We start from the raw sequence: 53,159 nt of genomic DNA, 5'->3' as shown, positions 1-53,159 counted from the left end.
CGCTGATCAGCCAGTATCTCGGAACACTTTATCCGGCTGTTGCAGCCGGCAAGGTGGAAGCCACGCCACATGCGCTGATGGTCGAAGCCGTCAGAAACGTCATCCGCGTCTATGGAAAAGCCGTCGGAACGCATTGAATATCGAATGAAAGAGGCGCGGGAAACTCCGCGCCTCTCACCGAATAACTCAAACTTTGAGGCTGTCCTTAGCCAGATTATGGAAAAAGGACACTCCGCGCTCCAATATTTCATCATTGAAATTATAGGTCGCCGTGTGCAGACCAGAGCTGTCGCCATTTCCGATTAAGAGATACGCGCCAGCCGACTTCTCCAGCATGAAGGAAAAGTCTTCGCTGCCCATAAATGGTCGGTCCAGCTCTTCAAAAGCATCTTCGCCATAATGCTGCGTCACTGTCGCCTTCGCCTGCTCGAATGCCGCCGCATCGTTGATGGTTGCCGGATAGCCGGTCATCCAGTCAAAGCTCACATCCGCGCCGTAGCTCGCTGCCTGCATCTTTGCGACCTGTTCGACCTTATCACGCAATGTCTTGCGAATGACCGGGTCGGTGGCACGCATCGAGATTTCAAGCTTGGCCGTATCAGGAATGACATTACAAACCGCACCCGAATTAAACGCACCGACGGTAATCACACTGGCCTGATGTGGTGAGACAGTGCGAGAGACGATGGTCTGCAGGGCCAAGACAATGCTTGACGCGACCACGATTGGATCGATTGTCTTTTCAGGCTCTGCACCATGTCCGCCACTGCCCTTAACCGTCATTGTGAGTGCATCTATGGAAGCAGCAATCGGGCCTGCCTTGGACGCAAATTTGCCGGCTTCCAAACCCGGCCAGTTATGGAGCGCAAACACCTGATCGCAAGGGAAGCGTTCAAAGAGCCCTTCCTCGATCATGATCTGAGCACCGCCATAATTTTCCTCAGCGGGCTGGAAAATGAAATGAACAGTTCCCGAAAAGTCTTCATCCTTTGCGAGCGACCAAGCAGCGCCCAGCAGCATTGCGGTATGACCATCATGGCCACAGGCATGCATCTTGCCCGCATTCTTGCTTGCATAAGGCAGACCAGTTTCTTCCAGAATTGGTAGCGCATCAAAATCAGCGCGGAAACCGATGGAGCGATTTGAATTGCCCCGGCGCAGAGAGGCAACAATGCCAGTCTTGGCAAGCCCGCGGCTCAGCTCATAGCCCCATTCCTGCAAGCGGGATGCAATATAGTCGGAAGTCTCAACTTCCTCTAATCCCAGCTCGGGAATGCTATGCAGATGCCTGCGGATAGCTTTAAGTTCATCCTCAAACACACCCAATTTGTTATCGGTCATGGTCTCCCCCCTCTTAACTCATGTGCAAGAATTGACGCAGGCGCTGCGACTGCGGATTGCGCATCACGATATCAGGCGAACCGCGCTCTTCAACCAGTCCCTTGTGCAGGAAAATGACCTCGCTCGAAATTTCGCGTGCAAGCGCCATTTCATGTGTCACCATCACCATTGTCCGGCCTTCTTCGGCGAGTTTTTTGATAACCTGCAGCACTTCCGTCACCAGTTCTGGATCAAGTGCAGAAGTCGGCTCATCAAACAGCATGACTTCAGGTTTCATAGCGAGCGCACGAGCAATTGCAGCGCGTTGCTGCTGTCCGCCGGAAAGCTGGGTGGGGTACTGATCGCGTTTGGGCGTGATCCCCACCTTCTCCATCAGAACCTCTGCTTCTGCCAAAGCTTCCGCCTTCGACATGCCCAGAACATGGATCGGTCCTTCGATGATGTTCTCAAGGATCGTGCGATGCGACCAAAGATTAAAGCTCTGAAACACCATTCCCAGACGCGTGCGGACATGTTCAAGCTGACGCGGATCGGCAGCATGGGATTTTCCATCGCGTCCGACCTTGGTGCGGATCACTTCACCCGCAACTGCGATCTCGCCTTCATCTGGAGTCTCCAGATAATTGATGCAGCGCAGCAAAGTGCTTTTGCCAGAACCACTGCTGCCAATCAGCGATATGACGTCGCCTTTCTTGGCTTCAAAAGAGATGCCTTTTAGAACCTCGACACCAGCGAAGCTCTTGTGAATATTTTTGACGGTCAGTGCCATGGACGTCATTTAAATTGCTCCTGAAACAGATCAGACCATCGACGCGCGTGAGCTGCTCATGCGCCGTTCGACCCAGTTCATGATCCGGGTAAGGATGAACACAACGGTGAAATAGAGGATACCTGCCGCAATCAACGGCTCGAATATCGACAAGGAACTGCGTTGCAACGCGCGTGCGGTTCCCATCACTTCCATGATCGTAATTGTGGAAGCAAGCGAAGTGGATTTGAGCAGGATGATAAGGTCACTCGTCAGAACCGGCATACAATGACGGAAGGCCAGCGGCAGGGTAACGCGGCGCAAAATCTTGAACCGGCTCATACCGATAGAAAGTGCTGCTTCGATCTGCCCGCGTGGGATTGACTTGATAGCGCCGCGAATAACCTCGGCATTGTAAGCACCCTGATTGAGGCTCAGCGCAAACACCGCATACCACAGGCCATCACGCATATATGGCCACAGGAAGCTGTGTCTGACCCATGTGCCTGGCAGTATCTGCCCAAGCCCGTAATAGATCAGATAAAGCTGCACCAGAAGCGGCGTGCCCCGGAAAATGAAGGTGTAGACAAAAGCCGGCCATTTCAGAATACGGCTCTTTGAAAGCAGCGCCAACGCACTCAGCGTACCAAAGATCAGGCCGATAACGCCTGCTGTTGCCGTCAAAAGCAGTGTCAGCGGCATCGCCTTAATCAACGGCGGCAGGAACTCAACGATTTTAGTGATCGATTCCATTATCCGTGCCCCCGGCTCAGGCGTTTTTCAAGCCGTGCAATTATCAGAACTGAAACCAGTGTGATGCCCAGGAACAGGAGTGCCGTCAGGCCATAAAAGAACACATATTGCTTGGTGGATGCCGCAGCGCGGTAGCCCGTATAAAGCAATTCATGGAAGGAACCGAGAACCGAAATGATCGCGCTTTCCTTGGTTATCGAAAGCCAGAGATTGCCAATGCCGGGAACGGCATGACGCATCATTTGCGGGAAAGTGACGCGGGTAAATATCTGACGACGACGCATCCCGATGGAAAGTGCCGCTTCGATCTGCCCCCGCGGAATTGCCAGATAAGATGCACGCAACACTTCAGTCATAAACGCGCCGTTGACGAAAGCCAGCGCGATGATTGCGGCCCAAAAGGCGCTAAACTGGAAATCATTGCCGACAAGGCCCGTCGCCTTGAGAAGCCGTTCCGCACCTGTCGCGACAGAGAAATAGAGAAGCAGAATAACAAGCAGTTCCGGCAGAGCGCGAACCACCGTTGTATAAAGATCAGCAATCGCTTTCGTGAAACGGTTTCGCGAAAGCTTACCCGATGCGGCGGTGAGCCCAAAGAGGAATGAGACTGCAAATGCCACGGCCGAGACCTGCAAGGTCATCAGAAGTCCGTGTGCGAACTCGTCTCCCCAGCCCTCACTTCCCCAGGCTAACAGTTGCCAATAAGAATCCATGCAGATTAATCCGATCAAAAAGCCAGACGCTTCGCACGGAGCGCCACGCATCTCTATGGACGCAAAAGGGGCGCTCCGGCTTATTAAATTTACGCATCCGGCATTCCAAAGTCGATTTGGACCTTGGGTCGATGCTGTAAGCGAAGGCCGAACGCCGCTACCGGCGTTCGTTTCCTTAAAGGATTACTTCTTTTCGAAAATCCACTTGTCGACCAGTGCCTTCAAAGCGCCTTCCTTGTCGAGTTCTGCAATTGCTGCATCGACCTTTTCAAGCGTTGCTGTATCGCCCTTGCGGACGGCATAGGCAACGCCTTCACCCAGCACAACGCTCTTTGGCGCAACGAGCTTGACTTCGTAATCTTCGCCCTGCGGGGTCTTCAGGAAATTCTGCACAAACAGATCCGGCGCAAGAACATAGTCAACGCGACCCGCAACGAGATCAGCAACCGAGTTGTCAGCCGTGTCGTAGCTCTTGATCGAGACATCCGGCAGATACTTGGTCATGTAAGCCGACTGGACGCTCGAAGTCTGGACACCGACGATCTTACCCGACAAAGCTGCCTGATCAACGACTTCACCCGAACCATCGCTTGCCGCGACAGTGCCGACCTTGTCCGTGTCCGACTTGGATCCGACGACGACAGTGCCTTCGGTGTAGTAAGGTGTGCTGAAATCAACAACCTTACGGCGTTCATCCGTCACCGAGAAAGCGCCGATAATGAAATCGACCTTGTTTTCGGTGAGCGATGGAATAAGGCCATCCCATGCCATCGACTTGAATTCGCACTTGTCTGCGAGCTTTTCGCAGAGCGCGCGTGAAAGGTCCGCTTCCAGCCCTTCCCATTCACCTGCAGCATTGACCTGTGTGAAAGGCATGTATGGCTCAGGCGTCATGCCGAGACGAAGTTTACCTTCCGCCTGTGCTGCGCCGCTGGCCAATACAGCAAGTGCGATCGCGCCTGCAATTTTCCCTTTAAAACCAACCATGTTCCCGTTCTCCTTATATTTTTGTAACGGCTCACCTTTTTATTACGGCAAGCACGGGGAATGCATATAGAAAACGGCTCAGGAGCGGGTGCCCCTGAGCCGTAAGACTTACTTGCGATACCAGCGAAGTGACATGCAGGAAAGACCAGCGTCGATCTTGCCAATCTGCGTGGTTTTCAGTGGAACCACGTTATAACCGCTCTTTTCCAGCAGCTCGATGGTGCGCGGGAAATCGGAGCCGACCATCACAACGTCATTGACGCGCAATGCATTGGCAGCGGCTTCCTCGCCTTCCGGCACGATCAGCTGACGAAGACCGGAGAAGACGCCGGACTTCGCGAGGCGGCTCGTGGAGAGAACAGTTTCTTCATCGACCAGCGAGCAGTCGGTTTTGAAATGAAGGACGCCTTCCGGTGTCGAAACAACTTCACCCTTGCGACCGATCTTATCGAGGCTTGCGATAAGCGCTGCTGCACCTGCCTTATCGGTACGGGCAGAAAGGCCGATCATCACGCTCTTCTGTGTCGTCAGAACATCGCCACCATCAGCAAAGCCTGGCTCTGGAAGTTCAACAACGGTGTCGAACATCTGACGGAGGGTTGGCTCGATAACAGCCGTTTCACCAACGCGCGTTACTGCGCCCGGACGGAGCAGAATTGCGCCTTCCGTGAAAACGAGTGCTGGATCTTCAACGAAGATGGAATCAGGGAAATCTTCGAGCGGAGGAAGGATCGTAACCTCAACGCCTGCAGCCTGCATGGCAGCGATATAGGCGTCATGTTCGGCCTTAACGCCTTCATAGGTTGGGTTGCCGGTATCCAGCGCACGAAGACCATTCACCACAGAGCGCGAAGGCTCACGGACGATGATCGAGTTGAACTCATAAACGGGTCTGTTAGAAGACATGGAAGGTTACCCTCAATTTAGCTGGAGCCTATCTACCCGGCTCTTGTTGTTGCGTAAAGCAAATGTGTGCCGTTTGTTGTGCGGCGCGAAAGATGAATGCCAGCCAACATGCAGCGGACCGATCCGCCAGCCAGCTCAATCGTCGGAACGGCGAAAGGCAGCAGCCTTGCGGTCTGTTCGATTGTCTTGATCTGATCCTTGCTCAAAGCGGCAAGAGCGCGGGCTGAAAGGGCCAGAACCCGGCCATCCTGGCCTTCCAGTTCTATGGCATTTCCGGCAAACTCACCAATCTGTCGTGCTGAAAGATGAATGACCGTGCGTCCGGTTTCCTGCAGACGATCAACAATTTCCTGACGGCGGGCCGGATCGGTAATCATATCGGTTCCGATCAATGCGTAATCTGCACCGATGCACATCAGCACATTGGTGTGATAGATCGGCTTGCCGGACGAATCGACCGCGTCAAACACCATTGGCTCAAAGTTGAAATGTGTGCAGAAACGCTCCAGCGCCACTTCATTGGTGCGATTGGAACGGGCCGCATAGGCCACACGGCCTATATGGTCGAGCACCATGGCGCCAGTGCCTTCGAGATAGAAGTGATCACGCTCCAGACCCGAATAATCGATGACGTCCTGAACGCGATAGTCGCGCTTCAGCATTTCGATCACATCAGGGCGGCGTTCTTTCTGACGGCTTTCCGAAAACATCGGATAGATAGCAACATGGCCGCCCGAATGGGTCGAAAACCAGTTATTCGGGAAGACTGAATCGGGCAAAGCGTGAGTTTCGTCTTCAAAAAGATGAACCGTTACGCCCGCATCAGCCAATCCCTCGGCCATGAGCGTTACCTCATCGAAAGCTGCTTTCGCCAGCACTTCAGCGGAGCGACGCTCGTCGACAGACTGAAACGCATTATCCTTTGCGGTTTGCGCATTGGGGGTAAAATGATGCGGTCGGATCATAACGACCGATTTCGGACTCTGGACAGATGGTCTGCTCATTCTCAGACTATTCTCGCTGCTAAAGCATGTCGCAAAAGACATGCATAAAAACAAAGATTTAAAGCGCTTATCGCTTCACCAACGGAAGCGAATTTGGCATCGCCGCGCCATGAACTCTGGTAGCTCGATCAGGTGGCTTTTCCTGCTCTCCAACATACTCACACGCTCCTCCATCAGCACTCCGACAAGCAGAGTAGGAGGGCATAAAGTCAGTTAAAATTGTAAAAGTGTCGGGTCATTTGTAAAAAATATAGCAATTTGCACAGTTGAACTGTAAAAAGTGACATGCATATTTTTGATGATCTGGATCATAAGCTGATTGCCATTTTGCGGGAGGACGGACGTGCGCCGCTCTCAAAACTGGCGACTATCCTTGGCGTTTCACGCGGAACCGTTCAGGCGCGCCTGGATCGCCTGTTGGAAACTGGTGCCGCATTAGGCTTCACGATCCGGGTTCGGCAGGATTACGATGATGGGGTTGTGCATGCGATCATGCTGATCGAAGTGCAAGGCCGCTCGACAACCAAGGTGATCAAGCTCTTGCGGGGATTGCCGCAAATACGCACATTGCACACGACAAACGGTTCATGGGATCTGGTGGCGGAGATCCATGCAGAAAGCCTGCACGATTTTGATCGCGTCTTGCGTGAAGTGCGAACGATCGATGGTGTCATGAACAGCGAGACCAGCATTCTTCTGAGCAGCGTATAATGCAAAAGGCCGGTGGTTTTCACCACCGGCCTTGCTTTTGCTATCAGGCTGCCTGCTTCAGCGCCTTTTCGCATCGAATGAGCATTCCATAAAGGTCGCGTGGCTCGTCAGGATCAGCCAGCATATCCAGCTCGACAAAGAGGCCCGTTTCCTCCAACTTGCTGCGGACATATCGCAGCGCCGAGAAATCTTCGATTGCGAAACCAACACTGTCAAACAGGGTGATGGCTCGGTCGGAAGCACGACCAGAGATCGCACCGGTGATGACTTCCCAGAGCTCTTTGACTGGATAGTCGGCGTCAAGCTGCTGGATTTCACCTTCGATGCGGGTCTGCGGCGGGTATTCGACAAAAATGTCGGAACGCAGCAAAATGTCTTTATTCAACTCGGTTTTGCCAGGGCAATCGCCGCCAACGGCATTGATATGCACGCCAGGGCCGACCATGTTGTCACTGAGGATAGTGGCATATTGCTTGTCAGCCGTAACAGTCGTGATGATGTCGGCACCTTCAACGGCTTCCTGCGATGTGTTGTGAATCGAAACAGAAAAGCCCTTGTCACTCAGGTTACGCGCACAGCGCTCGCTCGCAGAACGATCAATGTCAAAGAGGCGGAGATTTTCGATTCCCAGGATGACTTTGAACGCCAACGCCTGAAACTCGCTCTGTGCGCCATTTCCGATGATCGTCATGGTCTTTGAATCAGGCCGCGCAAGATGTTTGGCTGCGACTGCTGACATTGCAGCTGTGCGAAGCGCTGTGAGAATCGTCATCTCCGTCAACAGCATTGGGTAACCGTTGCCGACATCGGAGAGCACGCCAAAAGCGGTGACGGTCTGGCGACCTTCCTTTGTGTTCTTCGGATGGCCGTTTACGTATTTAAATCCATAAAGCGTGCCGTCGCTTGTCGGCATCAGCTCAATTACACCTTCGTCGGAGTGGGATGCGATACGCGGCGTCTTGTCGAACTGTTCCCAACGGCGGAAATCTTCTTCGATCACTTCAGCCAGCTCTTTGAGGAAGGTTTCAACTCCCACCGTGAGCACAAGCTTCATCATGTGATCGACACTGACAAACGGAACTATATTCAGCTTTTCATTGGTCATTGATATGAACCCTTATCCAACATGTTTGGGCAAAGCACTGCTGGCTCAGGCCTTGGTTACGAGAAAATTTTCCGCAATCATCGAAACGATCTGCGGCAGGACTTCAAAGGCATAAGGCGCGTGTACACGCTCAAGCTTCTGGTGGAATTCACGTCCCCATGGGCCAATATTGACCACCGGGAATTGTAAGGCGTCACCCGCCGGATGATCGACAAGACGGGCGACCGGTGTGTTGTTTGAAACAATATCCTGCCCAAGCGTCGCCTGCCCCAGAAAGCTCATATCGGAAATGCCCTGGAAATACGGCTTCCAGACGAGTGACTGATCCGGGAAGGCCGCAAATGCCTGCATCGTTGTGTCGATAGCCTGTTTGAACGCACGATCATTAGCCTGCGTATGATCAAGATGGCTTGCTGGGTAATGCAGACCTGCAAAACCCACAACAACTGCCGGACCTGACAGATGTGCAACGCCGACAAGCCATTCAGTCAGTTGGCGGCTGACCGACAACGGATTGTCGATATCGGCAAGGCGCTTTTCCTGCTCGCTGTAAAGAGCTTCAAACTGCTCACCGGCGACCTCTGCAGCCATCACGCGCAACTGCTCGAACGTGATGAGCTTCGGTGCCGCCGGAATTGCGCCAGCTCGTTTTCCGATCAGTTCTCCGAACGCTTCCGACTGCCCGGCAAAGCGCTCAACGGCCTCTGTCGCGCCAGCCAGAACTTCATCCTTGAAACGACTGAACAGCTCTTCCGCCGTCATGGCATGATAAAGCCAGTTAAGCGCGATCCAGAAACGTTCTGGCGTCGTCACTTCATATCCGTCACGCAGATCTTTTGCCTCAAGACAGATTGGTGGCGGCGAGATATCATTCTCATCGCGATCAGCAAGCGCTGCATTGCCTTCAAAGCGTGCAAGAATGCTGGCAGCCATCGCCTGTGCGCTCACGCCTTCATATGGATAGCTCGCATGTGAGCTCAATCCGATAACCAGCGCAAAGGGCAGCAGCTTTCCGATCGTCCCAGCATAAACCGCACGACCTTCTTTTCCGTCGCCCTGATCAGATGTCACATCGAGATTGATCGCAGCTGAGATTTCAATGTCGAAGTCGCGGGCGATAGCTGGCAGCGCATTGCGCATCGAACGCATGCCACGGCTTTCGCGTTCTTCATCCGGGGTGAAAACCAGCAACAAATTACCGCTGCGATCCGGGTCAGCCGCAAATTTTTCAGCACAGGCTATACCCACGGCAAGCCCGCTTTTCATATCGAGCAGACCACGTCCCGGGAGGAAATCGCCGCTCAGCAAATCTTCCAGCGCGCGCTCTTCCTGAGCGGATCGTGAACGATTAGACAAATCCTTGATAAGAGCGTCCTTGAGTTTCAGGCTCTCACAAGCGAGCGACTTAAGTTCGTGGTAGTTATCGGTTGCGACCGTATCAAAATGGCCTGCAAGAGCGAGCGTGCGCTTGCCGTTTCCACGCACCAGCGCGACCACATTATGGGTCAGCGGATCACCATGGCTGGCTACTGTGCGAATATTATCCGGGTTCTGCTGGAAGTAGGGTATTTCCTTGAGAACGGCTACGAGATGATCGGAAAACTCCGCCTCTCCGGGTGTGCCTGTTTCACTGCCCCAGCCAACAAGGCGCAATGCCAGATCTTCGACATGCTGCGCATTAATATGGTTGTGCGCGGTCGTTACGGCGTTGGACGCGCCGTTTGAAACACTCGCAGTCATTGAATCTAATCTCCGTCGATTAGAGCGTGTTTCGAGATGTCAGAAACACGCTTCAGAACATAAACTTCAGGCTTCGGTCGTTTTCGACCGGCTTATTGCGAAAGATGCTTTCGTAGGAAGGCTCTTGTCCGTTCCTCGGTAGGATCGGACAAGACTTGGCTTGGCGCGCCTTGCTCAACCACCACGCCACCATCCATGAACATCACATGGTCGGAGACTTCGGCGGCAAAGCGCATTTCGTGGGTGACGATCAGCATGGTCATGTGCTCGTTTGCGAGCTGCTTCATGACCTGATTGACTTCTTCGACCAGCTCCGGATCAAGCGCAGATGTCGCTTCATCAAAAAGCATAACTTTGGGCTGCATTGCCAAAGCCCGAGCAATGGCAACACGTTGCTTTTGGCCGCCAGAGAGACGTGCCGGATAGGCGTGCCCCTTATCGACAAGGCCGACCTTGGCGAGCAGAGTGTTAGCGCGTTCCAATGCATCCGCCCGGGACAAGCCCTTGAGCTTCATCGGTCCGACCATGATGTTCTGCAAAACCGTCAAATGCGGGAAGAGGTTAAACTGCTGAAAAACCATCCCCATTTCCTGACGGATGTGGTTGATGTGCTTTTCAAAAGCACGCCCCTTGAGCGGACGATTTACCTGATGTCCATCAAGCCAGATTTCACCGCTTGAGGTTTCCTCCAACATATTGATGGAGCGGAGCAATGTGCTCTTACCCGATCCGCTGGGGCCGATGATGGAAACGATCTTCCCGCGTGCAACAGTCAGGTCGATGCCTTTCAGCACCTCGATTTCGCCGTAAGATTTCCGAATTTGGCGCAATTCGATCATGGGGGTCTGTGTGTTCATCGGATAGCTTCCGCTTTCTTGGCCGCTTTGCTCAAACCCCATTCCATCAGAAGATTGACGAGGTAATAGAGCACGGCTGCAACGAAGTAGAACTCAAAAGGACGATAGGTTTCGCTGATGCCACGCTGGGCATTCAGCACCAGTTCTGTGATGCCGAGCACCGAAAGAACGGCCGTGTCCTTGAGCAGGATAATGCTGTTATTGCCGACCTGCGGCAAAGCCGTGAGGATTGCCTGCGGGATAATGAAATAGCGCAAAGAGGCACCATTGCCGAAACCAAGCGAGCGAGCGGCTTCCATTTGTCCCTTGTCGACAGCCTCCAGCGACGCACGGAAGATATCGGCATTATAGGCGGCATAATGCATACCAAGCCCGAACACACCGGTCCAGAATGCAGGCACCATGATCCCGATCTGCGACAGGCCATAATAGAGCAGATAAAGCTGCAGCAGCAGCGGTGTGCCCATGAAAAGGAATACAATGCCGCGCAGGGGAAGGCTGATCAGTTTGGGCGCATGAAGGGTGACGATTGCAATAACAATACCAAGCACAACACTGATAATGCCAGCCAGAACGGTGATCAGAACGGTCCACAGAAGACCGATGAGCAACAGTTCCGCATAAGGTGGAACAACTGTGAAATCCAGACTCATGCTCCTGCCCTCTTCTCAGCGTTGAAGTAGGTTTCAAGTCCGCGAACGATCAGCGAAATGACGGCTATGATGACGATGTAAGCCGCAGCAGCCACCGCAAAAACCTCGAAGGGCTTGTAGGTGGAAGTGACAAAGCGCTGCGCAGTATAGGTCAATTCAACCACACCGATGGTGGAGACAAGAGCAGTACTCTTAGTCAGAATAACCGTATTGACGCCCAGCGACCGGATCATCAAAGGAGCAGCCTGTGGCAGAATGAAGAGCCGCATCGTGCCAACTCGACCAAAACCAAGCGACCGGGCGGCTTCATTCTGGCCTTTATCAACTGCCAGGATCGCCCCGCGCATACCCTCAGACATATAGGCGCCGATGTTGAAGCCCATCGTGATGACACCCGCCACAAAGGGCGTGAATTCAAAGCCGAATTGCGGCCCACCAAAGAACACGAGGAAGAGCTGCACCAGAAGCGGCGTACCACGCATGATGCTGATATAGGCCACAGCAATCCAGCGCACTGGTGCATATCGCGAAAAGCGCGCCATAACGAGCAGACTGGCGACAACCAGACCGATCAGCAGCGACACGACAGTCAGTCCGACAGTGACCCAGGCAGCTTCAACAATGAAGGGAAAAATCCGCTCGATAAGTGCGATATCCATCCTTCAACCTTTCTGCTCCATCAGGAGGAACATCTGCCACGAGATAGTGCTTCAGCGAACGGCTGAAACGAGGCCATGGCAGAGTTTAGGAACGAGAGCATTGTCAATAAAGCTGCTTAGAGCGCTCAACATGAAGACAATGCGTAAAACAGAAAATGCGGCTGTAGATTTTCACTCATGCCGCTTCCGTGTTTGAGGCAGGGCAGCAAATTATGCTGCCCTGACCCGAAACAACCGGATTAACGGATATCCGCGCCAATCCACTTTTCGGAAATGGTCTTGTAAGTGCCATCAGCCATCATATCGTCGAGCGCCTTCTGCATAGCGTCGCGAAGTTCCGGATTGTTCTTGCGAACAGCAATGCCAATGTCATAGCGCGGAAGCTTGTCATCCTTGATCTGCTCGATCGGCGCATTACTCTTGGAAATGGCAACCAGAACAGGCACGTCGTCTGCAATCACCGCGTCGATGCGGCCCGAACCGAGGTCGAGAAGCATTTCCGGCAGGCCCTTATAGGTGCGGACTTCATACTTGTTCTGCTCGCGAACCCACTTTTCAGAGGTTTCGCCAAGCGTCACACCAATTGTCTTGCCGTCGAGTTCGTCGAGCGACTTGACGCTGTCGCCTTTACGCAGGAACAGGCCAAGACCGGAACGATAGTAAGGTCCAACGAAGTCGATTGCTTTTTTGCGTTCTTCGGTGATGCCCATCGAGCCGACGATTGTATCAAAGCGGCCGGTAACGAGGCCCGCAATGATGCCATCCCAGGCAGTGGTGACGATTTCAGGCTCAGCCTTCAGACGGCGTGCGATTTCAGAACCGATATCAACGTCGAAGCCAACAACTTTGTTGGATTCATCGACAAAACTGAACGGAGGGAAGACGCCCGAAAGCGCAATCGTCATCTTGCCGTTCTTTTGAATTTTTTCCAGATCATCAGCCTTAGCTGCATGGGCGGATAGTGAGATGCCAAGTGCTATAAGCGCTGTGGAAAAAAGTCTCGCCATTTTCATTATCAGAGTTCCCTACGAAAGCCCCAGGCGGAGCTGTTGACGCTATTTTGATAGCCTTGTAACCGGCCTCAACAGGGATTTGCGCAGCGCTCCTATCGCTTGCAGCATTTTAAGAGCCGCTTATGCACTCCCCTTGGCCAAAATCATTATCTGCAATTAGATTGACAAAAAAGAATATAAAGTGATTATTTTTATAAAATAGTGACGATATCGTCAGCATAACTTACTTTTAAGGAAGCCGTATCGATGGATGAGCTGGACAAGAGACTGATCACGGAGCTTCGCATTAATGGCCGGGCTTCTGTTCCACAGCTTGCAGAGCTTTTAGGCGTTGCACGCGCCACCGCACAAAAACGCCTCGACCGCATGATTGCGAATGGCGACATCAAAGGCTTCACTGTCCGTGTCCGTGACGATATCGGCAAAGATCAGATCCGTGCCTTCATGCTCATCGAAATGTCAGGCTCGTCACTGAAGGCAACAATCAGCGCAATCAAACGCGTTCCAGGCCTCACGGGCGTTTTTAACACTAACGGCATCTGGGATGTGATCGCCGAGCTGGAAGTCTCGACCATCTCCGAGCTTAACGAAGTGATTTCGACGATACGCTCACTTCAGGGCGTCAGCAAAAGCGAAACTTTCATCATGCTCGGGCCAGCATAGGCCTTCTTTGCCGACTATTTATACGCTTTATCGGAACCAAACCCGACGCCAACTAGTTACTCGCTCAAATTCACTTAACAGTAGAGTGGTCAATGCATGTTCTAAATGCGGGGCCGCTATTCTGTTGCGTGGGATATTATAACAAAACGCAAAAAGGCGGTGGCGAATGGCGCAAAGCGATGCTGCAGGCAGCTCATCTCAGGCTACACCATTACAAATTCACGACATCAAGGTCATCGATAACACCAAGCTCAAGAAGGCCATTACCGCTGCGGCCTTGGGCAACGCGATGGAATGGTTCGATTTCGGCGTTTACGGCTTCGTGGCCTATGCATTGGGCCAGGTATTCTTCCCGAATGCAGCCCCGGGCATTCAGACAATTGCAGCGCTTGCCACATTCTCCGTGCCGTTTCTGGTGCGCCCTCTGGGTGGCTTGTTTTTCGGCGTAATGGGCGACCGTTTCGGTCGACAAAAAGTTCTCTCACTTACAATTATCATCATGGCTGCCAGTACATTCTGTATCGGCCTGATCCCCTCCTATGCCACTATCGGTATCTGGGCGCCTATCCTTTTGCTGCTTTGCAAGCTGGCACAGGGCTTTTCCGTAGGCGGCGAATATACCGGTGCTGCGATCTTCGTCGCCGAATATGCTCCCGACAGGCGTCGCGGCTTCCTGGGCAGCTGGCTGGACTTTGGCTCGATAGCCGGTTTTGTGCTGGGTGCGGGTCTCGTTGTTTTCCTCAGCACCATGGTTGGTGAAGACGCCTTCTTGGACTGGGGCTGGCGCATTCCATTCTACCTTGCCGCTCCGCTCGGGCTGATCGGACTTTATCTTCGCCATGCGGCTGAAGAAACACCCGCATTCACACAACAGCTTGCGGCATTGGAAAAAGAAGACCGTGATGCGATTGAAGACCGGCCGATGGTGTCCTTCAAGGAAATCGTCAGCAAATACTGGCGTGCATTGAGCGTCTGTATTGGCATGGTTCTGGTGACAAACGTCACCTATTACATGCTGCTTACCTATATGCCGACCTATCTTTCCCAGAGCCTGGGCTATTCCGAAGATCACGGTGTGCTGATTATCATTGTCGTGATGATCGGTATGCTGTTCGTGCAGCCCGTCGTCGGCTTCCTCAGCGACCGGTTTGGCCGCAGGCCTTTCCTGATTATCGGCAGTGTGGGCCTATTGTTGTTTGCCGTGCCGGCCTTCCACCTTGTTGCCAGTGGAAACATTGCGACTATTTTTGCTGGCTTGCTGATATTGGCGATTTTGCTCAACTGCCTCACAGGCATCATGGCATCGACACTGCCAGCACTGTTTCCGGCGCGTATTCGCTATAGCGCTCTTGCTGCCGCCTTTAATATTTCAATTATCGTGGCGGGACTGACCCCGACTGTTGCCGCATGGCTTGTCGAGGCAACTGATAATCTTTATCTGCCTGCTTACTATCTAATGTGCGCAGCCATCGTGGGTCTCATCACAGCATTCTTCCTTCCTGAGACGGCCAACAAACCGTTGCGTGGCGACACGCCAAGTGCCTCAAACAAAACGGAAGCCAAACTGCTGCTCAAGGAAGCCTATTCCCATATCGAAGAACGCGTCGATAAGCTCGATGATGAAATTCTCTCGCTCGAACAGCAGATCGAGGAGCTGCAGCAACGCCGTCAGGCGCTCGTTGACCGGCATCCGAAACTAAACTGAGCCGCTCCAGCTTTCGGCCTGTTGCTCACCAATCCCCATCAGATCAATGGCTCGCGCTGCGATCTGATGGGCAATTTCATCTACCGTCTGCGGGTGCAGATAAAAGGCAGGCACTGGCGGCATCACGATTGCGCCCATCTCGGTGACCGTACACATATTGCGCAAATGGACCAGATGCAGTGGTGTTTCGCGGGTGATCAGCAGCAGCTTACGCCGCTCTTTGAGCTGCACGTCGGCAGCGCGCGTTAGCAGACTATCGCTGAAGCCATTGGCTATCGACGCTAAAGTGCGCATGGAACAAGGTGCAACAATCATTCCAGCCGTCGGCACAGATCCGCTGGCAATGGCTGCTCCCACATCCTCAATCGAATAGGTCTTTTCTGCCAGCCTATGCAGCATTGAATAGCCGTTCGGGCCCAGCTCATAGCGCAAAGTCCGCTCAGCGGCTTGTGATATGACAAGATGCGTTTCAACGGACTGCATCTTGTTCAGGCACTCAAGTATTTTCAGTGAAATGACCGACCCGGACGCACCTGAAACTCCCACGACAATCCGCTTCACTGTCTGCTCTCCCTGTCGATTCCCAATTCGCCCCACATTGCGTCCACCCGCGCAATGGTCTCTGCATTCATGGAAAGGACAGCACCCCATTCGCGATCGGTTTCCGCACCGATCTTGTTGGTTGCATCAAGTCCGAGCTTTCCGCCAAGCCCTGAACGCGGTGAAGCGAAATCAAGATAATCCACCGGTGTATGATCAAGCGTAATCAAATCTCGGCTCGCGTCGAAGCGTGTCGATAGCGCCCAGAGCACATCATCCCAATTGCGCACATTTATATCGGGATCGACGGCAATGATAAGCTTGGTGTAGCTGAACTGTGGCAACATTGACCAAAGCCCCATCATCACCCTGCGCGCTTGCCCCGGATATCGCTTGTCGATGGCGACCACCATTGCGCGATAAGAACATGCCGCAGCTGGCAGCCAAAGGTCAGTGATCTCGGGAAATTGTTTGCGCACGACCGGCACAAACAGCTTGTTCATCACCTCGCCGAGCTTTGAAGGTTCATCAGGCGGACGCCCGGTGTAAGTGGAAAGATAAATCGGGTTCTTGCGCATTGTGATCGCGCTGAGACGCATCACCGGAAAATCTTCCACACTGTTATAATAACCAGTGTGATCCCCATAAGGGCCTTCCGGCGCGGTTTCGGTTGCCGATACAAAACCTTCAAGCACAATTTCCGCATTAGCAGGGACGTTGATTGGCACAGTGCGCGCGTCTGTGATTACGGGCCTTCGCCCCGACAAAAGACCCGAAAATGCAAGCTCGCTCATCCCTTCAGGCAAAGGCATGACAGCTGCAAGAATGGTCGCTGGATCCGCACCGATAGCAACAGCAACAGGCATATCCTTCCCGACCTTCTGCCACATGCGATGATGCCGCGCCCCACCCCGATGTGCCAGCCAGCGCATGACCAGCCTGTCTCGCCCGAGCTTCTGCATCCGGTAAATACCGACATTGATGTCGGATGGATCGTCAGGCGCACAAGTGATGACCAAAGGCCAAGTCACCAGCGGAGCAGGCTCTCCGGGCCAGCACCATTGTATCGGCAACGCGTCCAGATCAATGGCGTCTCCCTCGCATGTGATTTCATGCACCGGCGCACGGCTGACACGCCGTGGTCGCATTGCCAGCGCTGCTTTTGCCAGAGGCAGCTTGCCCCAGATTTCGCCTGCTGAACGCGGCGGCGTCGGCGCTCTCAACTCTGCCAGCAGATTGGCTAAATCAGGCAGCTCTTCCGGACTGCGACCAAGCCCCCATGCAATCCGTCGTTCAGCACCGAACAGATTGGCAAGCAACGGGATGGATTGCACTTTGCCTTCAGCATCGACCGGATTTTCAAACAGCAAAGCTGGCCCATCAGCTTCCAGAACGCGTTTATGAATTTCCGTGATTTCATGAAGCAGCGAAACTGGATGTTGGATGCGGACGAGATCGCCGCGTCGTTCGAGCTCCGATACGAAGCTCTGTAGATCGCCGTAGGAAGAAGGCAGAGGGGATGCATTTTTCATGTCTCACTTTGAATACGCAATTCTTCTGCCGTCTTTGATCCAGATCAAACTCTTACAGGCTTGAATCGCCTAGTCCTTGAGAAGACGTCGTAAGCTGGTGCGCATAGAAGTGTCTGGAGCAAAGTCATGATGAAAATTCCGCCTGCCGTGGTCGCTCCGGTTCGGTTTGTTCCGCCATTTCTGCTCAAGCCGCTTGTTTCTCGTGTTTTCTTTCAGGTTATCCGTGCGCATCCCGGCCTGTTTGAGCGGCTGGGCGAGCACGTCAACAAACGATTTGGCTTCCGGCTATCCGATCTCCCTTTCGCCTTTCTGGTTGAACCCGGTGCCCCCCGTATTTCGGTACTGCGCAACAAAGACGACTTTAAAACCGATGCCGCAATCGAAGGCCCGCTCGTCATGCTGCTCGCTCTTCTGGAGGGCAAACTTGATGGCGACGCCCTGTTTTTCTCGCGCGACATCACTGTGACCGGCGACATGGAGGCCATGCTGGCCCTGCGCAATGCGCTGGACGATTGCAATGTTGACCTGCCAGCTGATCTTGGACGCGGCGCAGGGCCATTCGCCCCGGTGGTGCGAACCATTGCAGGCTTTGTGCGCGACAAAGCGCTCGCTGCAGACACAAAAGAGGATACCCCTTCATGGAACTGATCTGTCCTGCCGGAACACCTTCCGCACTTCGCGAAGCCGTGCAGGCCGGAGCCGATGCAGTCTATTGCGGCTTTCGTGATGAAACCAACGCACGCAATTTTCCGGGCCTCAATTTCAGCCGTGAAGAGCTACGGGAAGCAATCAATTTCGCCCATGCCCGTCGGACGCAGGTCTTCGTTGCGATCAACACCTTCATGCGTGCAGGTGACGAGCATATCTGGTACCAAGCCGTTGACGATGCCTCGGCATTGGGTGCCGATGCCGTGATCCTCGCGGATTTTGGGCTGATGGCCTACACGGCAGAACGCCACCCGCAACAGCGACTGCATGTTTCAGTGCAGGCATCTGCTTCCAATGCCGATGCAATCAGCTTTCTGATCGATGCTTTCAAGGCAAAACGTGTGGTGCTGCCACGCGTGCTGACAATCCCTGATATTGCAAAGCTTGGACGGAAGATCGCCTGCGAAATGGAAGTTTTCGTCTTTGGCGGTTTGTGCGTCATGGCCGAAGGCCGCTGCTCGCTGTCGTCTTACGCCACCGGAAAGTCACCCAACATGAATGGGGTCTGCTCGCCTGCAAGCCATGTGCGTTATCGCCACGACGGTTCAGAACTGGTTTCAGAACTTGGCGATTACACCATCAACCGCTTCCCGGCAGGCGAAGCAGCAGGCTATCCAACCCTTTGCAAAGGGCGTTTCAACATCGGCGATGAAGAAGGTTATGCATTTGAAGATCCTGTATCTCTCGATGTGATGAACCACATAGACGAACTCCGTGCAGCCGGCGTTTCAGCTCTGAAAATCGAAGGGCGGCAACGTGGGAAAGCCTATGTTGCTGAAGTTGTTTCAACGCTCCGTCAAACTCTTGCAGCCGGACCCGAAAAGCGGGTCGCACTGCTTTCACGACTACGCGCATTGAGTGAGGGTCAGCAGACCACATCGGGTGCCTATGAAAAGCGCTGGAGATAGCCATGTCCGATCCAAGCTTTAATCCCAGCCTCAGCCTTGGACCTGTTCTCTTTCTCTGGGACGGTCCGAAATGGCGCGATTTCTACTACCGCATAGCCGATGAAGCACCGGTCGACCATGTCACGCTTGGCGAAATTGTTTGTTCCAAGCGCTTTCATTTCATCGATCCATACATGGGGGATGTGATCGAGCGCTTACAACAGGCAGGCAAGACAATCAGCCTTGGCTCACTCGCGCTTGTCATGCTTGAACGCGAGGCAAAGCATGTTCGGCAGACCGCCCAACAATCGCTTTTTCCGGTCGAAGCCAATGATCTCTCCGCGCTGGGCCTGCTGGCTGGCAAGCCGCATATGGTTGGCCCATTGGTCAATGTTTACAACGCTGCCACTGCCAAAGTTCTGGCCGCTCGCGGCGCACAATCCATCTGTCTGCCACCGGAACTACCGTTGGCTTCAATCCGTGAAATCATCAAGGGAGCGCCAGATGTTGCCTTCGAAATCTTCACTTTCGGCCGCATACCACTCGCCATTTCAGCGCGCTGCGCCCACGCACGCTCAAAAGGACACATCAAGGACAATTGTCAGTTTGTTTGTGCCGAGGAGCCGGACGGTCTGCCAGTCAAAACACTCGATAGCCAGTCGTTCCTTGCCTTGAACGGTGTGCAAACGCTGTCGCATACCTGTCAGGCACTCATTGAAGACATACCCGAGCTGAAGGCAGTGGGTGTTGCACGTTTCAGGCTTTCGCCACAGGATTGTGACATGGTTGCTGTCGCAAAGGTTCACCACGACGTGCTGCATGAACGTATCGACACGGAAGAAGGCCTTGCCCGATTGCAGGCGATTTACCCGACCATTCCGCTTTCCAACGGTTTTCTACATGGCGGCATCGGTGCCGCCTGGGTCAGCCGACACAAAACTGCATCGGTTATGCATAGCTGATAAAATCAGCTTGCTGCCGACAGCGCTCTAAGCGGGGTAATGGTTTCAAGCCAGTCTGCGAGAACCGTCTGGTCCGGTGCAAGCAAAACACCGAAATCGCCTGCGAACTCGTTCCAGCCCTCAACATAGGTTTCGCGCACGACTGTCAGCACGGGTATCTGCTTTGCATAGGCCAGCTCGATAACGGTCCGAAACCCCTGACCTTCCGTTTCGCCTTTGCCAAAACGGTTGAGGATCAGCAGATCTGCTCCGGCTTCGATTTCGGCACGCAACGATCCTGCCACATCTGCAAGTGCTGCCGGATCGAGCCTGCAACCGCGCGAGCCGGTGCCGAGCGGTTGCGAGATAATTTGCCGATTGCCGCTGCCAATCCGTTCAATAACAATTTCCCGGCAGCATTCGTCGGTATCGGGGCCACGGTGTTGCAAAAAACCCGCGACCTTCAAGCCACGTTCTCCGGCCCTCGCAGCAACCGACGCCAACAGCGGATCGACCGCCACGTCTTTCTCGGCCAGAATTGCTGCAAGAATCGGCTGTGTGGTCATTTGCTTTCTTCCTCACCGGACAAAAGGTCGATACCGGTAATCTCTGCCTCTGCGGCCAAAATAGCAATATATTGCGAAACAGCTTTCGACCAGGTGGACGCTTCAAGCCAGCCCGCGATGCGCTCAGCCACAAAATCGAATGGCAACACCTCGCCATCGACACGATGATCGAGCTTGATAATGTGAAAGCCAAAGCGGCTTTCAATTGGTGCCGCTGTGATTTCACCGGGTGCAAGACGATCAAGCGCACGCTCAAACTCCGGCACGGTACTGCCTCGCGACAATTGCCCAAGGCTGCCACCCTGTGCAGCTGAAGGGCAGGCGGAATATTCGTGCGCCATCGCCGCAAATGTTGCCGGTTCAGCCAGAATGGAAGTCGCCAGGAACGATGCCGTGCCGCGTGCCTTTTCGCGCGCCTGCTGATCAGCTGGGTCGGCAGCAATCAGAATGTGGCTTGCTTGAAGCAAAGGCGAGCTGGTGAAACGCTGCCGGTTTTTCTCATAAAAGCGCAAACATTCATCGCTTGATGCAGAAGGCACTTCAACTTCCTGATCGATGACCATGCGTACCAGCGCATCGTCGTCGGTTTCAGGACGCCCTTCGGCATCTTTCTCACGTTCTGGGGTAATGCCAACTTCTCTTGCGCGCTGCAAAAGCAACTCTCGGACTGCAAGGGCGCGAGCGGCTGCAAGCAAGGCTGCTCCCGGGTTTTCTGCCGGGTGATTTTGTGCCTCCGTCAGAATGTCGCTTTCGGCAATCGCAACGCCGTTTACCGAAACCGCATCAAAGATCGGGCGCGGCTTTGGCGGTATGCGTGTATCCGGCTCCTGGTATGTGGAATAGCTACCATGCCCGCCTGAATGCTTATGGTCATGTGCTTTCGGCTGTTTGCTTTCAAAGAGTGTCGCCATCAGTTCTGCTCCGCCCGAAAGTTGTTCTGAACGCGAGCATGGGATGGTGCCCGGCTATTATTGCGCTTGCGCACAACCTGATAACCGGGACGCCAGATATAACGCACAGGTGCGCTCAGCATATGAACGAGACGTGTAAACGGGAACAGCAGCAGGATTGTCAGACCCAAACCGATATGCAGCTTGAAGATAAGCGATGCATCGGCAACGTAGCTTGAAGCCTGCGAGTTGAAAGTGAAAATACCCTGTGCCCAGCTCATGAATTTCACCATTTCATGGCCATCCAGATGCTGTAGCGATACCGGAATGGTCGCAAGCCCCAGCAGCAGCTGAATCCAGAGCAGAATAATGATGAGCGTGTCAGTCGGACGCGATGACGCGCGAATACGCGGGTCAAACAGGCGACGATGCACGAGAAGCGTGGCGCCGATAATTGCCATGACACCTGCAACGCCACCGGCCACAATGGCGAGTATCTGCTTGGCTTCATGGCTGATGCCGAGCGTATCAAATACCCAGATTGGCGTAAGCAACCCGACAAAATGCCCGGCGAAAATCACAAGCACACCGAGATGAAACAGTACCGAGCCCCACATCAGCTGTTTGCGGCGCAAAAGCTGGCTGGAACCGGAGCGCCATGTATAGGGCTCGCGGTCATAGCGGAAGATTGAACCGAGTGCCAAAACGCTCAGCGCAATATAGGGATAAATCCCGAACAGGAACGTATTGATATGACTAGCCATCATCCGTCTCCTAGATTTGGCTGGGGTTTGACGATGCCGCCGGATTACGGCGTGCAGCACGCACCTGCATACGCAACCGGTCCGGACCGCAGGCGTTTTCGCCAGCATTAGAACTGCCAAATGTTACGGCTTCTTCCTCCCAGATGCGGTCGAGAGCGGCCAGATCGTCGGGATCATCCTCTTCCTGGCGCAGCAATTCACCCAACAGCTTCTCATCGGGCTTCACGCGGCCAAGATGCGAAAGTGCAGCAAACGCATTAGCATAGATCGAGCGCCGCTTGCGCAGGCGTTCGCCGATGGCTGTGGTGATGTGTGCAGTCTGCGCCAGCAGATCGTGGATTTCTTCCGGCGAACGCGTCGACAAAAATTCAAAAAACAGCGGCAGATAATCCGGTAGTTCCTTGGCATCAATGTCGAAGCCATTTTCCTCATACATCTTCAAAAGATCGACCATTGCCTGACCGCGATCGCGGCTTTCGCCATGCACATGCTCAAACAGATGCAGCGACAGCGCGCGGGTGCGATCAAAAAGATGCACATAACGCTCCTGCGCCTCATAGAGATCGCCTTTGCAAAGATCATCGATCAGATTGTCGAGTAGCTTCTGGATTCCGGGCGAAAGACTTGGGTCGCTGGCGACAGCAGCTTTCAGTTCCTCCCGTCCAGACTGCACATCCTTCGAAGGATAGGACAGCAGAAGCGATATGATTTTCAGAGCCTTGTTCATTATGCCTGCTCCCTGAAAATGTCGGTCGGTGTCTGCACGACCTTCTGACGCTTGGCACCGAATAGGTCTTCCGTGGAAGAACCACCCGAGCAGCCATTGCCAAAGGTGAAGCCACAGGAACCATGCAGATCATAGGCATCTTCTGTGACTTCGCGATGCGTTGTTGGGATGACGAAACGATCCTCATAATTGGCAATTGCCATCAGCTGATACATTTCCTCGATCATGCCGCTACTCATGCCGACGCGATCAGCAATTGCTTCATCAATGACGCCATCAATGGTTTTGGTGCGCATGTAGGAGCGCATGGCCAACATGCGTTCAAGCGCCGAGATAACCGGCTCTTCCTTACCAGCGGTCAGAAGATTGGCGAGATAACGGACCGGAATACGCATCGAGCGAACATCCGGCAGCGGACCATCCATGCCAAGCTTGCCCGCAGCAGCAGCCGACTGAAGCGGCGAAAGCGGTGGCACATACCAGACCATTGGCAGCGTGCGATATTCAGGATGCAGCGGGAATGCGATCTTCCATTCCATGGCCATCTTGTAGACCGGGGAATGCTTGGCAGCTTCCAGCCATGCATCCGGCACACCATCCTTGCGCGCCTGTTCAATCACTTTCGGATCGTTCGGGTCGAGGAAGATGCTAAGCTGTTCTTCGTAGAGATCCTGCTCGTTGGCGGTTGATGCTGCTTCCGAAATCCGGTCGGCATCATAAAGAATAACACCGAGATAGCGGATGCGACCGACACAGGTTTCCGAGCAGACAGTTGGCTGGCCTGCTTCAATACGCGGATAACAGAAAATGCACTTCTCGGACTTGCCGGAACTCCAGTTGTAATAGATCTTTTTGTAAGGGCAGCCGGAGACGCACATGCGCCAGCCGCGGCATTTTTCCTGATCGATCAGAACAATGCCATCATCCTCGCGCTTGTAAATTGCACCCGAAGGACAGGCTGCAACACAGGTCGGGTTGAGGCAGTGCTCGCAGAGGCGAGGCAGATACATCATGAAGGTGTTTTCGAACTGGCCGTAGATTTCCTTTTCCACGCCCTCGAAATTGTAGTCCTTCGACCGTTTGGCGAATTCGCCACCGAGAATTTCTTCCCAGTTCGGACCCCATTCGATCTTCTCCATGCGTTCGCCGGAAATCAGCGAGCGTGGACGGGCGGTCGGCATAGTCCTGCTTTCGCCTGCCGTCTGCAAATGCCCATAATCGTAGTCGAACGGCTCATAATAGTCGTCGATTTCAGGCAGATCTGGATTGGCAAAGATTTTAGCAAGAATGCGCCATTTCGCACCCATCTTGGGTTCGATCTTGCCGTTCTTCTTGCGGACCCAGCCGCCATTCCACTTCTTCTGGTTTTCCCACTCTTTCGGGAAACCAATACCGGGCTTGGTTTCAACATTGTTGAACCAGGCATATTCAACGCCTTCACGGCTGGTCCAGACGTTTTTGCACGTCACAGAGCAGGTGTGGCAGCCGATGCACTTGTCGAGATTGAGCACCATGCCAATTTGCGCGCGGATTTTCATTCTGCTGCCTCCTTTGCCACTGGTGTCTGGGGCAATGTCGCTTTGCTTTCGTCGAGCGGACCTTCCATCCAGTCGACCTTGTCCAGTTTGCGCACCACGACAAATTCGTCGCGGTTTGCACCGACGGTGCCGTAATAGTTGAAGCCATAGGACTGATGGGCATAACCGCCGATCATGTGGGTTGGTTTGGTGATGATGCGCGTGACCGAGTTATGAATGCCGCCGCGCTGCCCCGTCAGAGGCGATCCAGGCGTATTCACGATCTTTTCCTGTGCGTGATACATGAAGATCGTGCCGTCCTTCATGCGCTGAGACACAACCGCACGCGCCACGATAGCACCGTTTGCGTTGTAAACTTCCACCCAGTCATTATCGACCAGACCTGCCTTCTTCGCATCCGGCTCCGAAATCCAGACGACCGGACCACCACGATTGAGCGTAAGCATCAAAAGGTTGTCGGAATAGGTCGAGTGGATGCCCCATTTCTGGTGCGGCGTAATGAAGTTCAGCACGAGATGCGGTTGACCGTCTGCCTTTTCACGAATGGCAGGATTGACCGTCTTGGTGTCGATTGGCGGACGATAGACGCAGAAGCCTTCACCGAAAGCGCGCATCCACAAATGATCCTGATAAAGCTGCTGACGGCCTGTCAGCGTGCGCCATGGGATCAGTTCATGCACATTGGTATAGCCAGCATTGTAGCACACACTTTCCGATTCAAGACCGGACCATGTCGGCGATGAGATGATCTTGCGCGGCTGTGCCACGATATCGCGGAAGCGAATTTTCTCGTCTTCCTTCGGTATCGCCAGATGGCTGTGATCGCGTCCGGTGAACTTCGACAGCGCTTCCCAGGCCTTCACCGCCACTTCGCCATTAGTTTCGGGGGCAAGCGACAGAATGACTTCCGTTGCATCAATGTCAGTCATGATACGCGGGCGACCTTCGGTAGCACCAGGCTCATGAACCTTGCCGTTGAGCTTGCCGAGAAGCTCTACCTCGTGATCGGTGTTCCAACCGATGCCCTTGCCGCCATTGCCGAGCTTTTCAAGCAATGGACCAACCGATGTATAACGCTTGTAGAGGTTCGGATAATCACGCTCGACCACAACAATATTTGGCATGGTCTTGCCGGGGATCGGTTCGACTTCGCCTTTCTTCCAGTCCTTCACGTCAAACGGCTGCGAGAGTTCACCAGCCGTATCGTGAAGGGTCGGAACGAGAACCACATCCTTCTCAACACCCAGCACTTCGGGTGCCACATCCGAGAATTTCTTGGCGATGCCTTTGAAGATTTCCCAGTCGCTGCGTGCTTCCCATGCAGGATCAGCAGCACTTGAAAGTGGATGAATGAAGGGATGCATGTCGGAGGTGTTGAGATCGTTCTTCTCGTACCAGGTGGCAGTCGGCAGAACGATGTCCGAATAAACGCAAGTCGTGGACATGCGGAAATCCAGTGTCACCAGCAGATCGAGCTTCCCTTCCGGTGCCTGATCGTGCCAGACGGCTTCCTGAGATTCCTGCGCGCCTTCCGGACCGAGATCCTTGCCGAGCAGGCCGTTCGATGTCCCGAGCAGATGCTTGAGGAAATACTCGTGGCCTTTACCCGACGAACCCAACAGATTGGAACGCCAGACAAACATGTTGCGCGGCCAGTTTGCCTCATTGTCGGGGTCCTCACAGGACATGTTGAGACTGCCGGATTTGAGCGCTTCAGCAACAAAATCCTTGGCCTCTTTGCCCGATGCCGCCGCCTGCTTGGATACTTCAAGCGGGTTGGTTTGCAATTGCGGTGCCGACGGCAGCCAGCCCATACGTTCAGCGCGGATATTATAATCGTGGAATGTACCGTCCCATGAACCTTCCGGTGCGGTTGGCGACAGGATGTCATTGACCTTAACCGTCTCGTAGCGCCACTGATCGGTATGCGCGTAGAAGAATGACGTCGAGTTCATATGGCGGGGTGGACGGTTCCAGTCGAGTGCGAAGGCAAGCGCTGTCCAGCCGGTCTGCGGACGCAGTTTTTCCTGTCCGACATAATGGCTCCAACCGCCGCCCGACTGACCGATGCAGCCGCACATCACCAGCATGTTGATGATGCCGCGATAGCTCATATCCATGTGGTACCAGTGATTGAGACCTGCACCCAGAATGACCATGGAGCGTCCCTTGGTCTTCTCTGCATTATGAGCAAATTCGCGCGCAACAGCGATGATCTGATCCTGCGGAACGCCGGTGATCTTTTCAGCCCAGGCAGGCGTGTAAGGCAGGCCTTCATCAAAAGCTTTCGCCGAGTTCTTGTCGCCAAGACCACGATCAAGACCATAATTGGCCGCGAAGAGATCGAAAACGGTGGCGACCATCGTGTCACCGTCTGCAAGCTTTACCTTTCGGGCTGGCACCTTGCGCACCAGAATGCTGTCATGATCGGTACCTTCAAAGAAATCGTGTTCTCGATTGCCGAAATAAGGAAACGCCACATCGGCAACCGCATCGTGATCACCCTTGTCGATGAAGCTCTTTGCCAGCTCAACATCGTGGCCTTTGCCGTCTTTTTCTTCCAGATTCCACTTGCCGTCTTCACCCCAGCGATAGCCGATAGAACCACCGGGAGCGACGTAAGATGCAGTCTTCTTGTCGAAGGCCACCGTCTTCCAGTCCGGATTGTTGCTTTCGCCAAGTGTATCGACAAAGTCGGAAGCGCGGATGAAGCGGTCCGGCACATAATGACCGTCCTTTTTGCTGAGACGAACCAGCATTGGGAAGTCAGTGTATTTGCGGCAATAGTCCTCAAAATACTCCACCTGTCGATCAAGATGGAACTCGCGCAAAATGACATGGCCAATCGCCATGGCAAGTGCAGCATCTGTGCCCTGTTTCGGATGCAACCACAGATCGGAGAATTTGGCGGCTTCCGAGTAATCCGGTGACACCACGACCGATTTTGCGCCCTTATAACGGGCTTCGGTGTAAAAATGCGCATCAGGTGTGCGGGTCTGCGGAACGTTTGAACCCCAGAGCATCAGGAAGCCAGCATTATACCAGTCAGCGGATTCAGGAACGTCTGTCTGTTCGCCCCATGTCATCGGCGAGGCAGGCGGCAAATCGCAATACCAGTCATAAAACGACATGCAGACGCCACCAAGCAGCGACAGATAACGTGAGCCGGCTGCATAAGACACCATCGACATGGCGGGGATCGGCGAGAAGCCGATCACGCGGTCAGGGCCATAGGTCTTGGCTGTATAGGCGTTGGCGGCTGCGATGATTTCGTTGACTTCATCCCAGGTCGCACGGACGAAACCGCCAAGGCCACGCACCTTCATATAATCGGAGCGCTTTGCCGGATCCTGCTGGATCGCAGCCCATGCACCGATCGGGGTCTTCACCGCACGTTCCTTGCGCCAAAGCTTGAGCAGACGCGAACGGATCAGCGGATATTTCACGCGATTGGCCGAATAAATATACCAGCTGTAGCTTGCACCACGCGGGCAGCCGCGTGGCTCATGATTGGGCAGATCAGCGCGGGTCCGCGGATAATCGGTCTGCTGGGTCTCCCAGGTGATGATGCCGCCCTTGACATAGATCTTCCATGAGCAAGACCCAGTGCAGTTCACTCCATGGGTTGAGCGGACAATTTTGTCATGCTGCCAGCGCTTGCGATAGGCATCTTCCCAGTCACGGTTTTCAACCGTGGTAACACCATGCCCTTCGGAAAAGGTGTCCACATTCTTTCTGGCAAGAAAGTTTAGCCGGTCGAGGAGTAGGCTCATAATATTGTCCTCTCAATCCATTCATTAAGTGGCAGGCGCGGATGGAAAGCAGCTTTCCGCCTTCCCCGCGCTGCCTTTGTGGTCAGGCAGCAGCGGTCGCAGGTTTGCGATTGTGCTCGACGTCATAGAGGAGGCCACCTTTTCGGGTGTAGACGGCCCAGGTGATGATGAGGCAGCTCACATAGAAGATCAGGAATGCCCACAGAGCTGCTTCCGGTCCGCCCGTCATACTGATGGACGTGCCGTAGCCTTTCGGAATGAAGAAGGCACCAAAAGCAGCAATGGCCGATGTGAAACCGGTGATGGCAGCGGATTCCTTGCTGGCTTCCAGACGACGTTCTTCAGCGCTTGCCTTGGGCATCAGGCGGTCCATTTCCTTCGACATGATCGCCGGGATCATCTGGAAGGTGGAGGCATTGCCGATACCTGTTGCGAAGAACAGCAGAACGAAGGAAGCGAAGAAGCCGCTGAATGCATAGGGCTGATCTTTGATGCCGACGAACCAGAGCACGCCGCTCACGCCGATCATCATAAGGACGAAAGCCCAGATGGTTACGCGTCCGCCGCCATATTTATCGGCAAGCCAGCCCGAGCCCGAACGCGATAGTGCGCCGACCAAAGGTCCAAGGAATGCGTAATGCAGCGCATTAACTTCCGGGAACAGAATGTTGGTCAGGAGCGGGAAGCCAGCCGAATAACCAATGAAGGAGCCGAATGTACCGGTATAGAGCCAGCACATCAGCCAGTTATGCTTGCGGCGGAAAATGACGGCCTGATCCGCAAAGGATGCCTTTGCCGATGCGATATCATTCATGCCGAACCAGTTGGCAAAGGCAGTGATCACGATGAAAGGCACAAAGAAGAAGCCAGCATTCTGCAACCAGAGCGGCGAGCTGCCAGTCTCGGTGGCCACAAAAGCCGGATCGCCACCAAGCTTGCCGAAGATGCCAGCGGTAATAACCAGCGGAACGACAAACTGTACGACACTGACACCTAGATTGCCGAGGCCTGCATTGAGGGCTGCCGCATTGCCTTTTTCCGCCTTGGGAAAGAAGAAGGAAATGTTTGACATGGAGGAGGCGAAGTTGCCGCCACCAAAACCGCAGAACAGAGCGAGCAGCAGGAACACGAAGTAAGGCGTATTCGGATTTTGCACCGCATAGCCAATGCCTATGGCCGGGATAACCAGTGACCAGGTGGTCAGTGTGGTCCAGAGACGACCGCCGAAAATCGGCACCATGAAAGAATAGAAGATGCGCAGCGTTGCGCCCGAAATGCCGGGAAGTGCTGCAAGCCAGAACAACTCGTCCGTGGTGAACTTGAAGCCAACCAGCGGCAGCTTTGCAACAACCACCGACCAGACCTGCCAGATCGCAAATGACAGCAAGAGCGCTGGAATAGAAAGCCAGAGATTGCGCTTGGCAATATGCTTGCCTTTCTGTTCCCAGAAGGTCTTGTCTTCCGGTTCCCATTCAGTCAGCACGGCATCGCTCTTGCGGGCGGGCTTGATTTCAGCCTTTTTCAAGCCCTGCAGTTCTGCAAAAGCTGGAAGTTCCTCCGTTGCCTTGCCCTGTGCTGCGCGTTCCATCTGGCGGATCGAAACATGCATCCAGGCAAACGAGACTGCGACGATGACGAACAGCAGCATGAAGCAGCTTGTCCATAGACCTGTGAGATCAAGCAGAACACCAAACAGGATTGGCAGGATGAAGCCGCCGAGGCCACCGATCATGCCGACGAGACCGCCGACCGCGCCAACATTATCGGGATAATAAACCGGGATGTGCTTGAAGACCGCAGCCTTGCCCAGCGCCATGAAGAAACCGAGGATAAAAACGGAAACCGTGAAGCCGACCACGCCCATTTCTGCCGTGAAACGCAGCGGACCATTATCGCTCTGGATGATGTATTCCGTTGGTGGGTAAGAGAGAATGAAGGTGGCGACGAGAGCAACGAGGAAGGTCCAGTACATGACCTTGCGCGCACCATAAACGTCAGACAGATGACCGCCATAGGCGCGGAACAGACTTGCCGGGATAGAGAAAAAAGCTGCGATCATACCCGCATAGCGAATATCGACGCCATAAACATGGATCAGATATTGCGGCAGCCATAGCGCCAGCGCTACGAACGCACCAAAAACAAAGAAGTAATAGAGTGAGAAGCGCCAGACCTGAATATTCTTGAGCGGTTCGAGTTCCAGAAGCGTGCTGACGGGCTTTTCACCCGTGCGCTTGCGCTCAAGCTGAACCGGATCATCGCTGGTGGTAAAATAGAAGATCAGCGCCATGACGACCATCGCCGCTGCCCAGATTTCGGCAACCGCATGCCATCCAAGCGCAACCATGACCATTGGTGCGAAAAATTTCGTGACGGCCGAACCGACATTACCGGCGCCAAAAATACCAAGGGTCGTGCCCTGCTTTTCCGGCGGATACCAGCGCGAGACATAAGCAACGCCAACCGAGAATGAACCGCCCGCAACACCAACACCCAGCGCTGCAATCAGCATCTGAGGATAGGTCGTTGCATAGGTCAGGAAATAGGTGGCGACAGCTGAGATCAGCATGGTCAGCGTAAAAATCGCGCGTCCGCCGTAGCGGTCAGCCCAAATGCCGAGAATGACACGGATCAGCGATCCCGTAAGGATCGGCGTGCCAACCAGCAAGCCGAACTGCGTTTCACTCAGACCGAGATCAGCGCGGATCTGTATGCCAATGATTGCGAAAATGGTCCAAACGGCGAAGCAGACTGTAAAGGCAATCGTGCTCATCGTCAGAGCAGTAGTCTGCTTACGGTGGGAAGCCCCCGGGACGTGTGGCATAGGCGTACTCCGAATTGAATACCATGGAAGGTTTCGTTTGCACTTATGCGGCGTCTGTCTGTTGAATACATTGATTAGGATCAATATTTGATAATCAATCAAGGGTTTTTGTAGTTAATAGTCATCATATGCTGAAAATAGATTTAGTTTTATGACACAATTGATAAAATAATACTTGATGATTGATATTTATCAAGACTTTTGCTATAATAAAACTAGAGATGAAAGGTAAGGTTTTAATGCGCGATGAGGATATCCTGGTTCTAAAGACGCTTCCGCTCTTTCTTGGAATGCGGGATAAGACTTTTGAGTTCCTCATAGCTCCCAGCTTTGCGCAATCCTTTCCGCCGCGAACCACCTTGATTGAAGAAAACCAGCCGTCTGATTTTCTCTTTGTCGTGCTCGATGGACTGGTGCTTATGTCTGCCCGCTCCGAAGAAGGTGAAACGGCACTGGAAGTTCTGCGCTCAGGTGATGTTTTCATCCTGGCTGCGTCGTTAAACAATGATGTGTGTTTGCAAAGCGCACATACATTGACCGCCGCGCGCGTCTTGATGATCCCGTCATCGCTCGTTCGCTCCATGATGAGCGAAGATTCAGGCTTCATGCAGGCTATCGTTTTCGAGCTGGCACGGTCTTACCGACGGCTTGTAAAAGAGCTGAAGACGCAGAAATTACGCAATAGTGTACAGCGGTTAGCCAACTGGATCGTTAAGGAATCGCTCGCCAATAACGGAACGGATGTCGTTACCATTCCTTATGAAAAACGCATCCTGGCGGCCTATCTCGGCATGACGCCAGAGAACCTGTCGCGCAGCTTTGCCAACCTTGGCGCACATGGTGTGAGCGTGCAGGCATCAGCCGTTAAAATTATCGACTATGACAAACTTCTGGCATTTGCATCACCCTCGCCCCTGATCGATAAGGAAGAGCCGGTGCGAGGGACTGACCAAGGCCTCTGATCGTGCTGATCGAAAGCTATCCCGCCAGCATTCGATAGATTGCGGGCAAAGCAATCGGCAATTTCGCGAGCTTTTCAACCATTGCAAAGCCTCCGTGGCCGAAGAGAGCAGGCAGATAAGCATTTGCCTCGCGGTCAACCGTCACGGCAAAGACGTTGACGCCTTTGGCACGCGCTTCATTTGCCGCCCGTCGGGTATCTTCCAGTGCAAAGCGCCCTTCGTAATTATCGACATCATTCGGCTTGCCATCGGTTAGAAGCAGCAGAAGTTTCTTGCGATTGTGCTGCTCGGTTAACTTTGCCGTGGCGTGACGCATGGCGGTACCCATACGCGTATAAAAACCCGGCTTGAGCGCAGCGATGCGATGCTCAACAGTCGGGCTGAAAGCCTCGTCGAAATCTTTCACCGTTTCTACACGCACCCATGAGCGTCGCCGCGACGTGAAGGTCAGGATCGAACAGCGATCACCGCAGGCAGCGATGCCATTGGCCAGAACCAGCAACGCTTCCTTTTCCACATCAAGCACCCGACGGTTATCCACCCAGGCATCAGTGGAAAGCGAGACATCGACAAGGATCGTCACCGCAAGATCATTGGCCTGAGGACGGCTCATCAGATGCACACGTTCGCTGCCCTGCCCACCGGCTGCAAAATCACAACGCGAACGCACCACGGCATCAAGATCAAGATCATTACCGTCGAGTTGTGCGCGCATCATTTCGCGCCCGGGTCGCAAAACTTCAAACTGACGCCGGACCTTTCGTACAAGGCTGCGCGCCTCGTCATCCAGTTTAAGCGCGTCATCGTGATCCTGCACAGGTGCCACCAGCACACTACAATGATCCTGCAAATAGGTCGCTTTGCGATAATCCCATTCAGGATAGGTCAGTTTGGCGGTAAGCACACTGTGGTCGACCGCCTCTGGTGGGAGATCGAGGTCAAAGCGAAAGCGTGACGCGGGTCTGCCCTTGCGTTCACCCAGTGTCAGATCATCGAGCTCGTCAGCCGACTTTGCATTCTGCTCGTCGCTGTCATCCGAAGGCCGATCAACACTGACCATTTCCGCCATGGCAAGAATTTTCTCAAAGCGATTGAGAATGAACGGGCTTCTATCAGCAAATCGCGGATCTTGCTGCTCACGCTGCGCTATCTGGCGGCCTGTTTCCGAACCTTCGGCCAGGGAGTCGCGCACGGGTTCATCTTCTGCGTTCCGCGATGCTGTTTCATCGCGACGGATCAACCCCGGCCAAAGCGGCACCGGAAGGAGCGGCAGATAGCCCGCAGGCGCGCGATGGGGGAAAATCGTTGCAAGGCTGAAGTCAGGCAGCCCGGCCCCTTCTTTCAACAAGGAAAGAACCCGATCTTCGACAAGCTGTTCGAGTTGATTAAGCCGTCTATTTGGCCGCGCATCCAGCACCGCATCGCAGAGCCGCGCATAGCGATCTTCAAGCCCCGGAAACAATTGGCAGGCTTTTGCCGCCGTTACTGCAGCCATATCGAGCGCCGCCAGGTCGCGGCGCAACGGGTCATCAGGAACAGCACTCATGTCGGTGGGCATGATCGCCATATAGCCCGCGAGCCAGACATAGAGATCGTAATTCAGTGTGCGATCAGGAAAGAGCGCAATCTCGGACGGCAACATCAGCGTTGCTTCATCGCGCAAAGGGTGGCTGAGTTTTTCCTCCCCCAGAGCCATACGCTGCCGCAAGCCAAGCCGATGCCCGGAAGTTCTTGCGCGTGCTGGCGCAATCTGCACTGCAACATCGCCGCCAAAACCACGGAAGCAGATGGCAAGCCTCTGGCGAATGTCGGCAAGCCTTACCGCTTGGTCGGGATATTGCGGCCAAGATCCCGTCTTACCAATAAGCCGATGCCAGGCCCGGCCAACGGTTTCTTCAAGCTCCAGAAAATCCAGCATGACATACCCGCCTATTTCAACATCGCATCGGCGATTTCAAGCAATGCTGCCTTCACATCCGGCTCGTCGGTCAGCGGTTCGATCATCGCGGCACGAGCAGCCTCTCGCTGTGACATGCCAGCGTCTATCAACGACGCGCAGTAAACCAGCAGACGCGTGGAAACGCCTTCTTCCAGATCATGTCCTTTCAGGCCGCGCAGACGATGAGCGAGCGCCACAAGCGGCGCAACCTTATGGGCATCAAGTCCGCTTTCGGCGCTCACCACCGCAATTTCCTGATCCTTGGGCAGGAAATCAAATTCGATAGCCACAAAACGCTGGCGTGTGCTTGGCTTCAGTGACTTAAGCAAGTTCTGGTAGCCGGGATTATAAGAAACAACGAGCATGAAATGCTCTGGCGCTTCGAGCAGTTCGCCCGTGCGCTCAAGCGGCAGAACGCGACGATCATCAGTCAGTGGATGCAGAACCACAGCCACGTCCTTGCGTGCCTCAACAATCTCGTCGAGATAGCAAATGCCACCCTCGCGCACCGCACGGGTTAATGGCCCATCAACCCAATGCGTATCCCCGCCTTTTAAAAGATAGCGGCCAGTCAGATCAGCTGCTGCGAGATCGTCATGACAGGAAACAGTTGAGAGCGGCAGACCAAGCTTCGCTGCCATATGGCTTACGAAGCGTGTCTTTCCGCAGCCGGTCGGGCCTTTAAGAAGCAGTGGCAGCTTTCGTTTCCATGCCATTTCAAACAAGGCGCATTCATTGCCAGATGGGCTGTAAGCGGGGATCGATGAATCGATGATTTCAACGTTCTTGAGAATGCTGTTCATGGCCGTCTTCCTTTGGTCAAAGCATTTCCAGCAAAAGTGCGAAGCGGTTTTGCGTGAGGAAAATGCGTGAAAACAAATGATTAGAGCGGCTATAGCTATTCAGTCATGATTGGAGCCGCTCTAAGTGAAGAAGCCTCGCCCGAAGGCGAGGCTTTCGTGTCGATCATTCAGCGGGCTGTACAAAGCCAGATGCGTTTTCCCGGCGTTCCTTGCCTGGAACGAGCATCGCCCAAATGAACATGAAGGCAGAGATTACGACCACGACGCCGGAACCCAGACGTATCCAGTAAAACAGTGCCAGCTGGTCCTGCACGACCATGAAACTTTCGCCCAGTACACGCTGCAGATGGGTCTGCACCACGCCTGCGAAAGTAAGTGCGAAGGTCATGACAGACATCGCCGTACACATCGCCCAGAAGCTCACCATGGAAAGCATCTGGTTATATGGCGCACGTCCGCGCAGTTCGGGGATGGCATAGGCCATGACTGCAAGGTTGAGCATGACATAGGCCCCGAAGAAGGCGAGGTGGCCATGGGCTGCTGTCAGCTGTGTGCCATGGGTGTAATAATTGACGGACGACAGTGTGTGCAGAAAACCCCATACGCCTGCACCGAAGAATGCCATCACCGAGCAACCGATCGACCAGAGCAATGCGGCACGGTTTGGATGTTTGCGACCGGCCTTCCATGTCATCACGAAAGTAAAGATGACCATGGTGAAGAACGGAGCGACTTCCAGCGTCGAGAACAGCGAGCCGATCCACTGCCAATAACCAGGAGCACCAATCCAGTAATAGTGATGACCAGTGCCTAGAATGCCTGAGAACAGGGCCAGACCAACGATCACATAGAGCCATTTTTCGACGACTTCACGGTCGATACCATTGAGCTTAATCATCAGGAAGGCGAGGATCGAAGCCATAATCAGCTCCCACACACCTTCAACCCAGAGATGGATCACATACCACCAATAAAGCTTGTCGATGGCGAGATTGACCGGGTTATAGAAGGCAAAGAGGAAGAACAGAGACAATCCCCACAGACCGAACAACAGAATGTTTGTGACTGTAGTCTTGCGGCCCTTCAAGGCGGTCATGGTAATGTTGAACATGAACATCAGACAGACGACGAGAATGCCGACCTTGATGATGAAGGGCTGTTCAAGAAACTCACGACCTTCATGGATTTTGAAGAGATAACCCACAACGGCAACGCCCGCGGCAACGAAAAACATCCAGAACTGGATGACAGCAAGCTTGGTGCTATAAAGTTCGGTTTCTGTCTCTTCAGGCAGCAGATAATAGGTTGAACCCATGAAGCCCATCAGCAACCAGACGATCAGCGCATTGGTGTGGATCATGCGGACGATGTTGAAGGGCAAAAGCTCGGAGAGCGTGTTGGGCAGGACATAGATCGTACCGGCGAGAACACCGAATGCGACCTGTGCTACGAACAGGACGAGCGCTCCATAAAAATAGAGCATCGCAACCTTTTGGCTTTCATATTTCATATCATAAAACTCCGTTCATCCCGCGCCTCAGCCTGCCTCATTTGGTGGCCAGTCCTGCGTCTTGATGCGGCTTGTCCATTCGAGGAAATCAGCCAGATCGTTGAGTTCCTGTTCGCTCAGGTTGAACTGCGGCATCTGACGACGGCCCTCGATTCCGGTAGGTTGCGCCTGCATCCAGGCTTTCATCGTTTCACGGGCCCCTTCCGGGTCTTCTTCGCCCCCCCAACGCTTCCAGACATTGCCCAGTTCGGGCGCGAAATAGGCGCCCTCACCCAGCAACGTATGGCAGTTGATGCAGGAGTTTTTCTCCCAGATGTGTTTGCCGCGCGCGACTGCATCAGTGAGCGTCGATTCATCCGTGGACGTGGTTTTCATGTAGTAATGGCTATGCGCCGTCAGTCCCACGAAGATCGCGAAAAAGAAAATGGAACCGCCGTAGAAGACGTTTCGGGCGCCGGTCTTGGTTAGGCGTTCTGCCATCCCCTTCGTCCTTTCATTGGCCGAAGGCAGAGCCTCGGCATTCAGAGCGCATTTCGATCCGAATGAACCAGATCAGCGCTCTAAATATTTGTTTTAACGCGCATCTTTGCCCGAAAGCCGTTTCACACTTTTCGGGATGCGCTCTGATCCCCCGTCGATTATGCGGCTCGTCAAACCCCTCACCAGCATCACGGGACTTCATCCTTCTATCGGGCAGGCGAAAGACGTCTTTGCGTTTTGGCAAAGACCACAGCTGTTCTTCAAAGCAGGAAGCGCACTGCGACAGAACGCGCCAGCGCAAGTGTGAGCAAAGCGGCGGGCCACGCGAGCAAGGCAGGCTTGAGCCCGCCTTTGGTGCCGCGCATTTCCATAAAGTCCAGGATGACGAACCAGCCTTTTGCAAAGGCGAGAATCAGCACCACCACAATCGCCATCAACCTTCCATGGCTGAGACTGGCAATCAGCGCGCCAGTGAGCGCAAGAACAAGCAGAATGAAAAGCGTGCGATTTAAAGACATGCGACCTTTGTGTGTCATTCGTTGCCTCACGCAAGATAGAGGACTGGGAACATCACCAGCCATACGAGATCAATGGCGTGCCAAAGAGTAGTGATGAGCAGAACATTGGAAGCGGATGGCCGCCATGCGACCAGCGCCAGAATGATCGATCCAAACAGCACATGCATGAGGTGAAAGCCGGTAAGGAGAAAATAGAGCTCGAAAAATGCGCCTGCCGCTTCATCGCCGACAAACTGCATTTCATGCGAATATTCGATGAATTTGACGACGACAAAAATCAGGCCAAAAAACGCTGCGCACAGCAGCGGATATCGTGCCTCCTTCCCATTATGTCGTCGCCGTACAGCAATTGCTGCCTGCCAGCCGCTCATTAGCAAGACAATTGTATTGGTCGCCGCCAGACCCGGGCTGAGATGCGCCCGCAATTGGGCAACACCTGCAATATCGATGATCGACATCACCAGAAAGGCAATCAGCAAAATTGCAAAGGTGATGAGTTCACTCCAGACGAGAATCCAAAGCAGGAGGTTTTCCCCCGGCTCATCATCCGAAATCGTCGCCGCAAAGGCTGTATCTTCCGTTCCAAGCATGGGTCATGCCTAGACTGAGCGGCCATGCCGTTCTTTGCGTTTTGGCAAAGAAAAATCGCGACCGCAGATGCATTATGCATTTTCAGAGCAAAGGAATATTTCAATGACAGATGCACAGATCGGGCTCATGGTTGCTACACCCGCCATTATCGGCTTCTCGCTCGTTCTTTACCGCATGGGCGCTTTGCAGGGTGCTGGTACGTTGTCGGCCGTTGCAGCATCCATTGTGATCGCCATCGTGCTATTCTTTGGCCAATAGATGAAACCGGACATGACCGCTGGCTCCCCTCTTCATGCAGCCGACATCATTAGGCTGGAAACACACCACAATGCCTTGCTTGAACTGTGCCTGCAGCTCGAAGAAGCTGCGGAAGATGTAACGACCGGCGCCGGTAAAGCATTCGATTATCAGGCACTCGCCAAAGCAATTCCTGCGCTTCTTTCAGAAGCCCATTTGCTGGAAGAGACAGTGCTGTTTCCAGATTTCGACCATCATGCCGGATCGGGCTTTGCAACGGTCGTTATTGAGCGGTTGAAGGCTGAACACCGCTGCGACCGGCTTTCCGCCGAAGAGCTAGCAACAACCCTGCAAGCCATGTCTGAAGGCCGGTGCCCGCTCGCAGCCGATACGGTGGCCTATATGATCCGCGGCTTTCTCGAGAGTTTGCGCCGCCACATCCTCTCTGAAAATCTGATGCTGGAAGCCTTGCTTGCCGCCAAATCGGAAAAGCGGGAAGTGTTTGGATAAGTGACTGCTCAAATTGTCTTTTAGTATTTCCAGCAAAAGAGCGAAGCGGTTTTGCGTCGGATAATGCGTAAAAACAAACAGTTACAGTGGTTCCAACGATTCTTTCTTAACTGGAACCGCTGTAACTGTCCGCATCCGTACAGGACAATTGCCCATCGGGGCCGGTACAATTGCAACCAAGATCACGCAGCAATCCGTCTTTAAGGCCGTAAATCCACCCATGGATAGCAATGCTCTTTCCCTCCTTCCATGCCGATTGCAAAACGGGCGTTCGGGAAAGGCTTTGCACTTGAGAAACGACCGTCAGCTCACAAAGTCTGTTTAACCGCTCTTCCGGCTCCGTTATGGCCTCCAGTTCGGTTTCTGATGCCTGCGCGATATCGCGAACAGGCTGCAACCAATGATCGATTATCCCATGACGATACCCATCCATGGCTGCACGCACGCCACCGCAACCGTAATGACCGCAAACGATGATGTGTTTGATCTCCAGCGTTTCCACCGCAAATTCAAGCACGGAAAGCAGATTGAGATCAGCACGATGAACGAGGTTGGCGACGTTTCGATGGACGAAAACTTCGCCCGGCTGCAAACCCGTTACGACGTTGGCGGGTACACGGCTATCGGAACAGCCGATCCACAGATATTCCGGGCGCTGCATGGCAGACAACCGCCTGAAATAATCAGGGTCTTCCCGCTCTCTTTCCGCAGCCCATTGCCGGTTATGATCGAAGAGATCTGATATCATCCGCAAGTTTCACCTCAGAAATCGTGGTTCAGTGAACATTTCCAGGATCCGCATCATAGTGGAGCACGAACATATCATAATTGATCCAGAACAAGGCCGTTCTGCCTGAGAGCCATTATTCGTCATCTTGTTTGAGATGCAACAAAGCAGCTTCGCATCGATCAGATTAGAAAAGCTCTCATGATGGCGCTGGCTGTCGTCATCATCTTTCGACAATGACGGCCTGGGAAAATTATAATGCCAATTGAACCAGTTTCAGCAAATCCAGTCATCGACGTGCGCACCATTCCGCCTATCACGCGACATGCGACGATCTTTTCTATGATCGATACGCTGGAGCCGGGCGATGCGCTGGAGATCGTCAACGATCACGATCCGGTACCTTTGCGCCGCCAGCTGGAAACGCGGAATCCCGATGAATTTTCCTGGGTCTATAAAGAGAACGGCCCTATCTGGCGTGTCGAAATTGCACGACGCAAGATCCATGGTTCAGACCATGAATGCACTTGCGGCAATCACTAAGCTGTTCTTCATCAAGGTTTGAGATGATCGGTGCCGCGCTTTCCCGCTGGACTTTGTCCTATTTTGCAGCCTCCCTCGCCTTCCTCATAATCGGGGTCGGAATGATGGCAGGCGGCTTTGGCTATCCGTTCCACGGAATTCGGGCACCGGAAACCCTCATTCTCGTCCATATCATCGCGATCGGCTGGCTTGCACTGCTGATGAGCGGTGCGCTGCTACAATTTGTGCCGGTTCTGGTTGCAAAGCCGCTTTGGGGCAGTTCCGCACAACTGCCAGCCCTTCTGCTGCTGCTTTCGGGCCTGATCGGATTGCTTTTGGGCTTCGCAGGCATGGCCGGATTGCTTGAAGATACAATTGCGCTGCTTCCCATATCCGGGCTGCTTTTAATCGCAGGCTTTTCGCTGATCGTTCTGATGCTTGGTGTGACCATCTGGAAAGCACGCCCTATTTCATTGCCAACGCGTTTTGTGGCCGTCGGCATTGGCTGCCTGCTGATCGTTGCCAGTCTTGGCGGGCTTTATACTTTCGTGCTGTCCGGAGCGACGGAGCAGATAATTGCTCTTGAAATCGCCGGATCAACTGTCTCTATCCATGCAGCGCTAGCACTTGGCGGCTGGATGACTTTCACCGCGATGGGTGTGAGCTATCGATTGCTCACCATGTTCATGCTTTCGCCAGACAGCAACACGAAACGAACCAGGCTTCTATGGTGGCTCGGTCTAGCCGCACTGACGATCCTCAGCTTTAGCATCACAGTTTTTGCATTCGGCATCGGTCAGCCAGAGATTGCGCTATCTATCGCACTTGTTCCGGCTATTGCCTGTATTGCTCTTTATGCTCTCGACGTGCGTGCAATCTATCGGCAACGCAAACGCAAAGCGATCGAACTAAACAGCATGGCCAGTATTTCAGCCTTTGCTGCATTGCTGATTTCCATGCTGCTTGCCCTCACGATGCTGTGGACCGGTGTGACAGACCAGATGGTCGCAGCACTCGTTTATCTTTTCGTCTTTGGCTGGCTTTCAGGCCTCAGCCTCGCCCAGCTTTACAAGATCGTTCCGTTTCTCACCTGGCTCGAATGCTATGGCCCTGTCATGGGCCGCGTGCAGACGCCGCGTGTTCAGGACATGGTGCGCGAGCAGAATGCCCGGCACTGGTTCATCCTTTATTATGGGAGCGTTTGGTTCTGCACATTGGCCCTGATCTTCAACCATCTGACTATTTTCAGACTGTCATCCGCACTCAGCCTTATCGCCATTCTGGCTTTGAGCGTTCACTTCTTCCGCGCCCGGCGGCTTCTGGACGTACCAACCAATCTGCGCCTGCCCAATGGCGTGATCCTGCCCAACCTTATTCATGCCGGTGCGCCCGTGCTTAAAGCGCGCCGCGTTTTATCGCAGCCGGGCGACACGCTTTAAGTCTTTGTTTTTACGCATGTCGATATCGGAAAAACCGGTTCCCACTTTTCCGCGACACGCTTTAGGAGGTCGAAATGACATTATCCATTCAGGAAATCGCCCATCGTGAGCTGGACGTGCGTCCCTTGCTCAAAAGTGGCGTAGAGCCGTTTCAGGCAATCATGGATGCCGCGGAAAATCTGCTGCCCGGCCAGAGTCTCCTGCTTGTAACACCCTTCAAACCGGTTCCGCTTTTTGCCGTGATGGAACGCAAAGGGTTTCGTGCAGAGCCGCAACCGATCGGTGACGGCGACTGGCAAACGCTGTTTTCTCCAACGCAAGACGCGGTGCCGGAAATCCAGCTGTCGAACAACGTAAGTTCGCCCGATATCTGGCCTGAACCTTCGCATTATCTCGATTGCTCAGACATGCAACCACCTGAGCCAATGGTTCATATACTGGCAGAACTCGAACGCATAACGCGCGGCGACGTTTTGTTTGCTTTGCTGCACCGCGAACCACTCTTCCTGTTTCCAGAGCTTGAACGACGAGGCCATGAATGGGTCGGCAACTTCGATGAAACAGGCAGCGCCTATCGCATCATGATCCGTGTTGGTGAAGCGTGAGGACAAAACCATGCACAGCGAAAAAGATGCTCAACTCGAATATGCGATCCTTAATGCACTGCGGTTGATCCTCGATCCAGAGCTGGGCGTTAATCTGGTTGATCTGGGGATGATCTATCACATCGAGATCGTATCCGGCGGGCTGGTCAACGTTCAGATGACCACGACCACACCCGGCTGTCCTGCTGCGGGATTTCTCATCGAAGCCGTGCAAACTTGCGTGGAAGCGGTCGAGGGCGTCTCGCGCGCCAATGTCGAGCTGACGTATGAGCCCGCATGGATACCGGAGATGGCACTGCCGGAAGTACAAGCTCGTTTCACTGGCCTGTCCTTATAGAAAGCATGACCCCAACCGCTTCGCGAAGACCAGCGATTGAAATTTATCAATCGCTGGTTTTACTTTTGACAACACGCTCAGGCTGTAATCGTCCTTTGTGCTATCGCAAATAAGCTCTCAAATACTCAGTTCATTTCACATAAAGCATTGTAAAGTAACGATAATTATTTCATCGATTTATGGTCCATGTTGATTGCGGTCAAGGAAGGAACCTCCCCGATCTCCTATACATAAAACGACAGAGCAAAGAGCGCTCGGTCCTATCGTATAGGAGAGAATCGATGGCAGACCAGATGCAGATCAACCGCCGCACGATACTGGCAGGAGCAGCACTCGCTGGTGCGTTAGCCCCGGTGCTTGCGACAACATCCGCCTGGGGTAATGGCGCAATCCGGAAGGCCAGTGCAGCGGAAATTGCAGCACTACCCCGGCAGAAAGTGGAACTGGTGAACCCGCCACTCGTCCACGCTCACAGCCAGGCCGCAGAGGGTGGGCCAAAGGTTGTCGAATTTACGATGGTGATCGAAGAAAAGAAGATCGTCATTGATGATGCGGGGACTGAAGTTCATGCCATGGCTTTCAATGGCACCGTTCCCGGCCCGCTGATGGTTGTGCATCAGGACGATTATGTTGAGCTGACACTCATCAATCCTGAAACCAACACGCTCATGCACAACATCGATTTCCATGCGGCAACCGGCGCATTGGGTGGCGGTGGGCTTACCGAAATCAACCCCGGTGAGAAGACGGTCCTTCGTTTCAAGGCCACCAAGCCCGGCGTTTTCGTCTACCACTGCGCACCTCCAGGAATGGTTCCTTGGCACGTTGTCTCGGGCATGAATGGGGCGATCATGGTGTTGCCGCGCGATGGACTGCACGATGGCAAAGGCAACAAGCTTTCTTATGACAAGATCTATTATGTCGGCGAGCAGGACTTCTATGTGCCTCGCGATGAAGCTGGTCAGTATAAGAAATACGACGCTCCAGGCGATGCATATGAAGACACTGTGAAGGTGATGCGTACCCTGACACCCACCCATGTTGTCTTTAACGGTGCAGTCGGTGCATTGACCGGTGACAAGGCAATGACCGCCAAGGTCGGCGAGAAGGTGTTGATCGTTCACTCGCAAGCCAATCGCGATACGAGACCTCACCTCATCGGCGGACATGGTGATTATGTCTGGGCAACTGGCAAGTTCAACACGCCGCCAGATCTCGATCAGGAAACCTGGTTTATTCCGGGCGGAGCCGCGGCAGCAGCCTTCTACACATTCCAGCAACCCGGCATCTATGCCTATGTGAACCACAATCTGATCGAAGCCTTTGAACTGGGTGCAGCCGCGCACTTCAAAGTCACCGGCGAATGGAATGACGATCTGATGACGTCGGTTCTGGCCCCGTCTGGGATGTAACGAAAGACTGAAAGCTTCTTTGGTGATTGTCGAATAAGGAAAGGCTCGGAGCCGTATCTATTGAACGACGCGGCTCCGTGACACCAAATGACCAAAGGTAACAAGAAGAAGCGCCTTCGGGAGTTGGCCGTGGCTGTGCCCGCTGTCTTGCTGGCGGTGGTTGCGGGTCTGTTTGTGGTCGATGCCTCAGGACGCGCAGAGCGCAGCTCTCGGGATACCCAATTTGAGCGCCCGCAGACCATTGTCGTTGCACCGCGCAGCATGACTTATCGCGCTGATGGCGACTTTCAAAAGAACAATTATCCGGTGGATGCACCACTGACGACGCGCAAACTCGCGCAATCCTTTGAGATTATGAAATATCAGGTCAGCGCATCCGACTATGAGCGCTGCATCGCCGATGGCGGCTGCCAACCGGCGGAAGCCTTACCGCATAATCGAAACGGATTGGGCGCCAATGCACCCATTGTCGGCGTGAGCTACGATGATGCGGAAAACTATGCAAAATGGTTATCGCAAAAGACCGGGGAAGTCTGGCATTTGCCGACCGACGAGCAATGGGCTTTTGCTGCCGGTTCACGCTTTACCGATACCGCTCTGGGCATTGAGGACGATGCCGCAGCCAACCCCGCTTTAAGGTGGCTCAAGGACTATGAGCAGCAGAGCGCGCGCAAACTCGAGCGTAGCCCTGAAGTTCGTTCTGCAGGTGCATTTGGTGAAAACGAACTTGGCATCGCCGACGTTGCCGGCAATGTATGGGAATGGACACAGACCTGTCATCGCCGTGTGAATATCGATGCCTATGGCAAGATCGTTGCCGAAACACCTGTCTGCGGCGTCTATGTGGTCAATGGCAAGCACCGTGCCGCCATGAGCTCTTTCATCCGCAACCCCAAGACAGGCGGCTGTAGCGTCGGTGTGCCACCCGACAATCTGGGTTTTCGGCTGGTTCGTGACGGTCGCTGGTATGCGGTCGTGCTGAAACGGCTGAAAGAATTCTCAATATGATGGTTTATGCTTGAATGCCCTATTTTATGCCCCCGAGACTATCCCTTATTCCTCTTGCTGTGCTAAAGCGACGAAGGGGATTTTTAGTAGGGGATGCGTGATGGCCACGATAGATCGCGGGCTTGTCAGAAAACTATCGTTGTTCGCAAAGATGAGCGATGACGAGCTGGACAAGCTTGTGTCTTACGCCTCAACGCGGCGTGTCGTTCCGGGCGAAACCATTTTTGAACAGGGCGATGACGCCGTCCTGTTCTTTTTGCTGCTTCACGGTCGCCTCAAGGTTAATCAGGTAACTCCCGACGGACAGCAGATCATCGTTCGCATGGTCCATCCCGGCGATCTATTCGGCTTCGCCAAGGCTTTGCAACGCAGCGACTATCCCGGCACGGCAATGGCGGTAGCCGAAAGCATTGTTCTGGCCTGGCCAACAGAGCTTTGGGACTATTTCGTCGAACAGAATCCCGGCCTTGCGATGAATGCGATCCAGACAATTGGCAAGCGGCTTGAAGAAGCCCATACCCGAATTCGCGAGATGTCAACCGAGGAAGTTGAGCGTCGCGTGGCACATGCCGTTCTGCGTCTCGCCCGGCAAGCGGGTAAGAAGGAAGAAGACGGCATCCGCATCGACTTCCCCATCACCCGTCAGGACATCGCCGAGATGACGGGAACAACGCTGCATACGGTTTCGCGTATTCTCAGCAACTGGGAAGGTCAGGGCTTCGTTCGCGGCGGCCGTCAAAAACTTACCGTCATCAGCATGGCTGGCATCAAGCGTCTTGCCGACGGCAACCCATAAGCTGCGGACTGATCGATCTTTTTCATGCGAATGCTCGTTACGAGCGGTCATTCGCATCTTTTGCTCTGACGATCCCGCAATTGTCCAAACACGCCGCAAATCATCAAGACCCTGAACACGCACGCCTGTAGATCGGATGGTAGATCAGAGCTTCAAAGCGAATGCATTTGAAGCCGGGTCCAGTCCTCTCCTCCCAAGCAAATGGATCTACGGCCATGACTACGAACTTCATCGAAACCAAAGACGGCACCAAGATTTTCTATAAGGATTGGGGCACAGGCCAGCCAATCCTGTTCTCGCATGGCTGGCCGCTTTCGGGCGATGCCTGGAGCGTGCAGATGCTGTTTTTCGCTGAGAAAGGCTATCGCGTTATCGCGCATGATCGTCGCGGTCATGGACGTTCCGATCAGCCATGGAATGGCAACAACATGGATCAATATGCCGATGACCTTGCAGAGCTGATTGAAAAGCTCGACCTCAAGGATGTGATCCTTGTCGGCCATTCGACGGGCGGTGGCGAAGTTGCTCACTATATCGGTCGTCACGGCAATAGCCGCGTTGCAAAAGCCGTGCTGGTTGGTGCCGTTCCGCCATTGATGCTCAAGACTGCAAATAATCCCGAAGGCACACCGATTGAAGTCTTCGACGGCATTCGCAAGGGCACCCGCTCCGACCGCTCGCAGTTCTTCAAGGATCTGACGCTGCCATTTTATGGCTTCAACCGCGAAGGCGCCAAGGTCAATGAAGGTCTGCGTGAGAACTTCTGGCTGCAGGGCATGGTCGGTTCGATCAAGGGGCTGTATGACTGCGTTCGCGAGTTCTCGGAAGTCGATTACACGGATGATCTGAAAAAGATCGAAGTGCCGACGCTGGTGATCCACGGCGATGACGATCAGATCGTGCCGATTGCAGCCGCGGGCGAAAAGACCGCCAAGATCGTGAAAAATGCAACGCTCAAGGTTTATCCCGGCGCGCCGCATGGTTTGGCGGAGACCGAAGCCGACAAGTTCAACGCCGACGTTCTGGAATTCATCCAGTCGTAATTTCGGCTCGAAATCGGGGCGGGACGGCGAGCGGAACTCCTCTTGCCGTTTTCGCTTTTGTGATCGCGATGACATATCCAAATGACATCGAAATATGCAAGATTATCATCCGTGGCTCATACAGTATGCATTTGTGCAAAGCTGGAAAGGCGATCCGCCATGACTGAGAAACCTCGCTTGCTTGAAGAGCGCGTGCGTGACGGTCTTGATATGCTGCCTGAACCAGTCGACCTGCCGGTTGACTGGCTGAGCTGCCATGATTTTCCACGCCCTTCATTGAAGTCTGCCTCAGGGCGCGCCCCGGAATCCCCCTGCTCTCAAACCGACAACACGCATTTACGAACGAAAGGACCATCATCATGACTGATAATGTAAAATCCCGTCGCTCTGCCTCTCTCAAGACACCAAGCGGTTTTTCGGAAGAAGCCGTGAAGGAAATTTCCGGCGGCATCACCGCTCTGCTCGCAGATGTGTTTGCCATTTATCTCAAGACCAAGAATTTCCATTGGCATATGTCTGGCGCGCATTTCCGCGATTATCATCTTCTGCTGGATGAACAGGGCGATCAGATTTTTGCCATTACCGACGATTTGGCAGAACGCGCCCGCAAGCTTGGTGGCAACACCCTGCGCTCCATCGGCGATATTTCGCGCCACCAGCGCATTCTCGATAATGATGCGGAGTTTGTGCATCCGCATGAAATGCTCGCCGAGCTGCGCGACGACAACAAGGCACTTGTTGAAAGTATGCGGGTGCTGCACGAGCTTTGCGACGAATATGGCGATGTGGCGACCGCAAGCCTGCTCGAAAACTGGATCGACGAAGGCGAACGCCGCGTCTGGTTCCTGTTTGAAACGCTGCGGGGCACAAACGGCTGATCGCATGATCAGTCACACAAAAGAAGGGGCCATTGGCCCCTTTTTTCGTTTGTGGGCGAGGTGAAGCACAAACCCACTCACCCTATACCCAAGTATAGAGTAGCAAAAACTCAGGTGTATGGTTTTGCACTCATAGTACGGTTTCGTGCAGCGCCGCATCATCCCAAAATCCTCCCATATCCAACGCAGTTCAACGATTTTACGGGAGATCGATGATGTCACATTTCGCAACACCAGTTGACCACAAGCAGCCACGCCTTCCCCTCGACAAGTTCGCAAGCGAGACATCAATCAAGGTCTCTGCCCTGTTGTTGAATGCCGTAAAGCTTCTCGAAGAAGATGAGACAATCGCTATCGATCTGGTCAATCAGGCTTCAAGCCTGCTCGGCACACGCATGGTTGACGGCAATGATGTGGCGGATCGGATCGTTGTCGGCGGACTGGTGCCCTGGCAGATCAAGCGTGTGTGCCGCTTTATCGATGAGCGCATTTCCTACACGATTTCGCTTGATGAAATGGCGCGTCAGGTCAAGCTCAGCACCAGCTATTTCTCGGCAGCCTTCAAAAACAGCTTTGGCGTTTCACCACATAATTATGTGATTAAGCGCCGTGTCGAATTTGCCAAGGACAAGATGCTCAACAGCAATGCGCCTCTCTGCGAAATCGCGCTTGATTGCGGCCTTTCCGATCAGGCTCACCTGTCGCGCGTATTCCGCCGGATCACCGGTACGACACCAAGCGCATGGCGCCGTTATCAGACACGTCCGAATATCGGGGCGAATGTCGGGGCGAATGTTAGGACGAAACTCACAGTCGCGGAAATCTACTGAGGTTTCACGCGTGAAAGTTTTCAGCCGATGCCGCAATGGCCTCCCTCAATGCGGCAATGAAAACCCGGACCTTCGGCAAGACCAGTCTGGTGGTCGGATAGACCGCCCAGATATTGAGCGTTTCAGCTCTTGCATCACCGAAATTGAGCCTGACCAGACGCCCCGCCTTCACATCTTCACTCACATACCAGGTCGATAGAAGTGCAAGCCCACCGCCCGCAAGACAGGTGGCATAACAGCCCTCCATCGTGTTGGCGGAAAAGCGGGCGTTAAGACGAATGTGCTTTTCGCCTTCGGGCGTCGAGAAAGTCCAGTGTGTTGCAGAGCCGAGCGGCAGGCAGTCATGCTCTGCAATCTCATCAGTCGCGTGCGGTATGCCGCGTCTGGCCAGATAGTCCGGGCTTGCAACGATGCAACGAGGATTGTCGCTGAGCTTCTGCGCAATCAGGCTGCTGTCGCGCAGTCGGGCAATGCGGATCGCGAGATCCGTCCCGCTCGCAACCAGATCGGGCAAGTGATCCGTAAGATCGAGCGCGATACGCAATTCTGGATTCTGCTCAAGCAGCTGCGGCACAAACGGCGTGACATAGCGAAGGCCAAAGGCGACGGGAACCGAAACACGCAAAAGACCTGCCGCACCTCTGGCTTCTGCCCGCAGCAGCGCTTTCGCTTCGGTTTCATTTTCGATCATGGCGCGCGCAAAAGGCAGGAAGGTTTCACCTTCAGGTGTCAGCGAAAGCGAACGTGTCGTGCGATGCAGCAGCCGGACACCGAGCATTGTTTCAAGAGCAGCGAGACGGCGTGTGGCAACCATCGGTTGGAGACCAAGCCTTCGGGCCGCTTCAGCCAGGCTTCCGGCATTCACTGCCGCCAGAAATACAACAACGTCATCCGTATTCATTATATCGATTTTCGTTATACAGGCAGGTCATTCAAGATCACTAAAACGAAAATCGATAAAAAGCTAGATAGTCAGGCACCGATCGCGATAGAGCGGCTCTCACTTCAAGGTGCCTTTGATAGCCGCCGTATCCAAAGTTTTTCACGCATCGTTCCGCCGGAAAGCGCCTCCCACTTTCCTCGGGACCAGCCATAAGAGGGCAGCAAAATGGACGATAAAAGCCAATCTTCAACGCAAGCCGGGCAAGCCAGCGCCGGTATCGGCAAAGGGGCTCTGTTCGCAATGGCTATAGCCAGCGGCGTGGCGGTTGCAAATATCTATTACAATCAGCCAATGCTTGGGATCATCGAAGCCGATTTTCCAAACGATCCGATGACGGGCCTTATCCCGACCGCCACGCAGCTTGGCTATGCCGCTGGTTTGTTCTTCCTGCTTCCGTTGGGGGATATCGTTCACCGGCGCAAGCTGATTATCGGCCAGTTCATCATTCTGGCAGTAGCGCTTGCCATTGCGGCTGTCGCACCATCGGCGCTGGCTCTGGTGATTGCATCACTCATCGTGGGTGCAAGCTCGACAGTCGCACAGCAGATCGTGCCGTTTGCGGCGTCGCTTGCCGTGCCTGAAAAGCGCGGCGCGACCATCGGCACGGTGATGGCGGGCGTCCTTTCGGGCATTCTGTTCAGCCGTACGCTTTCCGGCTTTGTCGGTGAACATGCTGGCTGGCGCGAAATGTTCTGGATCGGCGTACCGCTGGCGCTCTTTGCCGGTTTGCTGATGTTTTTTGCGCTGCCGAACCATCGTTCAACATCGCATATGCGTTATCACACGGCGATCCGTTCGCTGGCTAAAATCTGGAAAACACACAGTGCCCTTCGCATTGCAGCACTGACGCAGGCAGCGCTTTTTGCAGCCTTCACGGCCTTCTGGACCATTCTCGCGCTTTACCTGCAAACGCCTGAATTTGGCTTGGGCGCAGATGTGGCCGGTCTCTTCGGTATTGTGGGTGCAGTTGGTGTTTTTGCAGCGCCATTTGCAGGCCGGATTGCCGACCGCAAAGGTCCGCACTTTGTCGTGCTTATGGGCGCAATCCTCACGCTGGTTTCTTGGGTGATCTTCGGTCTCTGGTCGTCGCTTATCGCGCTGGTCATTGGTGTGATCGTGCTCGATTTCGGTATCCAGAGCGCTCTCGTTTCCAATCAGCACATCATCTATGCACTTGATCCGGAAGCAAGGAGCCGCCTCAATACCATCTTCATGACGGCCATGTTCCTTGGTGGAGCGGCGGGCGCTGCACTCTCGACGCTTGCATGGAAACATGGCGGCTGGCTTGATGTAAGCCTGCTGGGCGGTTTGCTCGCCATCATAGCGCTGGCCATTCAGTTCGTCGCTTTTCGTGTTCGCAGCTCGATTGCTGCCCCGCATTGACTACAGCATAATTCCTTAAACGTGAATCAGTTTAAGGTAAAATTATGCTGTAAATATAAAGTGTTAGAGCGACCTTTGTGCGCCCAAAAGGGCGCACGGCGCTCTACGAAAGAATTGCTTTCACAGACAATAAAAAAGGCGGCCATTTGGCCGCCTTTGTGGTTGGTGGTTTTATCAACGGGGTACCATGCCCGGCTGGTCGGAAGGCAGCTTCCGCAAATCGACAACATCGATATTGAGGTGCTGTGCAACAAGATCGGCTGGCGTATGCGTCAGCCATGAAGACAACGACACTTCCTGATATTCAGCCGTCCTGAACACGGCGACGAATTGAAGATCGGTGGTGCCGGTATTTTCGATCACATGACCCTGACTGCGCTTCACATAGCCGACATCGCCAGCTCTGAAATCTGCAGTCTGGGCGCGCGGGCCTGCATCGAAAACGGTCATGCGGCCTTCGCCCTTGATCCAGTATTGCCATTCATCGGCATTGGGGTGCCAGTGCAACTCGCGGACACCGCCGGGCTTGATCGTCTCGATTGCAGAAGCAATCGTGGTGGATGCCTTGAAGATTGAACTGTCAGCCATGCGGATGGCGCCAGAACGGTTTTCCTTCAATGGCTTTGCAGAGCTGAGCTTGTAGGTGAACGGAAAGGGGGGCAGGCCAGCTGATGAAACCTCTTCCTGATCGTTGGAAAGTTCGCCCGGCTCGCGACCCTGAAAAATCCAGAGATTGTTGAGCGGGATCGACTTCATCGCGTCTTCGTCGATGCCGAAATTCTTGGCAAGAATGCTAGGCGGTGTATGCGCCAGCCAATCTGTTACCAGCAGCGTGTTGTATTCGGACTGATCGCCTTCATCAAATGCCAGGACAAATTCGCAGCCATCAGGACCGAGCCCCTGCAAGGAATGCGGAAAGCCTGCCGGGAAATACCATAGATCGCCTGCTTCAACGTCCTGCACATAGGCGCGGCCTGCAGTATCAAGCACAGTGATGCGGCAACGACCATTGGTCACGATTGCCCATTCCGCAGCGCGATGCCAGTGCATCTCACGAATGCCCCCTGCACTCAGGCGCATGTTGACGCCGGAAATTTCCGCGGAAATTGCAAAGTCGGATTGTGTCAACTGACGCGCCCAGCCGCCATTCTGAATGCGCTTTGGCGCATTGTTGAATGAACCCCAGAAGAGCTGCATATCACCGATATCGGTTGCAGGCGGGTCCTGAAAAGATGGAAACTGTGCGTTAAGCGCCGGGTTCTTCGGACCGGGATCGGTCAGGCTTCCGGCATTGGCGTTGACCGCGCCTTCGGGCGGCAGATCAGGATTGCCGAATGTCGGCTTCGTGGAATGATCGTTGGCGCTCTTTGCGTCTATGCGATGGGTTGTCATGGCGGCTTCTCCTCTCGTTGCCAGCGGCAACAATTTCTGATGCAGGAGAAGTTTACGAGAGCTGGGAAAGGACCACATCTATACCGAGGTCTATCTATCCCCGGCGATTGGTATGCTGTTCCCCAACCCTATGATCGGAGTGCGTGCTCAAGATGGTCGAGCAGTTTGGTCACATCGACCGGCTTGCCCAGAAAAGCGAAAGCGCCGCCTTCCATGGCCGCATTGCGAGTACGGTCGTCTTCAAAGGATGTCATGAAGATCATCGGCGGATGAGCCGTCTGCTTGTTCAGTTCGGCCTGAAGCTCGATTCCGCTTAATCCCGGCATTTTCACATCAACCAGCATACAATCGATATCCGATTGCGCCTCATAGGCAAGATATTCTTCGGCTGATGCAAAAAGACGGCTTTCATAACCGCAGGATTTGACGAGATCGTCGAGAGCTTCCCGGATGCCCTGATCATCATCAACAATGGCTATGGTATGAATTTGCGCTGCGGACAAGACATTGGACCTTGAATTGCTAAAATCTGATCGTGCATCCCGAAAACGATTCCTGTTTTTAGAGATGCACTTAAGGCCCTTTATGCGCTCTGGCAGAGCACAAATATACCATACTTAGATACAGGTCACTTTGTCGTTTCGCTGAGGAACTCGGCCTTGCGAACCAGATCGGCAAGAGAACGCACATCCATCTTGCGCATGACATTGCCGCGATGAAGCTTCACCGTCACTTCACTGATGCCAAGATCAAAGGCGATCTGCTTGTTCATTTTGCCAGTGACGACGGCATCCATCACTTCCCGCTCGCGTGGGGTCAATGTCTGCACCAGTTCGACGACAGCCTGATTTTGCGCTGCCTCCTGCCTGCGCACGCTATCGCGCTGCACAGCCGAACTGACTGCATCGAGCACATCCTGTTCCTTGAACGGCTTGGTGAGAAAGTCGACAGCGCCTGCCTTCATCGCACGTACCGTCATCGGAATATCTCCAAAGCCCGTCATGAAAACCACGGGAAGGCGAATGCCCGATTTTTCAAGCTGGCTC

54 protein-coding genes (1 of these 54 cut by a window edge) are annotated in these 53,159 nt (G+C 53.9%); 21 read left to right on the top strand and 33 right to left on the bottom strand.

Annotated features, from left to right (window positions below):
• Nucleotides 1–186: 186 nt before the first annotated feature.
• The 7 genes from RT142_RS12710 to ctlX all read right to left on the bottom strand — a co-directional run bounded on the left by RT142_RS12710 (nt 187) and on the right by ctlX (nt 6,452).
• Complete coding sequence (locus RT142_RS12710) at nt 187–1,341, bottom strand: M20 aminoacylase family protein (protein ID WP_313028967.1); 1,155 nt, start codon at nt 1,339–1,341, stop codon at nt 187–189.
• A gap of 13 nt (nt 1,342–1,354) precedes the next feature.
• Entirely contained in the window at nt 1,355–2,119 is a 765-nt protein-coding gene (locus RT142_RS12705) for an ABC transporter ATP-binding protein (protein WP_064321273.1), read from the bottom strand.
• A 21-nt stretch (nt 2,120–2,140) separates the two neighbouring features.
• Nucleotides 2,141–2,842 carry an ABC transporter permease gene (locus RT142_RS12700; protein WP_007877641.1) on the bottom strand — a complete coding sequence of 234 codons (702 nt, stop codon included), beginning with the start codon at nt 2,840–2,842 and terminating at the stop codon, nt 2,141–2,143.
• Nucleotides 2,842–3,555 carry an ABC transporter permease gene (locus tag RT142_RS12695; protein ID WP_007877634.1) on the bottom strand — a complete coding sequence of 238 codons (714 nt, stop codon included), beginning with the start codon at nt 3,553–3,555 and terminating at the stop codon, nt 2,842–2,844. Before RT142_RS12695 ends, RT142_RS12700 begins: the two co-directional genes overlap by 1 nt.
• A 183-nt stretch (nt 3,556–3,738) precedes the next feature.
• A complete protein-coding gene (locus RT142_RS12690) occupies nt 3,739–4,542 on the bottom strand; it encodes a transporter substrate-binding domain-containing protein (RefSeq protein WP_313028965.1) in 804 nt (267 codons plus the stop codon).
• A gap of 108 nt (nt 4,543–4,650) precedes the next feature.
• Nucleotides 4,651–5,448 carry a dimethylarginine dimethylaminohydrolase family protein gene (locus RT142_RS12685; RefSeq protein WP_007877625.1) on the bottom strand — a complete coding sequence of 266 codons (798 nt, stop codon included), beginning with the start codon at nt 5,446–5,448 and terminating at the stop codon, nt 4,651–4,653.
• Nucleotides 5,449–5,480: 32 nt separating this feature from the next.
• The gene (gene ctlX, locus RT142_RS12680) at nt 5,481–6,452 is read right to left on the bottom strand and encodes a citrulline utilization hydrolase CtlX (protein WP_313028963.1); all 972 of its coding nucleotides are present in this window, start codon (nt 6,450–6,452) and stop codon (nt 5,481–5,483) included.
• A 285-nt stretch (nt 6,453–6,737) separates the two neighbouring features.
• On the opposite strand from ctlX, the gene RT142_RS12675 reads away from it, so the two are divergent.
• Nucleotides 6,738–7,163 carry an Lrp/AsnC family transcriptional regulator gene (locus RT142_RS12675; RefSeq protein ID WP_007877621.1) on the top strand — a complete coding sequence of 142 codons (426 nt, stop codon included), beginning with the start codon at nt 6,738–6,740 and terminating at the stop codon, nt 7,161–7,163.
• 43 nt (nt 7,164–7,206) lie between these two features.
• On the opposite strand, the gene RT142_RS12670 is transcribed toward RT142_RS12675, so the two are convergent.
• From RT142_RS12670 to RT142_RS12645, 6 genes are all read right to left on the bottom strand, one after another.
• Nucleotides 7,207–8,268: an ornithine cyclodeaminase gene (locus tag RT142_RS12670; RefSeq protein ID WP_313028961.1), complete on the bottom strand. Its 1,062-nt coding sequence runs from the start codon at nt 8,266–8,268 to the stop codon at nt 7,207–7,209.
• Between the two features lie 45 nt (nt 8,269–8,313).
• Entirely contained in the window at nt 8,314–10,008 is a 1,695-nt protein-coding gene (locus RT142_RS12665) for a M20/M25/M40 family metallo-hydrolase (RefSeq protein ID WP_112807580.1), read from the bottom strand.
• 92 nt (nt 10,009–10,100) lie between these two features.
• Nucleotides 10,101–10,865: an amino acid ABC transporter ATP-binding protein gene (locus RT142_RS12660; RefSeq protein WP_064321278.1), complete on the bottom strand. Its 765-nt coding sequence runs from the start codon at nt 10,863–10,865 to the stop codon at nt 10,101–10,103.
• On the bottom strand, nt 10,862–11,518 hold the full coding sequence (locus tag RT142_RS12655; RefSeq protein ID WP_113159730.1) for an amino acid ABC transporter permease: 657 nt from the start codon (nt 11,516–11,518) through the stop codon (nt 10,862–10,864). The genes RT142_RS12660 and RT142_RS12655 overlap by 4 nt, the downstream gene beginning before the upstream one ends.
• Nucleotides 11,515–12,177: an amino acid ABC transporter permease gene (locus RT142_RS12650; RefSeq protein ID WP_007877610.1), complete on the bottom strand. Its 663-nt coding sequence runs from the start codon at nt 12,175–12,177 to the stop codon at nt 11,515–11,517. Before RT142_RS12650 ends, RT142_RS12655 begins: the two co-directional genes overlap by 4 nt.
• A gap of 239 nt (nt 12,178–12,416) precedes the next feature.
• Complete coding sequence (locus RT142_RS12645) at nt 12,417–13,184, bottom strand: transporter substrate-binding domain-containing protein (protein ID WP_039860371.1); 768 nt, start codon at nt 13,182–13,184, stop codon at nt 12,417–12,419.
• A gap of 252 nt (nt 13,185–13,436) precedes the next feature.
• Here RT142_RS12645 and RT142_RS12640 point away from each other — a divergent pair, with 252 nt between their 5' ends.
• Entirely contained in the window at nt 13,437–13,853 is a 417-nt protein-coding gene (locus tag RT142_RS12640; protein WP_007877606.1) for an Lrp/AsnC family transcriptional regulator, read from the top strand.
• Nucleotides 13,854–14,019: 166 nt separating this feature from the next.
• Entirely contained in the window at nt 14,020–15,558 is a 1,539-nt protein-coding gene (gene proP, locus RT142_RS12635; protein WP_007877604.1) for a glycine betaine/L-proline transporter ProP, read from the top strand.
• Here proP and RT142_RS12630 read toward each other — a convergent pair.
• Nucleotides 15,550–16,119: a UbiX family flavin prenyltransferase gene (locus RT142_RS12630; RefSeq protein ID WP_313028953.1), complete on the bottom strand. Its 570-nt coding sequence runs from the start codon at nt 16,117–16,119 to the stop codon at nt 15,550–15,552. The two genes, proP and RT142_RS12630, sit on opposite strands and share 9 nt — an antisense overlap.
• Nucleotides 16,116–17,630: a UbiD family decarboxylase gene (locus RT142_RS12625; protein ID WP_313028952.1), complete on the bottom strand. Its 1,515-nt coding sequence runs from the start codon at nt 17,628–17,630 to the stop codon at nt 16,116–16,118. The genes RT142_RS12630 and RT142_RS12625 overlap by 4 nt, the downstream gene beginning before the upstream one ends.
• A gap of 126 nt (nt 17,631–17,756) precedes the next feature.
• Between RT142_RS12625 and RT142_RS12620 the strand changes: the two genes are divergently transcribed.
• Genes RT142_RS12620 through RT142_RS12610 form a run of 3 tightly spaced genes read left to right on the top strand, consistent with a single transcriptional unit; the run spans nt 17,757 to nt 20,187 of the window.
• A complete protein-coding gene (locus RT142_RS12620; RefSeq protein WP_113486233.1) occupies nt 17,757–18,278 on the top strand; it encodes an SCP2 domain-containing protein in 522 nt (173 codons plus the stop codon).
• Entirely contained in the window at nt 18,269–19,246 is a 978-nt protein-coding gene (locus RT142_RS12615) for a peptidase U32 family protein (RefSeq protein WP_064321282.1), read from the top strand. Before RT142_RS12620 ends, RT142_RS12615 begins: the two co-directional genes overlap by 10 nt.
• A 2-nt stretch (nt 19,247–19,248) precedes the next feature.
• Nucleotides 19,249–20,187, top strand: a complete 939-nt coding sequence (locus RT142_RS12610) for a U32 family peptidase (RefSeq protein WP_113486235.1) — start codon at nt 19,249–19,251, stop codon at nt 20,185–20,187.
• A gap of 5 nt (nt 20,188–20,192) precedes the next feature.
• Here the strand turns inward: RT142_RS12610 and RT142_RS12605 are convergent, their stop codons facing one another.
• The 7 genes from RT142_RS12605 to RT142_RS12575 form a co-directional block, all read right to left on the bottom strand.
• Complete coding sequence (locus tag RT142_RS12605) at nt 20,193–20,732, bottom strand: DUF2478 domain-containing protein (RefSeq protein ID WP_094544230.1); 540 nt, start codon at nt 20,730–20,732, stop codon at nt 20,193–20,195.
• Nucleotides 20,729–21,643: a peptidylprolyl isomerase gene (locus tag RT142_RS12600; protein WP_094544231.1), complete on the bottom strand. Its 915-nt coding sequence runs from the start codon at nt 21,641–21,643 to the stop codon at nt 20,729–20,731. Before RT142_RS12600 ends, RT142_RS12605 begins: the two co-directional genes overlap by 4 nt.
• Nucleotides 21,643–22,386 carry a respiratory nitrate reductase subunit gamma gene (narI, locus tag RT142_RS12595; RefSeq protein ID WP_007877591.1) on the bottom strand — a complete coding sequence of 248 codons (744 nt, stop codon included), beginning with the start codon at nt 22,384–22,386 and terminating at the stop codon, nt 21,643–21,645. The genes RT142_RS12600 and narI overlap by 1 nt, the downstream gene beginning before the upstream one ends.
• Before the next feature lie 10 nt (nt 22,387–22,396).
• Nucleotides 22,397–23,113: a nitrate reductase molybdenum cofactor assembly chaperone gene (gene narJ / locus RT142_RS12590; protein ID WP_313028940.1), complete on the bottom strand. Its 717-nt coding sequence runs from the start codon at nt 23,111–23,113 to the stop codon at nt 22,397–22,399.
• Nucleotides 23,113–24,651, bottom strand: a complete 1,539-nt coding sequence (gene narH, locus RT142_RS12585) for a nitrate reductase subunit beta (RefSeq protein ID WP_313028939.1) — start codon at nt 24,649–24,651, stop codon at nt 23,113–23,115. The genes narJ and narH overlap by 1 nt, the downstream gene beginning before the upstream one ends.
• Entirely contained in the window at nt 24,648–28,424 is a 3,777-nt protein-coding gene (locus tag RT142_RS12580; RefSeq protein ID WP_313028937.1) for a nitrate reductase subunit alpha, read from the bottom strand. Before RT142_RS12580 ends, narH begins: the two co-directional genes overlap by 4 nt.
• Before the next feature lie 82 nt (nt 28,425–28,506).
• Nucleotides 28,507–31,248: an MFS transporter gene (locus tag RT142_RS12575; RefSeq protein WP_313028935.1), complete on the bottom strand. Its 2,742-nt coding sequence runs from the start codon at nt 31,246–31,248 to the stop codon at nt 28,507–28,509.
• A 239-nt stretch (nt 31,249–31,487) separates the two neighbouring features.
• On the opposite strand from RT142_RS12575, the gene RT142_RS12570 reads away from it, so the two are divergent.
• Complete coding sequence (locus RT142_RS12570; RefSeq protein ID WP_313028933.1) at nt 31,488–32,210, top strand: cyclic nucleotide-binding domain-containing protein; 723 nt, start codon at nt 31,488–31,490, stop codon at nt 32,208–32,210.
• 16 nt (nt 32,211–32,226) lie between these two features.
• Here RT142_RS12570 and RT142_RS12565 read toward each other — a convergent pair whose 3' ends face one another.
• The 6 genes from RT142_RS12565 to RT142_RS12540 form a co-directional block, all read right to left on the bottom strand.
• Entirely contained in the window at nt 32,227–34,128 is a 1,902-nt protein-coding gene (locus RT142_RS12565) for a nitric oxide reductase activation protein NorD (protein WP_313028931.1), read from the bottom strand.
• 11 nt (nt 34,129–34,139) lie between these two features.
• Nucleotides 34,140–34,952 carry a CbbQ/NirQ/NorQ/GpvN family protein gene (locus RT142_RS12560; protein WP_007877573.1) on the bottom strand — a complete coding sequence of 271 codons (813 nt, stop codon included), beginning with the start codon at nt 34,950–34,952 and terminating at the stop codon, nt 34,140–34,142.
• Between the two features lie 163 nt (nt 34,953–35,115).
• Nucleotides 35,116–36,462, bottom strand: a complete 1,347-nt coding sequence (locus RT142_RS12555) for a nitric-oxide reductase large subunit (protein WP_007877571.1) — start codon at nt 36,460–36,462, stop codon at nt 35,116–35,118.
• Nucleotides 36,463–36,489: 27 nt separating this feature from the next.
• Nucleotides 36,490–36,942, bottom strand: a complete 453-nt coding sequence (locus RT142_RS12550) for a c-type cytochrome (RefSeq protein WP_064321292.1) — start codon at nt 36,940–36,942, stop codon at nt 36,490–36,492.
• A gap of 260 nt (nt 36,943–37,202) precedes the next feature.
• Nucleotides 37,203–37,478 carry a cytochrome C oxidase subunit IV family protein gene (locus RT142_RS12545; RefSeq protein WP_007877568.1) on the bottom strand — a complete coding sequence of 92 codons (276 nt, stop codon included), beginning with the start codon at nt 37,476–37,478 and terminating at the stop codon, nt 37,203–37,205.
• A gap of 8 nt (nt 37,479–37,486) precedes the next feature.
• Entirely contained in the window at nt 37,487–38,050 is a 564-nt protein-coding gene (locus RT142_RS12540; RefSeq protein WP_313028930.1) for a cytochrome c oxidase subunit 3, read from the bottom strand.
• A 103-nt stretch (nt 38,051–38,153) separates the two neighbouring features.
• Between RT142_RS12540 and RT142_RS12535 the strand changes: the two genes are divergently transcribed.
• Both RT142_RS12535 and RT142_RS12530 read left to right on the top strand, forming a co-directional pair.
• Entirely contained in the window at nt 38,154–38,309 is a 156-nt protein-coding gene (locus tag RT142_RS12535; RefSeq protein WP_007877560.1) for a hypothetical protein, read from the top strand.
• 12 nt (nt 38,310–38,321) lie between these two features.
• On the top strand, nt 38,322–38,798 hold the full coding sequence (locus tag RT142_RS12530; RefSeq protein WP_105520064.1) for a hemerythrin domain-containing protein: 477 nt from the start codon (nt 38,322–38,324) through the stop codon (nt 38,796–38,798).
• A 106-nt stretch (nt 38,799–38,904) separates the two neighbouring features.
• Here RT142_RS12530 and can read toward each other — a convergent pair whose 3' ends face one another.
• Nucleotides 38,905–39,546, bottom strand: coding sequence for a carbonate dehydratase (gene can / locus RT142_RS12525; protein WP_064321296.1), 642 nt, complete (start codon nt 39,544–39,546; stop codon nt 38,905–38,907).
• A gap of 237 nt (nt 39,547–39,783) precedes the next feature.
• Here can and RT142_RS12520 point away from each other — a divergent pair, with 237 nt between their 5' ends.
• From RT142_RS12520 to RT142_RS12470, 11 genes are all read left to right on the top strand, one after another.
• Nucleotides 39,784–40,068, top strand: a complete 285-nt coding sequence (locus RT142_RS12520; RefSeq protein WP_064321297.1) for a DUF2249 domain-containing protein — start codon at nt 39,784–39,786, stop codon at nt 40,066–40,068.
• Between the two features lie 23 nt (nt 40,069–40,091).
• Complete coding sequence (locus RT142_RS12515) at nt 40,092–41,486, top strand: hypothetical protein (RefSeq protein ID WP_313028927.1); 1,395 nt, start codon at nt 40,092–40,094, stop codon at nt 41,484–41,486.
• A 74-nt stretch (nt 41,487–41,560) separates the two neighbouring features.
• Entirely contained in the window at nt 41,561–42,091 is a 531-nt protein-coding gene (locus tag RT142_RS12510; protein WP_313028924.1) for a DUF2249 domain-containing protein, read from the top strand.
• Between the two features lie 10 nt (nt 42,092–42,101).
• Entirely contained in the window at nt 42,102–42,428 is a 327-nt protein-coding gene (locus tag RT142_RS12505) for a metal-sulfur cluster assembly factor (RefSeq protein WP_313028922.1), read from the top strand.
• 281 nt (nt 42,429–42,709) lie between these two features.
• The gene (nirK, locus tag RT142_RS12500; protein ID WP_113490482.1) at nt 42,710–43,840 is read left to right on the top strand and encodes a copper-containing nitrite reductase; all 1,131 of its coding nucleotides are present in this window, start codon (nt 42,710–42,712) and stop codon (nt 43,838–43,840) included.
• Nucleotides 43,841–43,927: 87 nt separating this feature from the next.
• Entirely contained in the window at nt 43,928–44,848 is a 921-nt protein-coding gene (locus RT142_RS12495; RefSeq protein ID WP_313028917.1) for a formylglycine-generating enzyme family protein, read from the top strand.
• 100 nt (nt 44,849–44,948) lie between these two features.
• Complete coding sequence (locus RT142_RS12490; RefSeq protein WP_007877544.1) at nt 44,949–45,644, top strand: Crp/Fnr family transcriptional regulator; 696 nt, start codon at nt 44,949–44,951, stop codon at nt 45,642–45,644.
• Nucleotides 45,645–45,859: 215 nt separating this feature from the next.
• On the top strand, nt 45,860–46,687 hold the full coding sequence (locus tag RT142_RS12485) for an alpha/beta fold hydrolase (RefSeq protein ID WP_007877543.1): 828 nt from the start codon (nt 45,860–45,862) through the stop codon (nt 46,685–46,687).
• A 159-nt stretch (nt 46,688–46,846) separates the two neighbouring features.
• Entirely contained in the window at nt 46,847–47,050 is a 204-nt protein-coding gene (locus tag RT142_RS12480) for a hypothetical protein (protein ID WP_146112702.1), read from the top strand.
• A complete protein-coding gene (locus RT142_RS12475; protein WP_007877542.1) occupies nt 47,047–47,565 on the top strand; it encodes a Dps family protein in 519 nt (172 codons plus the stop codon). The genes RT142_RS12480 and RT142_RS12475 overlap by 4 nt, the downstream gene beginning before the upstream one ends.
• Nucleotides 47,566–47,777: 212 nt before the next feature.
• Nucleotides 47,778–48,395 carry an AraC family transcriptional regulator gene (locus tag RT142_RS12470; protein WP_313028911.1) on the top strand — a complete coding sequence of 206 codons (618 nt, stop codon included), beginning with the start codon at nt 47,778–47,780 and terminating at the stop codon, nt 48,393–48,395.
• A 4-nt stretch (nt 48,396–48,399) separates the two neighbouring features.
• Here RT142_RS12470 and RT142_RS12465 read toward each other — a convergent pair whose 3' ends face one another.
• Nucleotides 48,400–49,296, bottom strand: coding sequence for a LysR family transcriptional regulator (locus tag RT142_RS12465; protein WP_313028908.1), 897 nt, complete (start codon nt 49,294–49,296; stop codon nt 48,400–48,402).
• Nucleotides 49,297–49,503: 207 nt separating this feature from the next.
• Between RT142_RS12465 and RT142_RS12460 the strand changes: the two genes are divergently transcribed.
• Nucleotides 49,504–50,721, top strand: coding sequence for an MFS transporter (locus tag RT142_RS12460; protein ID WP_313028905.1), 1,218 nt, complete (start codon nt 49,504–49,506; stop codon nt 50,719–50,721).
• 174 nt (nt 50,722–50,895) lie between these two features.
• Here the strand turns inward: RT142_RS12460 and RT142_RS12455 are convergent, their stop codons facing one another.
• The 3 genes from RT142_RS12455 to RT142_RS12445 form a co-directional block, all read right to left on the bottom strand.
• Nucleotides 50,896–52,113 (bottom strand): cupin domain-containing protein, encoded by a 1,218-nt coding sequence (locus tag RT142_RS12455; RefSeq protein ID WP_313028903.1) that lies wholly within the window; start codon nt 52,111–52,113, stop codon nt 50,896–50,898.
• Between the two features lie 128 nt (nt 52,114–52,241).
• Nucleotides 52,242–52,616, bottom strand: a complete 375-nt coding sequence (locus RT142_RS12450; protein WP_007877530.1) for a response regulator transcription factor — start codon at nt 52,614–52,616, stop codon at nt 52,242–52,244.
• Nucleotides 52,617–52,741: 125 nt separating this feature from the next.
• Nucleotides 52,742–53,159: the 3' portion of a response regulator transcription factor gene (locus RT142_RS12445; RefSeq protein WP_079213340.1), read on the bottom strand. The gene runs 242 nt beyond the window's last position; 418 of the gene's 660 nt are visible here — the last part of the coding sequence; its start codon lies off the right edge, out of view; the stop codon is at nt 52,742–52,744.

Source organism: Brucella sp. (assembly GCF_032066345.1).
Taxonomy (GTDB): domain Bacteria; phylum Pseudomonadota; class Alphaproteobacteria; order Rhizobiales; family Rhizobiaceae; genus Brucella; species Brucella pseudogrignonensis.
This window is presented reverse-complemented; position numbering and strand designations above follow the sequence as displayed.

What these genes read in the sequence shown, in the direction of transcription:
- RT142_RS12615 (WP_064321282.1), top strand. Translation starts at nt 18,269, where the DNA reads ATGGAACTGATCTGTCCTGCCGGAACACCTTCCGCACTTCGCGAAGCC.
- RT142_RS12640 (WP_007877606.1), top strand. Translation starts at nt 13,437, where the DNA reads ATGGATGAGCTGGACAAGAGACTGATCACGGAGCTTCGCATTAATGGC.
- RT142_RS12455 (WP_313028903.1), bottom strand. Translation starts at nt 52,113, where the DNA reads ATGACAACCCATCGCATAGACGCAAAGAGCGCCAACGATCATTCCACG.
- RT142_RS12670 (WP_313028961.1), bottom strand. Translation starts at nt 8,268, where the DNA reads ATGACCAATGAAAAGCTGAATATAGTTCCGTTTGTCAGTGTCGATCAC.
- RT142_RS12605 (WP_094544230.1), bottom strand. Translation starts at nt 20,732, where the DNA reads ATGACCACACAGCCGATTCTTGCAGCAATTCTGGCCGAGAAAGACGTG.
- RT142_RS12695 (WP_007877634.1), bottom strand. Translation starts at nt 3,555, where the DNA reads ATGGATTCTTATTGGCAACTGTTAGCCTGGGGAAGTGAGGGCTGGGGA.
- RT142_RS12535 (WP_007877560.1), top strand. Translation starts at nt 38,154, where the DNA reads ATGACAGATGCACAGATCGGGCTCATGGTTGCTACACCCGCCATTATC.
- RT142_RS12675 (WP_007877621.1), top strand. Translation starts at nt 6,738, where the DNA reads ATGCATATTTTTGATGATCTGGATCATAAGCTGATTGCCATTTTGCGG.
- narI (WP_007877591.1), bottom strand. Translation starts at nt 22,386, where the DNA reads ATGGCTAGTCATATCAATACGTTCCTGTTCGGGATTTATCCCTATATT.
- RT142_RS12490 (WP_007877544.1), top strand. Translation starts at nt 44,949, where the DNA reads ATGGCCACGATAGATCGCGGGCTTGTCAGAAAACTATCGTTGTTCGCA.
- RT142_RS12690 (WP_313028965.1), bottom strand. Translation starts at nt 4,542, where the DNA reads ATGGTTGGTTTTAAAGGGAAAATTGCAGGCGCGATCGCACTTGCTGTA.
- RT142_RS12580 (WP_313028937.1), bottom strand. Translation starts at nt 28,424, where the DNA reads ATGAGCCTACTCCTCGACCGGCTAAACTTTCTTGCCAGAAAGAATGTG.
- proP (WP_007877604.1), top strand. Translation starts at nt 14,020, where the DNA reads ATGGCGCAAAGCGATGCTGCAGGCAGCTCATCTCAGGCTACACCATTA.
- RT142_RS12465 (WP_313028908.1), bottom strand. Translation starts at nt 49,296, where the DNA reads ATGAATACGGATGACGTTGTTGTATTTCTGGCGGCAGTGAATGCCGGA.
- narJ (WP_313028940.1), bottom strand. Translation starts at nt 23,113, where the DNA reads ATGAACAAGGCTCTGAAAATCATATCGCTTCTGCTGTCCTATCCTTCG.
- nirK (WP_113490482.1), top strand. Translation starts at nt 42,710, where the DNA reads ATGGCAGACCAGATGCAGATCAACCGCCGCACGATACTGGCAGGAGCA.
- RT142_RS12610 (WP_113486235.1), top strand. Translation starts at nt 19,249, where the DNA reads ATGTCCGATCCAAGCTTTAATCCCAGCCTCAGCCTTGGACCTGTTCTC.
- RT142_RS12665 (WP_112807580.1), bottom strand. Translation starts at nt 10,008, where the DNA reads ATGACTGCGAGTGTTTCAAACGGCGCGTCCAACGCCGTAACGACCGCG.
- RT142_RS12510 (WP_313028924.1), top strand. Translation starts at nt 41,561, where the DNA reads ATGACATTATCCATTCAGGAAATCGCCCATCGTGAGCTGGACGTGCGT.
- RT142_RS12650 (WP_007877610.1), bottom strand. Translation starts at nt 12,177, where the DNA reads ATGGATATCGCACTTATCGAGCGGATTTTTCCCTTCATTGTTGAAGCT.
- RT142_RS12495 (WP_313028917.1), top strand. Translation starts at nt 43,928, where the DNA reads ATGACCAAAGGTAACAAGAAGAAGCGCCTTCGGGAGTTGGCCGTGGCT.
- RT142_RS12660 (WP_064321278.1), bottom strand. Translation starts at nt 10,865, where the DNA reads ATGAACACACAGACCCCCATGATCGAATTGCGCCAAATTCGGAAATCT.
- RT142_RS12545 (WP_007877568.1), bottom strand. Translation starts at nt 37,478, where the DNA reads ATGACACACAAAGGTCGCATGTCTTTAAATCGCACGCTTTTCATTCTG.
- RT142_RS12620 (WP_113486233.1), top strand. Translation starts at nt 17,757, where the DNA reads ATGATGAAAATTCCGCCTGCCGTGGTCGCTCCGGTTCGGTTTGTTCCG.
- RT142_RS12475 (WP_007877542.1), top strand. Translation starts at nt 47,047, where the DNA reads ATGACTGATAATGTAAAATCCCGTCGCTCTGCCTCTCTCAAGACACCA.
- RT142_RS12550 (WP_064321292.1), bottom strand. Translation starts at nt 36,942, where the DNA reads ATGGCAGAACGCCTAACCAAGACCGGCGCCCGAAACGTCTTCTACGGC.
- RT142_RS12560 (WP_007877573.1), bottom strand. Translation starts at nt 34,952, where the DNA reads ATGAACAGCATTCTCAAGAACGTTGAAATCATCGATTCATCGATCCCC.
- RT142_RS12700 (WP_007877641.1), bottom strand. Translation starts at nt 2,842, where the DNA reads ATGGAATCGATCACTAAAATCGTTGAGTTCCTGCCGCCGTTGATTAAG.
- RT142_RS12575 (WP_313028935.1), bottom strand. Translation starts at nt 31,248, where the DNA reads ATGCCACACGTCCCGGGGGCTTCCCACCGTAAGCAGACTACTGCTCTG.
- narH (WP_313028939.1), bottom strand. Translation starts at nt 24,651, where the DNA reads ATGAAAATCCGCGCGCAAATTGGCATGGTGCTCAATCTCGACAAGTGC.
- RT142_RS12530 (WP_105520064.1), top strand. Translation starts at nt 38,322, where the DNA reads ATGACCGCTGGCTCCCCTCTTCATGCAGCCGACATCATTAGGCTGGAA.
- RT142_RS12600 (WP_094544231.1), bottom strand. Translation starts at nt 21,643, where the DNA reads ATGGCGACACTCTTTGAAAGCAAACAGCCGAAAGCACATGACCATAAG.
- RT142_RS12565 (WP_313028931.1), bottom strand. Translation starts at nt 34,128, where the DNA reads ATGCTGGATTTTCTGGAGCTTGAAGAAACCGTTGGCCGGGCCTGGCAT.
- RT142_RS12685 (WP_007877625.1), bottom strand. Translation starts at nt 5,448, where the DNA reads ATGTCTTCTAACAGACCCGTTTATGAGTTCAACTCGATCATCGTCCGT.
- RT142_RS12625 (WP_313028952.1), bottom strand. Translation starts at nt 17,630, where the DNA reads ATGAAAAATGCATCCCCTCTGCCTTCTTCCTACGGCGATCTACAGAGC.
- RT142_RS12470 (WP_313028911.1), top strand. Translation starts at nt 47,778, where the DNA reads ATGATGTCACATTTCGCAACACCAGTTGACCACAAGCAGCCACGCCTT.
- RT142_RS12480 (WP_146112702.1), top strand. Translation starts at nt 46,847, where the DNA reads ATGACTGAGAAACCTCGCTTGCTTGAAGAGCGCGTGCGTGACGGTCTT.
- RT142_RS12505 (WP_313028922.1), top strand. Translation starts at nt 42,102, where the DNA reads ATGCACAGCGAAAAAGATGCTCAACTCGAATATGCGATCCTTAATGCA.
- RT142_RS12515 (WP_313028927.1), top strand. Translation starts at nt 40,092, where the DNA reads ATGATCGGTGCCGCGCTTTCCCGCTGGACTTTGTCCTATTTTGCAGCC.
- RT142_RS12540 (WP_313028930.1), bottom strand. Translation starts at nt 38,050, where the DNA reads ATGCTTGGAACGGAAGATACAGCCTTTGCGGCGACGATTTCGGATGAT.
- RT142_RS12485 (WP_007877543.1), top strand. Translation starts at nt 45,860, where the DNA reads ATGACTACGAACTTCATCGAAACCAAAGACGGCACCAAGATTTTCTAT.
- RT142_RS12570 (WP_313028933.1), top strand. Translation starts at nt 31,488, where the DNA reads ATGCGCGATGAGGATATCCTGGTTCTAAAGACGCTTCCGCTCTTTCTT.
- RT142_RS12520 (WP_064321297.1), top strand. Translation starts at nt 39,784, where the DNA reads ATGCCAATTGAACCAGTTTCAGCAAATCCAGTCATCGACGTGCGCACC.
- RT142_RS12645 (WP_039860371.1), bottom strand. Translation starts at nt 13,184, where the DNA reads ATGGCGAGACTTTTTTCCACAGCGCTTATAGCACTTGGCATCTCACTA.
- ctlX (WP_313028963.1), bottom strand. Translation starts at nt 6,452, where the DNA reads ATGAGCAGACCATCTGTCCAGAGTCCGAAATCGGTCGTTATGATCCGA.
- RT142_RS12555 (WP_007877571.1), bottom strand. Translation starts at nt 36,462, where the DNA reads ATGAAATATGAAAGCCAAAAGGTTGCGATGCTCTATTTTTATGGAGCG.
- RT142_RS12460 (WP_313028905.1), top strand. Translation starts at nt 49,504, where the DNA reads ATGGACGATAAAAGCCAATCTTCAACGCAAGCCGGGCAAGCCAGCGCC.
- can (WP_064321296.1), bottom strand. Translation starts at nt 39,546, where the DNA reads ATGATATCAGATCTCTTCGATCATAACCGGCAATGGGCTGCGGAAAGA.
- RT142_RS12710 (WP_313028967.1), bottom strand. Translation starts at nt 1,341, where the DNA reads ATGACCGATAACAAATTGGGTGTGTTTGAGGATGAACTTAAAGCTATC.
- RT142_RS12655 (WP_113159730.1), bottom strand. Translation starts at nt 11,518, where the DNA reads ATGAGTCTGGATTTCACAGTTGTTCCACCTTATGCGGAACTGTTGCTC.
- RT142_RS12705 (WP_064321273.1), bottom strand. Translation starts at nt 2,119, where the DNA reads ATGACGTCCATGGCACTGACCGTCAAAAATATTCACAAGAGCTTCGCT.